This is a genomic window from Collinsella tanakaei (genome assembly GCF_030373545.1).
GTDB classification, from domain to species: Bacteria; Actinomycetota; Coriobacteriia; order Coriobacteriales; family Coriobacteriaceae; genus Collinsella; species Collinsella tanakaei_C.
Genome location: NZ_JAUDCO010000006.1, coordinates 1 through 57,671 on the forward strand (window position 1 = coordinate 1; position 57,671 = coordinate 57,671).

A 57,671-nucleotide genomic window follows, 5' to 3' on the forward strand; every position below is an offset into this window, starting at 1 on the left:
TTGGGGGCGTAGCTCAGCTGGGAGAGCGCTTGACTGGCAGTCAAGAGGTCAGGGGTTCGATCCCCCTCGTCTCCACCCAAGAGACTTCGCAGCCTTCGGTTTCTCGAAGGCTGCTTTCTTTTTATACGGGCTCATGGCGCAACGGTTAGCGCAGGGGACTCATAATCCCTGGGTTGCAGGTTCGAATCCTGCTGGGCCCACCAGTCATCTTCGCCGCTCCGCAATTTGGGCGGCGTTTTTATTATCTTGTGCCTGTGCGCTCGCGCGCCTCTTTCGGATCAAAGGGCGTGACGGTGTTTCCCTTCACCAGATACGCTTTGCGCGCGAGCTTGAGCATCGGCAGGTCGACGAGGTTGTCGGTATAGAACTCGTCGGGTACCGCGTCGTCGCCGAAGGCTTCTTTGAACGACTTGACCTTGTTGTCGCCGAAGTTCAGATGAATCAGGTCCAGGGTCTCGTAGTCGATGGTCGAGCAGATGCAGCATCGGATGCCCAGACGCTTGACGACTTCGTCCATCGTGTAGTTAAACGAGGCGGTCATGATGACGTCGTCAGGACGCGGCGTGTACCATGAACGGATCTTGTGGATATGGGTGTCCCAAAATGCTCTGACCATTGCCGGAATGTCGTCAAACGAAGACAGATACGCGTGAATATGGCGGTTGATGGCTCGCTCTACATCCTCTCGTGAGGTCCGTGAGAGGTTATACCGGATCAGATGGAATATAACAGGCAGAATGTATTTGATATTGCTCGGACGATACCTCAGTGAGAACAGGTAGAAATCCAGAGGGCTCTCGCCGTCGTAGATCGTATTGTCGAAATCGAGTACGCGCATGAGGCGTCTGCATCCCTCCGGACTTGCTTGCGCTGCAAGTCATAATACGGCAAGGAGGGTCCGCTCCTGATGCGCGGACCCTCCCCTGACCGAGCCTTTACAATTGTCTACCCGAAGTCAACTGAACCAATCAGCTTCGGGCGGAAACGACGGCATCCGTCAACCGCTGGATGACTTCATCGAGCGCGATATCCTCGCGCTCGCCGGTCTCGCGCACCTTCATCTCGACGGTGCCGTTCTTGAGGCCGCGCTTGCCCACGATGAGCTGGTACGGGAAGCCCATGAGGTCGTTGTCGGCGAACTTCACGCCCGGCCGCTCGGCACGGTCGTCGAACACAACCTCGATACCGGCGGCGGCAAGATCGTCGGCAAGCTGGGCTGCCGCATCGAATGCCTCGCCCTTCTTGTCGAGCGCGATCACCGAGACCTCGTAGGGCGCGATGGAGACCGGCCAGATGATGCCGTTCTCGTCGTTGTGCTGCTCCACGACCGCGGCGAGCGTACGGGAGATGCCCACGCCGTAGCAGCCCATGAGGAAGGGCTTTTCCTCACCGTTCTCGTCGGCGAAGGTGGCACCCATGGCCTCGGAGTACTTCGTGCCGAGCTGGAACACCTGGCTGACCTCGATACCGCGCGCACCCTCGAGGGGACGGCCGCAGTGCGGGCAGGGGTCGCCGGCCTTGACCGTCACGAGGTCGGCCCACTCGTCGACGGTGAAGTCGCGATCCGGGCAGGCGCCGGTGTAGTGGTAGTCGACCTCGTTGGCGCCGCAGGCCCACTTCTTGGAGTCGCGGAGGTTCTCGTCGACCACCAGGCGGATGCCCTCGGGCAGGTTCACCGGCCCGATGAAGCCCTTGTGCAGGCCATGGGCGACGAGCTCCTCGTCGGTCATGAGGTGGTAGGCACCGAAGAGGTGCTCGGCCTTGCAGTCGTTCAGCTCGTGGTTGCCCGGAACGATGGCGACGACCGGCGTGCCGTCCTCGGCGATGAGCGCGAGCGACTTGCGCGTGCCGTTCTCGGGGAAGCCGAAGAACGCGGCGACCGCCTCGATGGTGCCGAGGCCCGGCGTATGGACCTTGGTGAGCGTGCCATCACCGGGGCCCTCGGTGACCTCGATCTTGGTCGTGGCGGCCTCCTCGTCGGCTGCGAAACCGCACTCGTCGCAGTAGACGAGCGCTGCCTCGCCGGCGTCGGCGAGCGCCATGAACTCGACGGAGGTGTCGCCGCCGATCTGGCCGGAGTCGGCCACGACCGGCAGGGCGTGCAGGCCGCAGCGCTCGCAAATGTTGGCGTAGGCCTGCTTCATGTCGTCGTAGATCTCCTGCAGCGACTCCTGCGTGGCGGAGAACGAGTAGCCGTCCTTCATGATGAACTCGCGGCCGCGCATGAGGCCGAAGCGGGGACGCATCTCATCGCGGAACTTGTCCTGGATCTGGTAGAGGTTCACGGGAAGCTGCTTGTAGCTGCGCAGCTCGTTGGTGATCAGATCGGTGACCGTCTCCTCGTGTGTGGGGCCGAGGGCGAACTCGCGCTCGTGGCGGTCGGTGACGCGCATGAGCTCGGGGCCGTAGGCGTTCCAGCGGCCGCTCTCGCGCCAGAGCTCAGCGTCGGTCAGGATCGGCATGAGGAGCTCTTGGGCGCCGGCTGAATCCATCTCGTCGCGCACGATGGCCTCGATCTTCTTGAGGGAGCGCCAGGCGAGCGGCAGGTAGGAGTACAGGCCCGCCGCCTGCTTGCGGATCATGCCGGCGCGCAGCAGCAGGCGATGGCTCGCGAGCTCCGCCTCGGCGGGGTCCTCTTTCAGGGTGGGCGCGTAGAGCGCGGACATCTTCATGACGCGGGTGTGTGCAGTCACGGTTGCTCTCTCCTCATGTGGACGTACTTGCATATCTGCAGCATGGTACCGCATACACGGCGTGCATGCGATGGGGCCTGCGGGGTCACTTCGACTTCACAGCCGGTCGATCTCGGCCATGAGCTCGTCGACGATGTCGGCCTCGGCGATCTTGCGGACGACCTCGCCGTGACGGAACAGCAGTGCACTCCCCTTGCCGCAGGCAACGCCCACGTCGGCGTCGGACGCCTCGCCCGGGCCGTTGACGACGCATCCCATCACGGCGACCGTGATGGGCTTGGTTGCCGACAGCAGGCGCCTCTCGACCTCCTGGGCGATCGGGATGAGGTCGACCTGCGTGCGGCCGCATGTGGGACAGCTCACGAGCTCGGGCCCGCGCCGACGGATCCCCAGGCACTCGAGGATGCCCCAGGCCACGGGCGGTTCCTCGGTGGGATCCGCGGTGAGCGACACGCGCAGGGTGTCGCCGATGCCCTCGGCGAGCAGGACGCCAAGTCCCACGGAGCTCTTGATGGTGCCCTGGCGGAGGGTACCGGCCTCGGTGACGCCGAGGTGAAGCGGGACGTGCGGGAGCTCCCGCGAGAGCGCGCGGTAGGTCTCGATGGTCGTGGGGACGCTATGGGCTTTCGCCGAAAGAACGATGTCGGTGAATCCGCGCGCCTCGAAATGCTCGACGAACTTAAGTGACGACATGACGAGCTTTTCGGGCAACGTGAGCTCGGAGCGCTCGGCGATGTCGGATTCGAGCGAGCCGGCGTTGACGCCGATGCGGATGGCGGCTCCAGCCTCGCCCGCCGCGTCGATCACGGCGTCGACGCGCTCCCAAGAGCCGATGTTGCCGGGATTGATGCGCAGCTTCGCCGCCCCCGCCTCGACGGCTGCGATGGCGAGCCGATAGTCAAAATGGATGTCGGCGACGATGGGGACAGGGCTTTGCGCGCAGATGGTGCGAAAACTGTCGCATGCCTCGGCACGCGGCAGGGTGACGCGAACGATATCGCATCCGGCTTGGGCAAGCTGGCGAACCTGCTTGAGCGTGGCTTCAGCGTCAGCGGTATCGGTGCAGGTCATGGATTGCACGACCACCGGCGCACCGCCGCCAATGGTTACGCCGCCGACCGAGACGGGACGCGTGCGATCACGGGGCAACAGCTGCTCGCTCATGGTGGAGCCTTTCTCTGGACGTTATAGGAAGCGCAGGATATCGAGGTGAAGCATGTAGAAGAACAGAGCTAGGAACAGGGCGATTCCCGCGTACGAGACGAAGGTTTGGATGCGACGGGGCACAGGCTTATGCGCCAGCGCGCCGATTGCCTCAATGAGCAGCTTTCCTCCGTCAAGCGGAGGGATGGGCAGCAGGTTCATGAAGCCAAGCGACAGCGAAATCAGGCCCGCAAAGGTGAGATAGATGCTCGGACCGCTTGCCGCGGCCTGCGCGGACATGACCGATATGCCGACGATGGATGTCGAGCTGTCGAGGACCTCCATCGTGCGCGTCGGAATGAGCAGCTGGGCGACACCCTGCGCCGTCTGGGCGATGTAGTCGAGGGTTACCTGGAACGAGGTGATCGGGTCGAGCCGATAGCGCTCATAGCGGATTCCGATGCCGATGAGCCCATCGGATGCGCGCTCGAGCGTGACGTCATGGGTCGAGCCGTCGCGTTCGTAGGTTATGGAGAGTCGATCGGACTCCACAGAGGACAGCGTGTCGACGATCGCGCTCCAGGAGTCGACCTCGATGTCGTCGATGGTGACGATTCGGTCGTCGGCGCGGATGCCGGCCTCCCAAGCCGGCGAGCCCTGCTCGACAGAGCCGATCTGGTTGGTATCGATGGCGACATCCACCCCGATAATGGAATACACGCTCATGATGAGCACGATGGCAACGATGATATTCACCAGAATGCCGGCGACAAGGATGAGGGCGCGCCGAGGAAACCCGATGCCGCTATAGGTACGGAGACGCTCCTGCTCAAAGAAATCGGCATCGCTCATCGGAGGCGACCAGGGCTCCCCTTCCGCTGTGGCGTGAAGGAGATCGAACGAGCGGCCGTCAAACACCGTCTTGCCATGGGTGTCGCGGGGCACGGATGCATAGCAGCTCGGATAATAGGAGCCGCGCGGGCCGTCCCCATCAAGGTAGCGCGGGGCGATCGAGCCCCAACCCAGCAGCTGGATGCAGGCGTCTTCGACTTCCTCCACGTCGCACGAGAGCTCTTCTGCAAGCTCGCGCACCGTGGCGACGCCACGGCGGTGCACGGCGGCGAGCACGGCGGGCGCACAGGGAGCGTTCGTGTCATCCATGCCGGCGACGGCGGCGTATCCGCCGAGCAGAAGGGGCGTCACGCCGAACGTCGTACCTGAGCGCCGCGAGGTGTGCGCAAGGCGATAGCGGCAGGGCAGCCCTAAAAAGAACTCGGTCACGCGCACTCCGCATGCGCGGGCGGCGAGATAGTGTCCGCCTTCGTGGACGAACACGAGTAATGATATGGTCAGCAGTCCCCAAAAGACCGTGCTGATGATTCCAAAGATGTCAATCATCGTGCGTTCCGAACGTAACCGTCAGCGACGTGCGGACAGCACGGATCGCGCGTATGCGCGAGCCCACGCGTCGACATCGGAAAGCTGCTCGAGGGTTTGGACCGGCTGGACGTCATGGGCATCCATGCAGGCGGCAACGACGGTGTCGATATCGGTGAAGGAGCACGATCCGGCGAGGAACGCGGCGACCGCGACCTCGTTGGCGGCGTTCAGGACGCACGGAAGCGTCCCTCCCCTTCTGCCCGCCTGCTCGGCTAAAGCAAGGCAGCGGAACGTGTCGGCATCCGCTTCAGCGAAGTCCAACGACCCGATGGTGCGGAAGTCCACGCGGGGCGCAGGCGTCTGCCAGCGATCGGGATACGAGAAGGCGAACTGGATGGGAATGCGCATATCCGAGGCTCCCAGATGGGCGATGACCGATCCGTCATCGTATTCCACCATGGAGTGAATTTTAGACTGACGCTGAATGACGACCTGGATGAAATCCATATCGACGGCGAACAGGTGCATCGCCTCGATACGCTCGAGGCCCTTGTTCATGAGGGTGGCGGAGTCGATGGTGATTTTGGCGCCCATGTTCCAGGTGGGATGTGCGAGCGCGTCGGCGACCGTCACATGGGAGAGCTGATCGCGCGTGTATCCATAGAACGGGCCACCCGAGCAGGTAAGCCAGATCGCATGGGCGCGACGAGGGTCTTCGCCCAGATAGCACTGGAATATCGCAGAGTGCTCAGAATCGACCGGGATCAGCTGGTCTTTACGCGCGAGCGGCATGAGTAGATCGCCGCCGACGACCAAGGACTCCTTGTTCGCGAGGGCGAGTCGCTTGCCGGATGAGAGGACCGCCGCGCTCGCGGCTAGACCCGCGGCTCCGACGATGGCGACGAGGACGCAGTCGACATCGTCCTCCAGGCAGATCGACAGCGCAGCGTCAGGACCCGTATAGAAGGCGCATCCGTCGGGGAGCTCGGCAAGAATCGGGTCGTCAGCATGAGCGGGGTCGGTGACGGCGACGCGTTTCAGCGAGAACTCGCGGGCAAAGCGAACGAGATCCTCGGTGCGGCTGTGAGCAGAACAGGCCACGACCTGCAATCGATCGGCGTGCTGACGGCATACGTCAAGCGCTTGCGTGCCAATCGATCCGGTGCAGCCGAGAATCGCCACGCGAAGGCGCGCGGCGTGTTGGTTCAACGCGGTATCAGCGAGCTCCATTAGATGACGCCCCCGATCTTGAGGATGAGATAGGCGGTGATACAACCGAAGATAAGGGAATCAGAGCGGTCGAGCATCCCGCCGTGCCCCGGGATGAGATTGCCGGAATCCTTGACCCCGACGCCGCGCTTGATGCGAGACTCGATCAGGTCGCCAAACACGCCGAGGACGGATACCGCAAGACCGGTAGCAACGGCGAAGACGAGGTCGAATCCATACAGCCCCGTGGCCCATAGGATAAGCCAGATGACAACGGAGCCGGCAAGACCGCCTGCGAAGCCCTCCCAGCTCTTATGAGGGGAGATCTTGGGGACCATCTTATGTTTGCCGAATTTGCTGCCCACGAGGTAGGCGAACGAATCGCTCGCCCAAAGCGAAGCGCACACCCCAACCGAGAGCAGCGCGCCGGGAAAGCCGGCAACCGAATCGCGCAGCAGCACGATGGCCGACAACATGAAGCCGGTGTACATCGCGCCGAACGCGGTGATGGCGACATCGGCCAGGCGCGTCCGCGGAAAAAAGACGTACCAAAGGCCGAGCGAGAGCACGAGCACGAACAGCAGGGCGGAGAGCCACAACGGATCGACGAGAGCGGAAAGCGGGAAAAGAACCGCCGCGGCAAGGCCGAGCAGTTCGTTGGGAACCTTGCCGTCAAGCCGCATCATGCGGAAGAACTCGAAACAGCACAGCCAGCTCATGGCGGCGACGAACAGGGCGGTCGGAAGCGTTCCTGCAATAAGACAGCCGATGAACAGCGCAGCGTAGATGAGGCCGAAGGCGGTTCTTACGACAAGACCGCTCGGCTGTCGCTTCGATTCCTGTGCGCTTCCTGTCCCCGAGTCACGACGGGGACGCGATGTGTCTTGACGACGTTGTTCCAACAAAATGCTCCTCAGGATAGGAAAGATTCGGTCACGAGGCGGTGTTCAGACCTCCGAAACGCCGATTCCTGCCCTGGAAGGCAAGGATGGCGCGAATCAGCTCCCATCGGTCGAAATCAGGCCAATACGTATCGGTGATGTAGAACTCCGCATAGGCGATCTGCCACAGCAGATAATTGGATACGCGAAGCTCACCGGACGTGCGGATGACCAACTCCGGGTCAGGAAGGCCAGCGGTATACAGGTGTGACGCGACGGTGTCCTCGTCGATGCGGTCGGGATCGAGCGTACCGGCAGCTGCCTCTTGTGCAAGCTCGCGCGCGGCGCGGACGAGCTCTGCACGTCCACCGTAGTTGACGGCGAGCGCAAGGACCATTCCCGTGTGCTCGCTGCATTCGGTCAGGCCGTATTCGAAGACCTGGCGCGTACGCTCGGGAAGCGCGGAGATGTCGCCGAGGAAGACGACGCGAACGTTCTCGCGCTTGAGCAGCGGCAGCTCGTCGATAAAGGTCTTGGCGAACAGATGCATGAGAACGTTGACCTCATGCTTGGGGCGATTCCAGTTCTCAGTGGAAAACGCATACGCCGACAGCACATCGACACCGAGGCGCACGCAGGCGGTGATGATCTCGCGAAGCGAGACGATACCGGCCTTGTGGCCCTCGGTGCGAGCGAGGCCGCGGGAGGTGGCCCATCGGCCGTTGCCATCCATGATGCAGGAGATATGGCGCGGGATGCGCGCCATATCCACCATGTCGAGCGTTACGTCGGACGGGTGATCGCTGAAGTACTCCGCTCGCTTTGCTTCGTCTACCAGCACGTTAGATCTCCATGACCTCGGCTTCTTTAACCTTGAGCAGCTCGTCGATCTTCGCGACGTAGGTGTCGGTGTGCTTCTGGACCTTGGCCTGCTCGCGACGGACATCGTCCTCGGTCAGGTCCTCGTCGCGGTCGAGCTTGTTGTTCGCATCGCGACGGATGTTGCGGATAGCCACCTTGGCCTGCTCGGCAAGCTCACGGCACTCCTTGACGAGCTCGCGGCGGCGCTCCTCGGTCGGCGCCGGGAACGGAAGGCGGATGACGGTGCCGTCAGAGGAGGGCGTGATGCCTAGGTCTGAGGCGGAGATCGCCTTCACGATGGCGTTGAGCAGTGCCTTGTCCCACGGCTCGACCATGAGCATGTGGGCTTCGGGAGCCTTGACGGCCGCCACCTGGGTGATGGGGGTGGCGACGCCGTAGTAGTCGACGGTGATGTCCGCGAGGACGTTGGCGTTGGCGCGCCCGGTGCGGACCTTGGCGAAATTATGCTTCAGGTTCTCGATGGTCTTGTCCATCTGCGCAGTGATATCGGCCATTGCTAATCCTCCTGTACGACGACGGTACCGACGGGCTCGCCCTTGAGGGCGCGCTTGATGTTGTCCTCGCCCTCGATGTTGAGGACGATGATGGGCATGTGGTTATCCTGGCACAGGGCCGCAGCGGTGGAGTCCATGACCTGCAGACCGCGCACGAGGACCTCGTGGTGCGTGATGCGCTCGAAACGCACGGCATCGTCGTTGGAAACCGGGTCCTTATCGTAGATGCCGTCGACCTTCGTCGCCTTGAGCAGGCAGTCGGCGCCGATCTCGCAGGCGCGCAGCGCGGCGGCGGTGTCGGTGGTGAAGTAGGGGTTGCCCGAGCCGGCGGCGAAGATGACGATATCGCCCTTCTCGAGGTGGTTGATGGCGCGACGGCGGATGTAGGGCTCGCAGACCTCGTTCATCTGGATCGCGCTCATGACGCGACACGATGCGCCGACGCGCTCGAAGGCGTCCTGCAGCGCAAGCGCGTTCATGACCGTCGCGAGCATGCCCATGTAGTCGGCCTGCGCGCGGTCCATGCCCTTTGCCGAGCCCGCGAGACCGCGGAAGATATTGCCGCCGCCCACGACGATGCCGATCTCGACGCCATCGTCGTGCAGCTGCTTGATCTGGGTGGCGAGACGCTCGGTGACCTGAGGGTCGATGCCATAGCGACCCTCCCCCATCAGGGCCTCACCGGACAGCTTGAGCAGCGCGCGGCTGTAGAGGTACTCAGACACAGTGTCCTCCTTATCTAGGTATATCTCAGACATTCTAGCGTACTTGCGTGGTCGACCCATAAAAAAGCAGGCCATAGGTCGAAACCCACAGCCTGCTCGGTAGGCATCGCGAATGCGCGCTAGTTAGCGGACTCGCCGCTGACCAGACGGTCGAAGGCGACGACGCGAACGGTGTCGCCGACCTCCTTGGAGACCTTCTCGGCGTACTGCTTGATGGTGATGCTGGGGTCCTTGATGAACTCCTGCTCGTTCAGGACGAAGCCCTTGAAGAACTTCTCCAGACGGCCGAGGGCCATCTTCTCCTGGATGGCCTCGGGCTTGCCGGACTCGGCAGCCTGCGCCTTGTAGATGGCGATCTCGTGATCGATCGTCTCGGCGGGCACATCCTCGCGCACAGCGCTGATAGGTGCGGTGGCAGCGACCTGCATCGCGACATCGTGAGCGAAGGTCTTGAAGGCGTCGCTTGCGGCGGTCTCGGGCTTATCGAAGCCGAACTCGACGAGGGCGCCGATCTTGCCGCCCATGTGGATATAGCTGGCGACAGCGCCGGCGGCGGGCTTACGGATGGCGAAGCGGGTGAGCTTCATGTTCTCGCCGATGACGTGGATCATCTCGGTGAGGGCCTCGTTCACGGTCTCGCCGCCCATGTCGGTGGCGAGCAGCGCGTCGACGTCAGCGGGCTCGGTCTCGCAGACGACCTGAGCGATCTTGGCGACGAAGCCGGTGAACTTGGGGTTGGAGCTGACGAAGTCGGTCTCGCAGGCGACCTCGGCGAGCGCGCCTGCGCAGCCGTTCTCGGCGATGTAGGCGGCGACGGCACCCTCGTTGGTGGCACGACCGGCCTTCTTGGCGGCCTTCGCGATGCCGTTCTTACGAAGGATGTCGACGGCGGCGTCCATATCGCCCTCGGCCTCGACGAGAGCCTTCTTGCACTCCATCATCGGGGAGTCGGTCATCTCGCGGAGCTGCTTGACCATAGCGGCGGTGATCTGAGCCATGCTGGTTCCTTTCGAACTCAATGATGAACGAACGATTGGCGTATAGATTGCTTACTCGGCAGCGGCCTCGGTGGCAGCCTCGGCAGCCGGGGCCTCCTCAGCGGCGGGCTCGGCGGCGCCGGCCATCTCGGCCTCGGAGATCTGCTCCTTGCCGGAGCCCGCGAGGCAGGCGTCGGCGAACAGCTCGCACATGAGGGAGACAGCGGAGATGGCGTCGTCGTTGCAGGGGATGCCGTAGTCGACGTCGTCGGGATCGGAGTTGGTGTCGATGAGGGCGACGACCGGGATGTGCAGGCGCTTGGCCTCCTTGATGGCGTTCTCCTCGCGCTTGGTGTCGATGACGAAGAGGGCCGCGGGCAGCGACTTCATGTCACGGGCACCGCCGAGGTTGGTCTGGAGCTTGGCGAGCTCCTTGCCGAGAACGGCCTGCTCCTTCTTGCCGCGCAGGGCCATGGAACCGTCGGCGACCATGCCCTCGAGCTCCTCCATGCGGTTCATACGGGAGCGGATGGTCACGAAGTTGGTGAGCATGCCGCCGAGCCAACGCTGGTTGATGTAGGGCATGCTGGCGCGCTCGGCAGCGGCCTTGACGGCCTCCTGGGCCTGCTTCTTGGTGCCGACGAACAGCACCTTGCCGCCATGGGCGCAGGTGTTCTTCAGGAACGTGTAGGCGCGGTCGGCCTCGACGATGGTCTGCTTGAGGTCGAGGATGTAGATGCCGTTGCGCTCACCGAAGATGTAGGGGCGCATCTTGGGGTTCCAGCGACGGGTCTGGTGACCGAAGTGGCAGCCGGCCTCGAGAAGGGTGCGGATGTTGATCTTGGTAGCCATTGATACCTCCTGTGGTTCGCCTCCGCGCAGGCGTCTAACCTCGTTCGCCACCCGGCCAAAAGCTACCTGGAAGCCGGGCACCACGGCAGGACGAGTAGCCGCGCGTGTGTGATGGATACGGTTGCGCCAGACGCAACCTGATGCATGATAGCAGCTCCGAGGGGCAAATCCAAGCGATCGCACGCCTTTGTGTGCAGCTTGTGGGGCTCAGGCGCGCGGATGGGCCCCCTTGAGCGCCCCTTTGAGCCGCTCGGGAGTCAGATGGGTGTACAGCTGCGTGGTCGAAAGGCTCGCGTGCCCGAGGAGCTCCTGCACGCTTCGCAAGTCGGCTCCCCCGCTCAACAGGTCGGTTGCGAACGTATGGCGCATCGCGTGGGGCGTAAGGTCGCTCGGCAGGCCGGCGCGCGCGGCGAGCAGGCGAAAACGGTGGCGGAGGGCATCCGCGCTCATAGCGCGACCGCGGGTCGAGATGAACAGCGCCCGTGTGGTCGCCGCCTCGCCGTCGCGCCGGCAGGCAAGCAGCTGAGGGCGCGCATGGCTGATGTAGCCGGACACGGCGTCTGCCGCCCGCCGATAGATCGGCACGATGCGCTCCTTCGACCCTTTACCGAACAGGCGGATGCACGATCCGGACCAATCGATCGAATCAAGCGTCAGTCCCGCTACCTCGGAGATTCGGGCGCCTGTTGCGTACAGGAGCTCGAGCATCGCCGCGTCGCGCACCCCTTCAGGCGAGTCGAGCTGCGGGGCTGCCATGAGCGCATCCATCTGCTGCTCGGTCAGAACATGCGGCAGGCTCTTGGGGATCTTGGGCGTCGCGAGCGGGCAGGCGGGGTCGGAATCGATGCGCTCATCGAGCAGAAGCCAGCGATAGAGCGCCCGTATTGAGGACAGATGGGCAGCGACCGTCTTGGGCGCGTAGCGCGCGGCTTTGAGCTCGGCGAGATAGCTGCGGATATCGCGCGTGCGAACACCTGAAAGGCTCGCATCGCGGCGTGCGAGCCATCGGACGTAGGCCGAAAGATGCGATCGGTAGGCGCGCACCGTCTCGGGGGAAACGCCTTCGACCTTGGCTATATAGTCCAAAAACCGCTCGACGTCTGCGGGAAGGGCGTCGGCGTCAGGGGCGCTCATCGCGTCTCCGCGGAAAACAGATCCGGTCGCGATTCGATATAGCGCGAAAGATCGTCCATGGCGCGTGCGGCATACAGGCCGTAACGGTCGCGCTTGGAGCGGCGTTTTCCGTCGTCCAGGGGCGGCACAAGCCCAAAGTTGACGTGCATGGGCTGGTAGCCCTGCGTGTTGGGATCGGTGGCGTAGGCGACCAGCGAACCGAAGGCGCCGGTCACGGGAAGCGTTGCGTGCGCGATGCCGGCAAGGTCGGCGTAGGTGTTCAGAGCTGCGAGAAGGCCCGAGGCGATAGCCTCGGTATAGCCCTCGGTGCCGGTGATCTGTCCGGCGAGGCGGATATGCGTATCGGGAATGCGGAAGGTCCCGTCCAACACGTGCGGAGAATCGACGAACGTGTTGCGATGCATGACGCCGTAGCGGAAGAACTCAGCGTTCTCAAGGCCGGGAATCATGCGGAAGACGCGCTTCTGCTCGGCAAAAGTGAGATTGGTCTGGAACCCGACGAGATTGTACGCGGTGCGCTCAGCGTTCTCGGCACGCAGCTGTACGGCGGCCCAAGGCCTGCGTCCGGTTCTGGGGTCGGTAAGGCCGACGGGCTTCATCGCGCCGAATCGAATCGCGTCTTTGCCGGTACGAGCCACCTCTTCGGCGGGCTGACAGGCGGAGAAGAGCTCGCGACGCTCGAAATCCTTCAGGATGACGCGGTCTGCGCCCACGAGCGCTTCGATAAACGCCTCGTATTCCTCCTTGTTGAGCGGAGCGTTGAGATAATCCGCTCCCGTCCCGTCGTCATAGCGCGACTGGGCGAACAGGACATCCATATCGAGCGTCGAGGCGTCCACGATGGGCGCGGCGGCGTCGAAGAACGAAAGCGCATCCCCGCCGACGCGGGCGAGCAGCGCATCGCACAGCGTCTTTGAGCACAGCGGACCGGCTGCGATGACGGTATGGCCGACAGGAAGCTCGCGAACTTCCTCGCGTACAACGGTGATACGCGGACGCTCGGCGATGCTGCGCTCGACGAGACGTGAGAACACGTCGCGATCCACGGCCAGCGCGCCTCCTGCGGGAACGGCGGCCTGCTTGGCGCACCGGATGAGCTGGGACCCCATCGCAAGCAGCTCGTCCTTGAGAAGGCCCGCCGCAGAATCATAGCGCGTGGACTTGAAGGAATTGGAGCACACGAGCTCTGCGAGGTGATCGGTATGGTGAGCGGGAGATTTCGCGAGCGGCCGCATCTCATAGAGCGTGACGTCCACTCCCCTGTCGGCAAGCTGGCACGCGCACTCGCATCCCGCCAAGCCGCCGCCGACAACGGTCGCCTGCATCGCTGACATCCTATACCTCCGCTTCGCTGTGCTTGCCGCTCGACAGAATCGCCGATCGCGCACGAAAGGCGCGCACGGTCGGCGTAAAGGTGCCGTCGGGCATTCGTTCGATATCCCCTTGCATCATCATTCTGCTCAAGTGGGAAAGACAGTCCATAGGGCTCATCGATAGCATGGCGGCAATCTCCTCCAGGCGCAAGGGGCTCGCAAAAAGCGCGTCGAGTACCTGAGAGCATTCATCGCTCGCCGGGTTGATATTCGGGGCTAAACGCTGATACCGCAGCGTGCCGAATATCCTCGATATCGCGACCTCAACGGATTCCTCGTCGATCAGACATCCCGCACCGTTGGCAATGAGGTGGTTGGCCCCGCGAGAGAGCGAAGACGTGATGGCACCCGGTGCGGCAAGCACCTCGCGTCCAAGTTCGAGCGCAGCCTCTGCTGTGGAAAACGTACCGGACGGCAGTCCGGCTTCGGCGATGAAGACCGCCTGGGAGAGCGCGGCGATGATGCGATTTCGCTTGGGAAACGCGAATCGTCTGGGACCGGTCCCCCATCGCTCAAGCGATACGATCGCACCGCCGCACGCAAGCGTACGGTCGAAGAGCTCGGCTGAGGTACGCGGATAGATGACATCCGCTCCTGTCCCGGCAACGATAACGTGGGCGCCGCCCGCATCAATCGCTGCGGTTCCGGCAGCGAAATCGCATCCCTTGGCTCCGCCGGACACCACGGTGATGCCCGATTCGGCAGCTGCCGTGGCTATCATGTCGGCAACCACCATGCCATAGGGCGTAGCCCGGCGGGAACCGATAACGGCTGCCGCGCGGCCGTAGAGCGCGGTAAGGTTGCCGATGACGTAGAGCATTGGTGCGCAGGCGAGGTCCTTCACGCATGAAGGGTAACGGGTATCGTCCGGAGCAAGCTCGTATCTCGGATAGCTATCTCCCATCCTCCACCACCCCGCGAAACATCGATGCTTCCAGGATATGGGCATCGCTGACCTGTTTGCTCTCCGCAAGATCGGCGATGGTGCGCGCCACGCGGCACAGCCGGACGATGCCGCGTGCCGAGAGCACCCCGACGTGGGCAAGGCGCACCAGAACGGTCCGTGCCGCCTCGTCAAGCTGGTACGGTGCCGTCACTCCCTCGAGGGTTCGTTCGTCTCCGGGCGCACGCTTGCCGTCGTGCGCCTTACGCCAACGGCGAAACGCCCGTCCCCGCTCGACGTCGGCTGCCATGGATTTCGAATCCATGCCCTCTTCCCCTTTGACGATCAACTCCGGGTCCGGTCGAAGCACGTCGATGGTCATATCGATTCGATCGGCAAGGGGCCCCGAGAGCTTGGATCGGTACCGGTCGATCGCGGCAGGCGTGCACGTACAGGGCACTTCTCGATCCCCGAGATGCCCGCAGGGACAGGGATTGCTTGCCGCCAGCAGCTGGAAGCGCGAGGGAAACGTGTACGCGCCCTCCGCGCGAACGATTCTCACCTCTCCAGATTCCATGGGCTGTCTGAGCGTCTGAAGGACACTGGAGGGAAACTCCCCGAGCTCGTCGAGGTGAAGCACCCCACCGTGAGCCAAGCTGATTTCACCGGGTCGCACGGGTTTTCCGCCGCCGATGAGCCCCGCAGTCGAAATGCTATGGTGTGGGCTGCGGAAGGGACGTGTCCCCGCGAGGATGTCATCGAGCGGCTCATCGGCAACCGAGTGGATGCAGAGGGCCTCAAGGCGCTCCGCCTCGTCAAGCGCTGGGAGAATTGAGGTCATACGCTTGGCAAGCATCGATTTGCCGGCTCCCGGCGCACCGATCATCAACAGACCGTGTTCGCCGGTCGCGGCGATGACCATTCCGCGTTTCGCGACATCCTGCCCGATGACATCGGCAAAATCCAAGCTGTGCATCGGCTTGCGATCGGTCTCGCTCATGAGAGGAAGCGATGTCGCTTCGAGGACACCTAGGCGCAGTGAGCCGATATGGTCGAGTACGCGCCGTTGCACACCGGTAATTGACACATCCGTGGCGGCTCGCGCGGAAACGAGCGTCAGACCCTGCTCGCGTGCAAGCAGCTGATATGCGATGTCTCCGGAGGTGGGGCTGGTGCATCCGTCAAGACCAAGCTCTGCTACGAAGAGGCAATCGTCAAGGCCTGCCGGCGGTATCTGTCGCGAGGCTGCGAGGATGGCCACGGCGATCGGCAGGTCGAATCCCGACCCGCTCTTGCGCATGTCTCCCGGGGCGAGATTGACGGTAATGCTGCTGCGCGGGATCTCAAAACCTGCGGCACGCAGGGCGCATCGAATTCGACCGCGCGCCTCGAGCACGCCTGAATCGGCCATGCCGACGATGGACATGCCGGGGATGCCGCCGGTCATGGAGACCTCGACGGTCACCGGCCTGGCCTCGACACCGCGAATGCAGGCGGCATGGACGGCGAACATGCCGCGCACCGGCCCGCTCATCGGTCGCCGTCCCATTCGAAGGCGCTGAAGAGGTGCTCGATCTCCGCGTTGAAACCTGGCCTGAGCGTGACGGCGACGATGTCGAATCGAACGGCGAAGACCGGGAAGTGCTCGAGGACGTAGCAGGCTGCTATCCGGGCGTAACGGGCGCGTTTTCGCTCATCGACGGCAAGCTCGGGATACGTGGCCTCATCTGACGGCGCCCTTCTCGTCTTAACCTCAACGAGGACGCATTCGCCGCTGTCGGCATCGAGCACGATGAGGTCGGCTTCACCCTCGCGGCATCGGTAGCCGCATGCCTCGACGACGTATCCGCGCGTTTCCAGATACGCGCGCGCGATCTGCTCGCCGAGCCGTCCGATCTCCTTGGTGCTCAGACTTTCTACCAGGGCGGGATCGTCGGTGCACTCCCGCAGCAGATCGAATCTATCGTCGCGTTTCCTGCCCATCTGAAACTCCTCTCATCGGTGGATGCAAGGAGTATGAAGGGCCAAACTGACCGCAGGAATACGTTGTTCCGACGCATATCAGACCGGGATTCGCACGAAACCCGACCAGGATGCAACACGGGAGCATGCAGGGCATGCGAAGCGCGTATCGCATGCATGGGCGTGAGGATGCGATTCAGAACAGGCGGCCGGTCTCCAGGAAGTTTCCGCAAAAGCTGACGCGATGGTAAGGGCTCAACCCAAGCTTTTTGATGGCGGCGATGTGCTCGGCAGACGCATATCCCTTCGACTGCGCGAAGTGATAGCCGGGACACTCGGCGTCCAGCTCGACCATAAGCTCATCACGAGTCACTTTGGCGACAATGGAGGCGGCGGCGATGCACGCCACGGTCGCATCCCCATGGACGACATCGCGTTCGCAGGCAAGGGCCCCGAGCGGATTGCCATCCATGAGCACGCAGTCCGGCTCGATCCCGCAATCTTCGACGGCGCCGACGACAGCCCGGCGCAGGCAGTGCGCCATGCCCTGCGTATCGATGTCCGCGGGCGGAATGTGGCAGATGCCAATGGCGGTCGCGACCTCGGCGATACGAGCCGCGAGCACTTCGCGGCGCGCAGGCGTCAGCTGCTTCGAGTCGTTGATGCCCCAGATGAGGGGCTCCGGCGGAAGACACACGGCGCACACGGTCAGCGGGCCGGCGACCGATCCCCTGCCGACCTCGTCGACACCGATGATGACGCCATCTCCCCCGAGCTCGAACATCGCGCGGTACATGCCCTCGACGCGCTCGCGCTCCGCGCGTTCGCGATCAAGGCGTTTGGCGGCGCGCTCTATGGCCTTCTGCACCTGAACGCGCGGGTCGTCGCGGTATCGCTCGATGAGGGACGGCACCTGGTCGAACGGAGCGCTTGCGAGTTCGGCGGCAACGTGGGCGGCCGAGCGCGAGCTCGTCATATTTGCCATAGGGCCTCCTTGTGCAAAAAAGGCCACCTCGGTATCGAGGCGGCCTTTGAAAACCTGAAGATGGCTTGCGGGCTTCTTAGCGCTTCTCGGGAATGCGAGCAGCCTTGCCGATCTTGTCGCGCAGGTAGTAGAGCTTCGCGCGACGGACGCGGCCGTGACGGATGACCTCGAGCTTGGCGATCTTGGGGCTGTGAAGCGGGAAGGTGCGCTCGACACCGATGCCGAAGGAAAGCTTGCGCACGGTGAAGGTCTCGCGGGAGGAGCCGCCGCTCATGCGGATGACGTCACCCTGGAAGACCTGGATGCGCTCGCGGTCACCCTCCTTGATGCGGTAGTGAACCTTGACGTTGTCGCCGACGCGGACCTGCGGGATGTCCTCGCGCATGTCCTGGCGCTCGATAGCGCGGATGTAGTCCATGTTTCGATCCTAACTCTTGCCAGAGGTGCCGCGTCCGACGGCACATGGGTTGAACAAACGTGATAAGTATACGCAAACCGCAAGGGAGCGCAAGGAAAAACGTGGGATTTCGAAGGACGTCCACGAAACCCCACGTCGGTTACTTCTTAGCGAGCGCACCCATGTCGGCGACGTCGGCGAAAACAGCCTCGAAGCGGTTGAGCAGACGCAGGCGGTTCTCGCGCAAGGCCATGTCCTCGTCCATGACCATGACGTCATCGAAGAAGCGATCGATCGGCTCGCGCAGCGCGGCGAGACTCAGGATAAGCCGCTGGAAATCCTTATGTTCGAGGGCATCGCGAACAAGGCCGCTCGCGTCGTCGGTCGCACGCAGAAGCGCGCGCTCGGCATCGCCCATCAGGGCCTCATCGACCTCGCTGCCCAAAGAGGCATCTGCCAGATGGCTTGCACGTGCATAGGCGGTCGCCAAGTTCTCGAAGGTCTCGGGATCGATTCTGCGCGCGTCCTCGAGGGCATGGGCGAGCGCGAAGTAGTCGACCGGAGCGGAAACGCTACCGGCGGAAACGGCGGCAACGGTATCGGGTGCGATCTTCTCGTCGCGCGCCATCTGCTCCATGCGGCCCTTGATGAAGGTGCACACCGCCTGGGCGACCGCGTCCTTATCGAAGGCAAGGCCCTGCTCAGCGTAGGCGTCGAGCGCGGGGCCGACGAGCTCCTCGTAGCCGCAGTGCAGGCGCTCGCGCAGGATATTCAGGACGCCGATGGCGCTTCGGCGCAGGGCGAAGGGGTCCTTCGAGCCGGTGGGCGGCTCATCGATAGCGAACATGCCGACGATGGTGTCGAGTTTATCGGCGACGGCGACGACGCAGCCGGCGATGCCGGCGGGCAGTTCATCTCCGGCGAAGCGGGGGCGGTAGTGGTCGCGGATGGCGTCGGCGACCGCATCGCTCTCCCCTGCCGCCTTGGCGTAGTATCCGCCCATGACGCCCTGCTGGCTCGTGAACTCGACGACGGCGGAGCTCACGAGGTCAGCTTTCGCAAGATGGGCGGCGCGCTGCGCATCGGATGCGGCATGTGCCCCGATACGGGCGGCCGACGCGATGGCAAGGGCAAGATCCTCCATGCGCTCGGACTTCTGCAACACGCTGCCGAGCTTCTCCTGGAAGGCGACGTCGGCCAGGCGCGCACGGAAGTCCTCGAGCGACACCTTGAGATCCTCGTCATAGAAGAACTTCGCGTCGTAGAGGCGTGCGCGCACGACGCGCTCGTTGCCGTCGATAATGACGGCGGCGTTGTCGGGGCGACCGTTACCGACGACGACGAACTCGCGGGTCAGGGCGCCGGAAGCGTCGTAAATCGGGAAATAACGCTGGTTGGAGAGCATCGATTCGCAGATGATCTCGTGCGGAACGTGGAGGAACTCCTCATCGAAGGTACCCACCAGCACGGTCGGCCACTCACAGAGGTTCACGACCTCGTCGAGGACCTTGCGCGGCGTGTCGACATGCGCGCCGGAGCGCTCTGCCTCGATCTGAGCGATGCCGTCGGCGATCACCTGACGGCGGCGCTCCTCGGATAGGACGCCGGCGTCTTCGAGTACCTGCTCATAGGCAGCGGGCTCGGCAACGACATGCTCACCGGGGCCGAGCACGCGGTGGCCGCGGGTGGTGTTGCCGCTCGTGACGTCGGCGTAGCTGACGGGAACGACCTCAGAGCCCAGCAGGGCGCAGATCCAACGGATCGGGCGCACGAACGTATCGTGAGAGGTGCCCCAGCGCTGGCTGCGGTAATTGGGCCATTCAAGATTGGCGATCACATCGTGGAAGAGCTTGGAGAGCAGCGGCATGGCAGGCGCGGCGGGAATGTCCTTCTCGGCGAACACATACTCGCGGCCGTCGGAATCTTCGCGGCGGATGAGCTCAGCGGCGGCGACGCCGCACTTGCGCGCGAAGCCGCAAGCAGCTTTCGTGGGGTTGCCGTCGGCGTCGAAGGCGATATTGGCAGCGGGGCCGCGCTTGACGTCATGAATCGCCTCGGTCTCGGTCGCCACGCTCGACAGGACGGCCAGACGACGCGGGGTCGAGATCACACGGATCTCGCCGTGTGCGAGCCCGGCGGCATCGAGTCCGTCGGCGACCAGTCGGGGCAGCTGCTTCACGGCGTTCATGAGGGGCGCAGACGGCATCTCCTCGGTGCCGATCTCAAACAGAAAGTCACGAATCTCGGCCATGTTAGGCGACCTCCCCATGCGAATCGTCGGCGCCGGCGACCTCGGCCATATAGGCCTCGCAGCAGGCCTTGGCGACGGTGCGGACGCGCAGGATGTAGTTGGCGCGCTCGACGGCGGACAGGGCGCCGCGCGCGTCGAGGATGTTGAAGGCGTGGCTGCATTTCATGACGCAGTCGTAGGCGGGAAGCGGAAGACCGGCATCGAGACAGGAATGGCACTCGCGCTCGTAGTCATCGAACTTCTGGCGCATCATCTCGACGTTGGCGACCTCGAAGTTATACGCACTGAACTCGCGCTCGTTCTCGAGGAACACGTCGCCATAGGTCATGGCCGTGCCGTCGGGCAGGTAGCTCCACACCAGATCGTAGACGGACGTCACGTTCTGCACGTACATAGCGAGGCGCTCGAGACCATAGGTGATCTCGACGGGCACGGGATCGACTTCGATGCCGCCGACTTGCTGGAAGTAGGTGAACTGCGTGACCTCCATGCCGTTGAGCCACACTTCCCAGCCCAGGCCCCAGGCGCCGAGCGTCGGGCTCTCCCAGTCGTCCTCGACGAAACGGACATCATGGTCAGCAGGGTCGATGCCGATAGCCTTGAGGGAATCGAGGTAGAGCTCCTGCGAGTTTTCCGGGCTCGGCTTGATGAGCACCTGGAACTGATAGTAGTGCTGCATGCGATTGGGGTTCTCGCCGTAGCGGCCGTCTGCGGGACGGCGGCAGGGCTGCGCGTAGCAGGTGCGCCAGGGCTTGGGACCGAGGCTGCGAAGCGTCGTGGCCGTGTGGAACGTACCGGCGCCGACTTCGGAGTCATAGGGCTGCATGATGACGCAGCCGTGGCTGCCCCAGAACTGCTGGAGGCGCAAGATGATCTCCTGGAAGGTGAGAGCGGATTTTTCCATGCTCCTGATTCCCCTCGTCAGTGGTTTATGGACAGATAGCTTGTCATGATAGACCAAACGGTCCGTGAAGTGCCCCGCTTCAGCTACGAAAGCGAACCGAAACGATTGAGGGGCCAGTATCTCAGTACGACCACACCGATGACGTCGTCTTCCGAGATGGCGCCGAAGTAGCGCGAATCGGCGGAATTCTCACGGTTGTCGCCCATGACCCACAGGCACCCTTCGGGAACTTCATAGGGATACCCGACGACCGTACCCGGTGCCACACTCGCAAGCGGCCAGCTTTCGCCGAGCGTGTAGGATTCATCCAGGGGCTGGCCGTCCACGACGACGCGGCCGTCTTCGAAATCGACGGTCTGCCCGGCGGTCGCGATGACGCGCTTGACGAGCACGTCGTGATCGGACGAGCCGTCGGGGTTCCTGAACACGATGATATCGCCGGCCGAAGGCGCCATGTTGAGGTTCGTCGTCACCTTCTGCGCGAACACCTGGTCACCGATCTCGATGGTGGATTCCATGGACCCGGTCGGAACGACATACGGCTCAAGGATAAAGGTGCGGACGCACAGCATGGCGAGCACGGAGATGGCGATGATCGCGACCCATTCGACGAGGCTGCGAAAAAACGAATGCACGTGCGGGGTCACAGCTCCTCCTTTGCGCTTTCAGATGCAGGCGTCTGTTCATGATAGCGTGCGATGAGCTCATGCGCACGGGCCCGCTCCTCATCGTTGAGGCGCGCCGTGGCGATGAGGTCCGGCCGCCAACGGCACGTGCGCTCGATCGCGTTGGCACGGCGCCAGGCAGCGACCTTGGCGTGATCGCCTGATAGAAGCACCGGAGGAACCTCAGCGCCCTCAAAGGATGCGGGACGCGTGTACTGCGCATACTCGAGAAGCCCGCCATCGCCTGCCGTTGAAAACGACTCGTCCTTATTTGACATCTCGTCACCGAGTGCCCCGGGGATCAGCCGCACGACGGCGTCGGTCACGACCATCGCCGGCAGCTCTCCACCGGTCAGGACAAAGTCTCCGATCGAAAGCGTCTCGTCAGCCAAGGCGTACGCGCGCTCGTCCATGCCCTCATATCGGCCGCAGACGAACAGGATGCGCTCCTTTGAGGCAAGACGTTCGGCGATATGCTGGTCGAAACGCCGCCCGCACGGGCTGAAAAAGACGACATGGGGGCGCGGTCCGGTCGAAGCGATGTCGCGCACGGCCTCGGCGATGGGCTCGACCTTCATGAGCATACCCTGGCCGCCGCCATAGGGCTCATCATCCACCGTGCGGTGCCGATCATGAGTCCAATCGCGCAGATCGTATGCCTGGAAAGAAAACAGCCCCGAGCGCTGCGCGCGCCCGAGAATGGATGTCGCCATAACGTTGTCGAACATCTCGGGAAACACCGAGAGGGTCTCGATGATCATGTTTCCTCCCCCGTCGGCGCCGCGCAGTCGATAAGGCCGTCCATGATGTGGACCCGAATACCTCCCTCGTCAGGGATATCGAGAACAACCTGTTCGATGGCGGGAATCAGCACCTCGCCATACGAAGCGCCCTCGATGACCCAGACGTTGTTGGCAGGGGTCTCGAGCACCTCGACGATCTTTCCCAGCGCACCGTAGCGCTCATCGTGAACCTCTCGGCCGATGAGGTCGTCAAACGGCAGCTCAAGGGCACCGAGCTCAAGTTCGTCCTCGCGGGCCAGCACGTAGCAGCCCGCGATCGACTCGGCCCGGTCGAGGTTGTCGATGCCGGAGAACGCCACGAGCGCCGCCTGATCGTTCACGCGCTCGACGGTGCAGAAACGGTCGCGTGAAAGCGACGGCGGCGTGAGCGCGACGGTCATGCCATCGCGCAACAGAAAGGGAAGCCCCCGTAGCGGCGCTACGGAGACCTCCCCTTTCGTACCGTGCGGGGAAACCACACGGGCTATGTTCCGATAAGCGATCGACAAGGCTAGCCCAGAACCTCGACCTCGACGGACGTGCCAAGACGGGCCGCGAGCGCACGGGAGAGCGTGCGAATGGCCTTGATAGTGCGACCATGACGGCCGATAACCTTGGCGACATCGTCGTCGGCAACGGAGACCTCGATGGTCGAGGAAGCCTCGCCATCGATGACCTCAAGGCTGACGGAATCGGTGTCGTCAACGATGCTCACGACGAGATATTCGACCAGATCGGCAATGCGATCGGAAACGAGCTCCTCGTCCTCAGGCGCGGACTCGGCGTCGATGCGCTCGGTAAGCTCCTCGGACAAAGTTACTCCTCGGAACCCTCAGCGGCAGCCTCGGCAGCGCGCTTGGCCTCCTCGGCCTCACGGGCGAGCTGCTTCTTGGACTTCTTCTCGACCGTCTCGGTCTTGGGGCCGGCTTCGGCGGCGCGCACGAGCGCGGCGACGGAATCGGTGAGCTGAGCGCCCTTGGCCTGCCAGTCGGCGATCTTCTCGAGATCGAGATTGATGGTCTTCGGCGTGGTCAGCGGGTTGTAGCGGCCGACCTCCTCGATGAAACGACCGTCGCGGGGCGAACGGGAATCAGCGACGACAACGCGGTAGTACGGACGCTTGTGAGAGCCGTGACGAGCGAGGCGGATCTTAACTGCCAATGAAAACTCCTCCAACCGAGCAGCTGATAAGCTGCGACGTTAAAACAAACGGTTTGTAATAATACGCCAACGGCCCGAGCAGGTGAAGTCCGTGAGAGTAACTTCTTCGGAATGGCCATAGGCAAATCCATATTTTGACCACTTGCGATGCGAATGCAAGGCCTTCACAAAATCGATGAGCGATCGCGGTCTTTCCCGTCAAGATCGGAAAACTTATCCTGACGGATAAGATCGCCGTCGAAGCGCACCGCACGGCCGTAGCCGACCGATGAGGCGCCAAAGCGCTCGCGAACCTGATCGAGCGCGACTGAGAGCTCGCGCCGGTCGCTCGATTGGGCACCGCGCTCATCGACCTCGCAGAACAGATCGGTCTGCACGCCGCCGTGCAGGTTGAAATCGCTCAGGCCGACTCCGACGAGGCGGACCGGCATGCCTTGAGACCAGATGCCGTCCAGCAGCTCGCGGGCAACCGGGACGAATACGTTCTCGTCGTCCGTCGGATGGGAAAGCTTGCGCTGGGCGCTTTTCCCTGAGCCGTAGGAGTATTTCAGCTTTAAGGTGACCGTCCATCCTGCGAGCCCGCGCTTTCGGAGCCTGCGACCGACCGATTCACCTAAAAGGCTGATCGCGGCCTCGATGTCAGCACGCTCGCGCAAGTCGTGGGCAAAGGTGCGCTCGTTGCTGACCGATTTCACCTCATCGGCCTCATCGAGCGCCGATACGCGACTTACCTCCGCGCCCTGTGCGCGACGTCGCATGACATCGGCGTTGACGCCGAAGACGCGCCTCAGGGCGGTCTGATCGGCCACGGCAAGTTGGCCGAGCGTATGGATGCCGAGCCGCTTGAGCTCGCGCTCGGCGGAGGCCCCGATCCCGCTCATCGCTCTTACCGGCAGCGGCGCCAAAAACGTTCGCTCGGTACCGGGCACCACGACGGTGAGGCCGCGCGGCTTTTCCCGCTCGCTGGCGATCTTCGCGATGGTCTTGTTCGTTCCGAGCCCGATGGAGCACGTCACGCCAAGATCGCTGACGCGAGCCGCAATGCGCTGGCAGATGGAGACGGGATGCTCGGAGGAATAGCGACCGGGCGATATGTCGAAAAAGGCCTCGTCGATCGAGACGCGGTCGACAAAGGGCGTCTCATCGGCAAGAATGGCCATCACCTGGGCGCTCATCTCGCGATAGCGATCGAAATGCCCATGCGTCCATATCGCCTGCGGGCACAGGCGCTTGGCCTGTGCGGAGGGCATCGCCGAGCGGACACCGAACACGCGCGCCTCATACGAGGCGGTCGAGACGACGCCGCGCTTGTCGGGGTCTCCTCCGACGATGACGGGCTTGCCGCGCCATGCAGGATGGTCGAGCTGCTCGACGCTTGCGAAGAATGCGTCGAGGTCGAGCAGACCGATGGCACTTCCCTCCCACGGGCCGAACAGCTCGAAGGCAGGGGCGTTTGAATCCTGAGGGGCACGGTTGTCCATGGATACAGTATACCCCGCCGCGCCGATACACTCGAAAGCGCGAGTCCCTGCCGCCGACGAAGGCGCTGCAACAAAAAACGGGGCCGTTCGGCCCCGTATGCAGACGATGGCAGGAGACGCCGTCAGTCAAGCTCGAGTGCGAGCTCGGGCGCGTCGCCCCACAGCTTCTCGAGGCGGTAGTAGTCGCGCGCCTCAGGCGTGAAGACATGTATGATCACCGAGCCGTAATCCATGAGAATCCAGCTTCCCTCATCGCGACCCTCGATGGAAAACGGGTGCTCGGAGCAGGACGCGGCCACCTTCTCCTCGATCTCATCGATGACCGAGTCGGCGAGACGGCGGTTGGACGCGGTCGCGATGACGAAGTAGTCGCAGACGTCCGACAGCGAGGTGAGGTCGAGGACGACGATGTCCTCGGCCTTCTTGTCGTATGCGGCCTGCGCGGCTACACGGGCCACCGCAAGCGCCTCGATACCGGCAGAGGATACGGAGGCTGCGGTGCGCTCCTCATCGGCAGTGAACGCGTCGGCGGGGAGCTCCTCGATGGTTTCAGGGGTCAGTTCGGTCATAGCGGGCCTTTCTAGCGAGCGCATTCGAGCGCATAGCGATTGTAGATGTCCAAGGCGGTGGGATACAGGTACCGTCCCGTGGAGATCACGTAGACGATACCTTGGGAGAAACAGGAGAAGAAGAGGCGTTCGAGCGAAACCTTCCCCACCTGCTCGCGAAGCGCTTCGGCGTAGTCGCCCTTGCGCTGCGGCTCGATGGCGTCGGCGATAAACACGACCATATCGAGCGGGCTCATATCGACAGCGGCCGACGTGTGCCGTGCGACGGCCTGGAAAACGCTGGCGGGAAGCTCTTTGAACAGATTGGGGAGCTCGACAGCAGCGACCGGACCGTGCAGCACGGCAACCGCGTTGGCAGCAGAGCCGACAACGGGAAGGTTGTACTGGACCGCACGGGCTAAAAGCTCGTCATCTGTCAGCACCTTGTCCCAGTCGTGGGTAAGGCCGGCGGCCTCGGCCAAAAAGGTATCGACCCCATAGGTCTCAGCAAGCTGGCGAGCGGTACGGGCGACGCCGAGCGAATGCGTATGGCGGCGCGGATGGTCAGCCATGCGCACGTCGAGCAGATCGCGCATGCGTGCAAGGTACGCGCTCGTATCAGCGATATCGTAGCTGTCGTGCAAGAATGCATCCCTCCCCATCAGCGAGCCGTCGCGCCGTCAACGCGCTCGACCGCATGAGAGCTGTAAAGGCCATTTTTTCGAATATAGCCGATTACCGACTCGGACGTCAGGTAGCGAACGCTTTTTTTGGCGCTCACGCGCGCGCGGATGTTGGTCGAGCTGATGGCGAGCGCAGGGATCTCGATGTAGCGGACATCAAAGGGAACGCCCGAAGCGGCCACCCGTTGGCGCGCCTGCTCGATGTCGTATCCCGGCCTCGTCGCGGCGATAAACGTCGCGAGCTCCGCCATGGCGGCGGCATCGTGCCAGGTCACGAGATCGAGGATGGCGTCGGCGCCCGTGATGAAGAACAGCTTCACGTTATCGGGATAGTTCGCCCGCAGCGCGCGCAGGGTATCGATGGTGTACGTGACGCCATCGCGGTCGATCTCGAAACGGCTGGCGTCGAACGCCGGATTGGCGGCCGTCGCCAACACCGTCATGGCATAGCGGTCCTCGGCATCGGTCACGCGTTTGTCCTGCTTGAACGCCGGAATACCGGCGGGCATGAACAGGACCAGATCGAGTTCGAGCGCCTCGCGAGCCTGCTCGGCGGTAACGAGATGGCCGTAGTGGATGGGATCGAAGGTTCCGCCCATGATACCCAGGCGATATTCGCGCTGACGGTCGGCTCCCAGTTCGGGAAGGCGCGGCGCAGCGTGCATCAGCGCTCACCCTCGTCTTCAACGTCTTCGTATCCGTATTCCTCGGCGCCCTCATAGGCAAAGGAGTATCCCGCGATACGGACCTCGTCGCCGGCGACGCAGCCGGCCTCCTCGAGCGCGGCATCGACACCGATCTTGCCAAGGGCACGCTGGAAGTAGATGACCGCCTCCTCGTTTTCCCAATCGGTCTTGACACACATGCGCTCGATTCCGCGACCGATGACGCGCCAGACCCTACCGCCCTCGGGGACGATGGTGAAGGCGCGATCGCGCTCGCGACGGCGGCGCTCCCACTGCTCGTCGAACATCTCATGCGACTCATCGCTGTCGGCGAGCTCCTGGCGCAGTTCCGCCACGCGTTTGCCGCACGCGAGCATAAGCGTCTGCATGCCGGCGCCGGTGAGAGCGGAAACAGCGAAGAACTCATGGCCGTCGGCAAGGGCGGCCGCCTTGAGCTCGGCCACGCGATCGGTCACGCCGCTCGCGTCGCATTTGTTGGCGACGACGATCTGCGGGCGCGAGGCGAGCTCGGACGCATATGCCTCGAGCTCGTTGTTGATGATGCGGTAGTCCTCCACCGGGTCACGGCCCTCGAAGCCGCCGGTGATATCGACGACGTGCAGGATGAGCGCCGTGCGCTCGATATGACGAAGGAACTGATGGCCCAGACCCTTGCCCGCACTCGCCCCCTCGATAAGGCCGGGAACGTCAGCGACCACGTAGGAGTAATCCCCCGCCCTCACCATGCCAAGGTTGGGCACAAGCGTGGTGAAGGGATAGTCGGCGATCTTGGGACGGGCGGCGCTCATGCGCGCGATCAGCGAGGATTTCCCGACGCTCGGCATGCCGACGAGGGCGGCGTCGGCCATGAGCTTCATCTCGAGCTCGATCCAATGCTCCTCGGCTGGCTCACCCTTCTCGGCAAATGCGGGAGCTCGACGCGTGGGCGTGACGAAGTGCGTGTTGCCGCGCCCTCCGGTGCCGCCGGGCGCCACGATGACGCGCTCGCCGTCGTGCGTGAGGTCGGCGATCTCGTAGGCGACCTCTTGCGTCTCGGGGTCGAGCTCGCGGACGACGGTGCCCATGGGGACCTTCAGGACGAGATCCTCGCCGGATTTGCCGTCACGGCGAGAACCCTGACCATGGGTGCCGCGCTCCGCACGGAAATGATGCTTGAAGCGGTAGTCGATCAGCGAGGACAGCTGGGCCGACGCCTGGATGATGACGTTGCCTCCGCGGCCGCCGTCGCCGCCGTCGGGCCCGCCTTTGGGAACATAGGCCTCTCGACGGAACGACATGCATCCCGCGCCGCCGTCGCCACCTTTGACGTTGATGCGGCAGATATCGGTAAACTGGGACATCGTGCTCCTTGATCGTGTGCGGTCGGTATCAGCTATTGTAGCCCTGCGTCCGCGTACCAAAAAGAGACCCTTGGATGCATCCAAGGGTCTCCGTTGATGCGAGGTATGAAGAGCGTCGCTTAGGCCTCGGCAGCCGGACGGACGTTCACGCGGTGCTTGAGGCCGCGCGTGTACTCGACGGTGCCGTCGACCAGAGCGAACAGAGTGTCATCCTTGCCGCGACCGACGTTGGCGCCGGGGTGAATGTGGGTGCCGCGCTGGCGAACGAGGATGGTGCCGGAGGTCACGGTCTGGCCGGCAAAGCGCTTGCAGCCGAGACGCTGACCGCGGGAGTCGCGGCCGTTACGGGAGGAGCCGAGACCTTTTTTGTGTGCCATGGTGTTTCCTTCTTTCTACAGTTCTCGGTGCGGTTACTCAGCCGCAGGAGCCTCGGCCTCGGCCGTGGTCTTCTTGGTGGCGCGAGAGGTCGCCTGAACCTTGGTGATCTTCAGGCGGGTGAGCTGCTGACGATGGCCCTGGAGGCGACGATAGCGCTTGCGCTTGTGGAACTTGAAGACAAGCTGCTTCTTGCCCTTGAACTGCTCGACGATCTCAGCAGTGACCTTAGCCTTCGCAAGCTTGGCAGGATCCGTGATGATCTTCTTGCCGTCGTTCAGGAAGATGACGGGAAGCTCGACCTTGTCGCCGACTTCGCCCTCGATCTTCTCGACGTTCAGAACATCATCGGTGGCGACCTTGTACTGCTTGCCGCCGGTTGTAACGATTGCGTACATTGTTTTGCCCTTCATGCATCAGTTAGTGCAACAGCCGAATATCCTATCAGGTGGTTTTGCGTGCGTCAACAGAGCGAATTGGCATTCGCCCTGCTAATTCACAAGGACGGCACAGACGAGACAGATTTGGGAGCAGCAGGCGTCTCGTCGGTACGCAGCGGACTCAAGAGGGATCCGTCAGCATCCTCCGCGTACTGGGCAGTCCGACATACAGAATAGCGCTTGAAGGCCGAAAGGTCTTGGATTCCCGTGGAAACGATAGGACCTTCACGAACGGGGCCGTCCTCAAGCGCGCGATCGAGCGCGGCGACGAGGATTTCGGGACGAAGCGACCCTTCGTTGCTGATGCGCGTGTCAAGCAGAAGCGTGCAGCAATCGGCCCCCGTCTGCTCGACCGATGCGCTCACGAGCAGGCGCGCCACATCGAGCACCTTGTCCTTCTTGCCGCGGACATACGCAATGGTCCCGTCGGTAACCAGCCCCTCGAGCGCGCGGCGGATCGCGGAGGCGTCGATGGGGGCATCGCTGCGGAAGAACAGGTCGATGCGGTAGGACACGCGGGTGATGGCAGCGGTCAGCGCCGGCGCGCGCACATCCAGATAGCAGACGGCATAGGGCGCGAGGTCCTCGGGAGCGCAGGCGCGAAGGCGCGCAAGCGCCCGCTCGGGCTCGATGTACTCGGTCATGAACAGATCGAAATACTCGGCCTCAGAGGATGTCCCGACCGGCAAGGCGGAGGAGAACGCCGCGCGCATATGGGGCGAGAAGCCCTGCGTCACCGCAAACGGCAGGCCCGCGCGCCGCACGATGCGCTCGATGGTGTGCAGCACCTCGAGATGGCCGAGATACGCCAGGCGGCCGCGCTTCACGAACGCGCACCTGAGTCTGAACAGGGCGGTTGCGGAGGTCTCGCTCATCGTCTATCACCCACCAAAACGTTATCGACACCCAAGGTGGGACAGATGCCGCACCCCGTGCAGGACGTGCGCGTGCAATCCGCGGTGGTCTGCGCATTCAGCGCCCGACGGTATTCACGCTCAAAGAAACCGCGCGAGGCGCCGGTGCTGATGTGCTCCCAAGGCAGGCGCTGGACAAGGTCATAGGGCTGCTGCGCGATCGAGCGCAGCTCGAGCCCTGCTGCACATGCCGCCTGCTCCCAGGCGTCAAGCGAGAACTGCTCGGTCCACGCGTCGAAACGCGCGCCGCGCTTCCAAGCGCCCAGCACGATGTCGGCGACATCGCGGCCACCGCGCGAAAGCACCGCCTCGATAAGCGAGGTGTCCGCATCGTGATAATGGACGCGGACCGCACGGTTCCTGACGGAATGGAGCAGGAGCTGCTGGCGGCGCTTGACCTCGGCGTCGTCGAGCTGCCCGCACCACTGGAACGGAGTGGATGCCTTGGGGATGAACACCGAGCACGAAACGGAGACAGATATGCCGCCGCGCTGAGCGGGCGGAACGACCTCGCGCGCAAGCTCATAGGTGCGATCGGCCAGCTCGGCTATGGCGACGATATCCTCATCGGTCTCCTGCGGCAACCCCATCATGAAGTAGAGCTTCACGCGGCGCCAACCGGCCTCAAAGCCGGCACGGGTGGCGCGCTCGAGGTCCTCTTCGGTGACGTTTTTGTTGATGACATCGCGCAGCCGCTGGCTTCCCGCCTCAGGTGCAAACGTCAGGCCGCCCTTCTTCTCGCCGGCGACGCTCGCCGCCATGTCGATGCCGAACGAGTCAAGGCGCTGCGAAGGAATCGAGATGCGCGTGCCGGTGTCCCCCAGACGTGCGTTCAGGCGGCCGAGGATCTCGCGGCAGCAGGAATGGTCGGTCGTCGAAAGCGACGTGAGCGACACCTCGTCGTAGCCGGTCTTCTCGAGGCCGGCGATGACGGCGGAGACGATCTGGTCGCTTGTGCGCTCGCGGACGGGTCGATAGGTCATGCCCGCCTGGCAGAAACGGCATCCGCGCGCGCAGCCGCGCAGGACCTCGATGGACAAGCGGTCGTGCACGAGCTGAGCGAACGGCACGATCGACTGGGCAACCGGATCGGTAGCTCCGAAGTCGGCCACGATGCGCTTGTAGATCGTCTCGGGCGCATGCGAGCCGGCGCGCGGACGCGCGAACCCGTGCGCGGTGCAGGGCTCGTCGAAGCGCACCTCGTAGAGGCTCGGCACATAGGTGCCGGGGATATCGGCCAAGCGGCGCAAGATCTCGTCGCGCGATGCCCCGGCGTCGCGCAGGCGCTCGTGCTCGCGGCAGAGCTCGACGATGTGCTCCTCCCCTTCCCCGATGAGGAACGCATCGATGAAGGGAGCGAGCGGTTCGGGGTTGTAGACCGAAGGCCCGCCGGCGATGATGAGGGGGTCGTCCTCGCCGCGCTCGGACGACAGCAGCGAGATGCCGGCAAGATCGAGGGTCTCGAGCACATTGGTGGCAGCCATCTCGTGCGGGATATGGATGCCGACGACGTCGAAGGAGGCGACGGGCGCTGCACCCTCAAGCGACAGCAGCGGAACGCCCGCCTCGCGCATGAGGTCGGCCATGTCGACCCACGGCACGTACCCGCGCTCGCAGGAGATGCCTTCCTGGGCATTCAGGGCCGCATAGAGGATCGCGATGCCCTGATTGGGAAGACCGACTTCGTAGACGTCGGGATAGATCAGACACGCACGATAGCGCGCCTCAGAGCTCGAAAGGGTGCCCCACTCATGGTCGATATAGCGGCTCGGCTTCTCGACGCGCGGAAGCAGCGGCTCGAGCTCGGCGAAACGGTTTTCGTATGCAACGCGCACGGCTACGCCCTCCCCGCTTGGGACGACAGGCGATCGGTGAGCGCCGAGGCCGCTTGGCGCACGCGGGAAAACGCGCCGCCCACAAGCTCGTTGGCTCGGGTGTAATCGATGTCGCGCTCATAGGCAAGCACGAGCGCCCGCCCCATGGCGACCGTTCCGCCCGCCGCAATTAACGCCTTGGTGACAAAGGCGAGGCGCGGAGCGCTCTGGACCGCAGCGCGGGCGACGGCGCGCAGGGCAAGACCGGATAGCAGGAGCGCACCGATCTCGTATCCGCGCTCAGGACGGATGGGTTTTCCAAAGGCAGCGGCAAGATCGAGCAGCATGCCGACCTGAGAGACGGCCATGACCGGGTAGTCGGCACCCGGAATGAAGATCAGCGCGCCGGTCGCCATGTTCGTGAGCGCGCAGGACGTGATGATCTGGTTAGCGGCGGCAATGCGCATGAAGGGGAAGTTGGCAGCAAACGCGATCCGCTTCTCGCTGCGGTCGAGAATCCAGCGGGCCAGCGTCTCGAGCAGGTAGGTCCGATCGCTCGAGGCAATCATGCCGAGCATGGGCGTATCCTGCGCGATGAAGGGAACCTCCACGCTCGATTCGCAGAGCACGACCGTCGGGGCGCCAGCAACCACGATGCGCTGCACGGCGCTCTCGAGCTGGCTGGAGCCGCACGAGATGACGATGGCGACGTCGGTATCGGGTTTGATCTCAACCGTATCGGACAGTCGCGCCACGCGAACCAGCGCGGACGTTGTCTGCGGAACGAGGGCCTCCTTGACGGAGTCGATCAGAAATGGGGTGGCGCTATCGTCCACCAGCACCGCGACGCGAACGGGGTCGTCGGCGTCGCGCAGGGTGGACACGCCCATCTTCAAGGCCTCCCCCATCTTCTCAAACGGAATGCGCATGGCCATACCTCCTCTGATATGCTTAGGCGGTCTTGGAACGAAGCCGCCAGATTGATTGAACGATACCGACGTTTGCCATCTGCATGAGCATGGAGCTGGAACCGAAGCTGATAAATGGCAGCGGGATGCCGGTGATGGGCATGAGGCCGATGCACATGCCGACGTTTTCGAGCAGCTGGAACATCCAGATTCCCACTACACCCACGGCGACGAGCTTGAGGTAGAGCGATGAGCTGCGAAACGCGACGCGGATGGCGGAAAAGATCAGCAGGGCGAACAGGGCGAGCAGCACGAGGGCGCCTGCGAAACCGAACTCCTCGCTCAGCAGGGCGAAGACGAAGTCGGTGTGCGCCTCGGGCAGAAAGCCCTCGCCAGCCTGCGTCGCCGCACCGATTCCCTTGCCGAAAAATCCGCCGGATCCCACGGCGATGAGCGACTGCATGAGGTTGTAGCCCGACCCCGAGGTGTCGGCCGTGGGATCGATGAAGACCAGCAGGCGATTGATCTGATACTGCTTGAGCAGCACGTCGTGACCGAGCAGGCGATCCACCACCGAATCGGCGGCGAGCAGCAGGGCGACAAGGCCGATGATGATGGCGATGGTGGAAAGGACCCATTCCTTTTTTGGGCCGCTCATCATGATGATGATCGCACCGGAGAAGAAGACAACCAGACCGCTGCCCAGATCGCCCGCCAGGATGATCGCGCAGAAGGGTATGGCCAGCATGCCACAGATCTTCACGTAGTCCCTGACCGTCTCGATATGGCCGTTGTACTGGGCACCGTATGCCGCCATCACGAACACCGTGATGATCTTGGCGAGCTCGACCGGCTGGAACGTAAGGCCGATGAAGGGAATCTGAATCCAGCCCGTCATGCCCATCGCGTTATAGGAGAGGCCGGGGATATAGGGCGAGAAAATGACAATAACATCCAGGATGAGCAGCGGGGTCGTGATGTTGGAAAGCCCGCGCAGGTCGGTGCGCCAGCACAGCACGCCGAGCACGGCGCCGAGTCCGATGCCGAGCAGATGGCGCGGGAAGGAGGCCTCGGGCATGGTGAGCGAGGCGGACCAGATGACCAGGGCGCCGTACGCGATCAGGAGCACGGCGGCGACGAGCAGCGGGATGTTCACATTGCGCGAGAACGAGCCGCGCGTGGCGCTCACCTGACGGTTTACGCGCTTGAGCGCGTCGCTGGATGCGTCTGTTGCGGTCTGAGGCATGTCGTGAACCCTCCTCTCGCAGGCGAACTACTGGGACTCGCCCATGGTGACCGAAGCGGTGTCGGGCGAATCGTAGATGGAACCGAGAACCGTGCGGACGGCGTACAGGGCCGAGTTGGAGCCGAATCCGCCCTGCTCGATCACGGAGGCGATGACGTATTTGGGGTCGTCGGCAGGCGCGTAGGCGACAAACCAGCCGTAGTCGTCCTGCCCGGATTTCTCGCCGGTTCCGGTCTTGCCCGCCACGGTCACATCCAGATTGGTGAAGTGGGCCGCTTGGCTCGGGGACTCGTCGTAGATGACGCCGATAAGGCCGTTCTTGACGAGCTCCAGATCCGAATCCTTGCGGAACTCGCCGGTCAGTCGCTCGCGCGGCTCGTAGGTCACCGCATCGCCGACCCCATCGCGGCTGAGGGCGGAAAGCAGGATGTGCGGGGTGAACTCCTTTCCGCCGTTCGCGATGCCCGCATAGACGCACGCCATCTGGAGCGGCGTGACGAGGATATCGCCCTGGCCGATGACGATGTTGCACATATCGCCGGGATTCCAGGTTCGATCGGCATCGTCCCAGCTGGAGAAGTACTCGTTTTTCCATGCGGCGTCAGGGACACGGCCGACGCCCTCACCGGGCAGGTCGACGCCGGTTGCCTCTCCAAGGCCCCACCGGCGGAACACCTCCTGGAGGCCCTCGGGGTTCTTCTCGCTGTCGTAGAAGCCCTTGCCGATCTCGTAGAACACGACGTCGCACGACATGGTGAGGCCGTACTGCAGGTTGATGGTGCCGTGTCCGGAGTGGTTGTAGCACCAGCGGCCGTTGCTCTCGCCCATACCGGTCCACCATCCCTCGCAGACGGTCGACTGGGTGTCGGTGAAGATATCGTATTCGAGCGCAGCGAGCGCGGAGAGCGGCTTGATCGTGGAGGCGGACATGTACTCGCCGGCGATCGAGCGGTTGATCATGGGATAGCCGCCGTCCTCGCTGTTGAGCATTGCCCAGTCATCGTTTGATACGCCGCCGATGAAGACGGAGGGGTCGAACGTGGGCGCGCTCGCCATGCCGAGAATATCACCGTTCGTGCAGTCGAGGCACACGCAGGCGCCGCATTTCGCGTTGGTGAAGCCGAACTGGTGAGCGACCTCGAGGGCGCGATCGAGTCCCTCCTCGCAGGCACGCTGGATGTCGATGTCAAGCGTAAGCTTGATATCGCTGCCCGGCTCGGGTGGAATGGCGGCCGTCGCATCCGTGACGTTGCCGGAGGCGTCAACCTGAACGGTTTGCTCGCCGCGAATGCCCTGCAGCAGCGACTCATACTGGATCTCAACGCCCGCCTGGCCGACGATATCGCCGGACTCGTAGTGGATAGCGCCGGCATCGGTGCCGTCTTCCGACTGACCCTCAAGCTGCTCCTGCGTGATGGTGCCGGTATAGCCGAGCACATGGGCGGCGAGGTCACCTTCCGGGTAGACGCGCTCCGTGCGCTCGACGACCTCGACGCCGGCGAAATCGACCGGATGCTCTTGGATGTGGGCGACGGTGGAACGGCGGACATCGGTGGCGATCGTATGCAGGCTCTGAGCACCCTGGTTGTAGTCCTGAATGTTGCGCCGCACGGCGACATAGGGCATGCCGAGCACGTTTGAGAGATGACGGACCACGATGGTGTTGTCGGCCATGTCACGATAGGCGGCGACCGTCAGGCTGGCGCGGTTGGTCACCAGCGGACGGCCGTTGCGGTCGAGGATGCGCCCACGCGGGGCGGGCGTGGTGACGGTGCGCGTCTGATTTTGAACCGCAAGGTCCTCATAGTAGTCAGAGGAGACCATCTGCATGCTCCACAGGCGCGCTATGATGGCGGCAAAGATGGAGCCGGCGCCGATGGCGAGCATGGTGAAGCGGCCCTTGAACGTCACGCCGGGTGTGCTCCCCTCGCCCTCGGTCGCACGGGGGCGGGTGCCGTTCTGCGTATCGAAAGTAAAGCGGCCCCCGTTGGTCCTCAGCACGACGAGCGATGCGATGATGACGAAAACGAGGATGACGCCGGCGATAACGACTACGATCTGAGCGTCCACGTCACCCTCCTACCTGGTCATCTTATAGCGCGATCCGCGTCCCCGGGCGCTGAACGAACGGGTAGGGGCAGATGACGGATTGAACATGAGGAACAGCGCGGACACGATGGCATCGAGCACCGTCGAGGAGATGCCATGGCCCAGCAGCGCCCAAAGCAGGTCGCTTTGCACACCCATGAAGAACAGGCACAATCCGTAGACGAGATTGACGACAAACATGGTGCCCACAACCAAGCGAAGCGAATCAGGGGTCAGGCCGCCGAGCGCGCCGCGCGAGGACCCGGCGAGCAGGAAGCTGGAGACGGTCAGAAGAAGCGACATGAGCCCGATGGGGGCCGCGGAGGTCAAATCGAAAAACAGTCCGCTGAAAAAGCCGATATACACCGCACTCGGGGCATCGCTCGACAGGGAGAGAACGCAGCTCAAGACGAGCATGAAGTTGATGCTTCCGCCCAAGATGCTGATCTGGGGAGAAAGCGCGACCTGGCAGACGGCCGCAACGGCGCACATGATCGCGATCGAGCGCGTCGATCGACCGGTATCGCGAATCTGCATGTCTCCTCCCCTCTTACTCGGCGTCAGAGTCCGCATCGGACCCATCGGATTGTTCCCCATCATCCGCTGACGACTCGTCGGAACCATCGGCATCCGTCGAATCCCCACCGTCGTCGGTGACCTCGGGCGCGTCAGCATCGTTGGCGGCCGCGACATCCTCGTCCGTTGCCAGCTCCTCGGTGGTGAGCGACGTGATGACGAGCACCTCTTCATTGTTCTCGGTCGAGGCCTGCGTGCGCACGACGATGGTGTAGTAGATGTCGTTATCGCTGCGCTCGACAGATGTCACCGTACCGATGGGAAGCCCCTTGGGGAACACGCCTCCCAGACCTGAGGTGATCACGATGTCTCCGACGCGAACGTCATCATCGGTGGAGACGTATTCGAGGCGCAGGGTGCCATCGGGCTGGCCGCGCACCATGCCTTGAGCGCGGGACCGCTGGTCCATCGCGGAAACACCCGAGGTCTCGTCGTTGATGAGCAGCACCGTCGAAGCGTTCGGGGCGATGTCGATGATCTGGCCGATCACACCGTAGGCGTTGCACACGGGCATGCCGAGCTCGAGGCCATCGAGGGAACCCTTATCGATCGTGACGCATTGGGTCCACGCATCGCTGGAACCCCCGATGATGCGCGCGGCGGTCGACTCGAAGTTGTAGGAGGACTGCAGACCGACCAGCTCCTGGAGTCGATCGGCGGTGTTTTTCGCCTCGGAAAGCTCGGCGACCTGCGCAGTGAGACGCGCGTTCTCCTCTTTGAGGTCGGAGAGGGTCTCCTGCGAGGCGGTGAGGTTGGAAACCACGTTGCCGAGGGCGTTGAACGGCGTCGCGACAACGGAGCCGGCGAGCCGCAGCGGGGTCGTGATGGTGGTCACGCCGGAGCGGACGGCATGGATCGGCCCGGACTGCCCCTCACGGATATAGAACGTGAGCAGCAGGATCGAGACGATGCACAAAACAATCAACGGGCGCATTCCCGTTGATTGCCGTTTCGTATTCAGATGTGCTGAGGCGAAGCTTCTCTTTTGCTTGCGTGGCACCGGACGAAACCCTTCCGCCTACGCGTTGCTCTGGACGAAGCCGCCGTCGAACGCGTTGGCCTCAAGGACACGGGCGCAGCCGTTGACGACGTTGTCGAGAGCGGTCGGGCTCACGTTGACGGCGACGCCGGTCTCGTCGCGCAGGCGCACGTCGAGACCGCGGAGCAGCGCTCCGCCGCCGGTCAGAAGGATGCCGTAGTACATGAGGTCGGACGCAAGATCGGGCGGCGTGGCATCGAGCGCTTCCTTGACCGCCTTCGTCATCTCGTCGAGCGGCTTGTTGAGCGCGCGACGGATCTCCTCGCTCTCGATGCGAACGGTCTTGGGCAGGCCCGAGATGACATCGCGGCCGTTGACCTCGACATCAAGCTCGTCTTTCAGCGGGACGGCGGAGCCGACCTTGATCTTGATGTCCTCGGCCGTGCGCTCGCCGATGGCGAGGTTGTAGGCATCGCGCACATGCGACAGGATGGCCTGGTCAAACTCATCGCCGGCGATGCGGATCGACTGCGACACGACGATACCGCCCATGGCGATGACGGCAACCTCGGTCGTACCGCCACCGATGTCGACGACCATCGAGCCGGTGGGCTCTTCCACGGGCAGGTCGGCACCGATGGCTGCGGCCATGGGCTCCTCGATCAGGTAGGCCTGACGGGCGCCGGCAGAGATGGTCGCCTCGAAGACCGCGCGCTTCTCGACGCTCGTGACGCCGGAAGGAACGCAGACCACGACGCGCGGGCGCGGGGTCCACGGATAACGCTTGTCGGAGGCCTTGTCGATGAAGTAGCGAAGCATGGCCTCGGTGACATCGAAGTCAGCGATGACGCCGTCCTTGAGCGGGCGAACGGCGACGATGTTGCCGGGCGTACGGCCGAGCATGCGCTTGGCGTCGATGCCCACGGCGAGGATGCGCTCGTCGTTCTTGTCGATTGCGACGACGGAGGGCTCACGGATGACGATGCCCTTGCCGCGGACGGAAACGAGCGTGTTGGCAGTGCCGAGGTCGATGGCGAGATCGCCCCCGTACTGACCGAAGAACATGTCCATCAAAGAAAACAAAACCGCTCCAAAGGTCTTGTGCCGATACGGTCGAGGTGTCAATCCGTAGCAGTGTACTGCACGAACAGGTCGAATCGCACAGTATGGTGCGATTCGGCAAAGAATACATCGCGCTTAGGCGGCCGGCTCGGCCTCGCCCTCGTCAGCAGCGCTCGTGTCCTGCTCGCCGTCGGAAGGCGTCACGGTCTGATCGTCCGTGGCGCTCGCGTCGGTCTGGGCATCGCTGCCGTCGAGCGGCTCGGAGTCAAGATCGCCGAAATCAGGCGTGAAGGACTCGACAGCCCAGCCGATGTAGTTGGAGCTGCGGACAAAGTGCACGTCATAGGTGAGCGTACCGCCCTGGGAAAGCTCGACGGTGACCGTCGCATCGCACTCGGTCATGCTCGCATCGAGACCGGAGACCTCAGGCGAGGCGTCACCGAGGCCCTCGACCGTGCTCACAATGGTGTTCTTGTCGGCATCGGAGAGGCGCGGGGACAGGTACTGGTCGGCGTCGCCGCCCTCAGCCACAGCGGTAAACAGGCCGCTCAGCGCATCCTGCTGCGACGGGAATCCGAAGCCCCTCGTATAGAGGAAGCCGAGTGCGCCGGCAGCGATCAGCAGCAGCAGGAAGATGACGAGGAAGACCTTGAGGCCGGTGTGGCGGTGCTTGCGGCGAACCTTGGAACGCCGACGGTCCTCCTGGATCATCTCGGACTCGGTGATGGTGAAAAAGCCGGTGTCTGAAGGGTCGGGCATGAAGTTACCGGTCTGGCCCATGGGGTCGAGCGGATCGGCAACGGCTGCGGGGACGGACCCGGTCGCAGCGACCATGGCGTTGGAGGCAGCGAGGGCGTCGCGCGCGGCGGCGAACGCCTGCTCCTGGTCAGCGTCCAGCTGGTAGATGCCGTCGGAGGTGGCACGCGTGAAGGCGTCCACCGCGTCAGCGGAGCGGCCGGCGCTCTGGTACGCGACGCCAAGCGACGCCTCGATGGCGCGCGGATCGTCGTGCGGGCCGACATAGTCGAGGGCGGTGAGATACGACTCGACGGCATCGGCGGGACGGCCGAGCTTGACGAAGCACTCGCCCAGGCTCGCGAGCGCAGAGGCGGGCGCAGGATTCGTCCCGTCGATGGCGGCGGAGCGATAGGCGACGCCGGCCTCGGAAACGTTGCCGAGCTTCAGCTGGGCGTTGGCAAGACCGATATAGGCCTTGTACGGCGTGGCGTAGGAGGAGTCCTGTGTGGCGGCGGTGAAGGAGTTGACCGCGCCCTCGAGGTCGCCGCTCGCGGTCAGGGCCTTGCCCTGATTGGTGAGCAGGGCACCGGCCTTGCCATAGGAGGTGTCGGCGAGGGCGTCGGCATACGCCTGGGCGGCGTCGGCGAACAGGCCGAGCTTCATCAGCGAGTTGCCGCGAAGGTGATCGACCTCGCCGGCGAGCTCGCCGGGCTCCTTCGCGGCGAGGAACATCTGGGCAGCGGCGGAATAGTCGCCGGAACGGTAGGCCGCGCGGGCGCGATCGAAGTACTGTGCGTTCACTATTGCTCCTTATGGACGATCTCTACGTGCTCGATCGTATCGCCGGCGCGAAGCTCGGAGATGACGTCGAGACCCTCGAGGGTTTGGCCGAACACCGTATAGCCCGAATCCAGCCCGTGCTGGGGGCCGAGGCAGAAGTAGAACTGAGAGCCGGCGGAATCGGGATCCATGGAGCGCGCCATGGCGAGCGCGCCGTCCTCATGGCTGTTGTTGGGATTGGTGGCGAACTCACCCTTGATGGCGTAGCCGGGACCGCCGGTGCCGGGACGGCCCTCGGGGCCTGCGACGCCGCGGGCGACATCCTCGCCGGACATGCAGCGCGTGTTGGGGTCGCCGCCCTGGATGACGAATCCGGGGACGTAGCGATGGAACTTCAACCCGTCGTAGAACCCATGGAGGGCAAGTTCGCAGAAATTGGCGACGTGGATGGGAGCGCCTGCCGCGTCGAGCTGAACGCGGATGGTGCCCTTGGACGTCTCGATCACTGCGACCTCATCGCCCACGGGGGCGTATTCGGGCGTGTAGAGCCTCTTCCCAAACATCTTGGACCCCTTTGCGCAGAGAAATTGAACATCCTCGCTATTCTATCAAGAACAACGGGGGTTCACACGTTTGGCATATGGGAGAACGGCTGCATCGCGCCTCGCGCTATCGAGAACGGGGATCCCACTCGTAGAAATGCGCGTCGAAGTTCTCGAGGTCAGAGGAGCCCGCCTCGCGCATGGGCTGCAAGATGTCATCTTGCGCGGCCAGCGTGGACTCCCCTTCCGGAATCGCCAGCGAGACGTCCCACGAGGCGCAGATCTGGTCGACCCTGCCCATGAACCATTCGGCGAGCTGACGCACATGCTCGAGATCCTCAAGATAGGCGCAGTCGGGCTCGCAGACGATGGCGTCGAGGTCGTCGATGGTCTGCTGCACGGCATCGCGAAGCTCGTAAGCGGACTTTGAACGCTCGGTGCGCTCGGTAAGGTCGGGCTCGAGATAGTAGCTGTTGAACGAATCGATGACCTCGCCGATCACCTCATCCGAATCGTAGGCGGCAAGCTGGTCGTAGGCCTCGGTGACGCGCACGTAGACCTCGTCATCGGTCAGAACGCGCCCCTCATCGTCATCGGAGGGTGCCTCGGTCTCAGCGGCGGGGGCGGACACGGACGCGCTGCCGGTCTCGGCGAGCTGGCGGGAAGGGAACGCCTCGCGAGCGGCCGACTTGAACGAATCGTAGAAACCGGGCATGACGCCGAGCGGATCATACACGACGAATGACGCGGCGCCGGCAAGCACGGCGATCGCGACGAGAACGCCGATCAGGCGAGCATGCGAACGCCGAGCGGGATGATAGGGATCCTCGCCGACGGGCTGCGGCGTCACCCCGGCCGCACGCTGGATATCGTCAAGGTTGAGGACGTTGGTGGCGGAAGGGTCGACGGAATCGTCGAGCGTCCTGGCAGCAGACGTCGGTTCGACCTGGGGCGCCTCGGTCTGAATGGCGCTTTTGGTGAGACGCGGGAAGCTCGCGGTCCTGCCCGCCGCAAGATCGGAGGATGCCGATTCGACCGAAAGGATGCCGGGGGCGGGACGTCCGCACTTGGGACAGGTGCGGTCGTGCGCGGACAGGCGGGCGCCGCAGCCGTCGCAAAAGACGAACTCGCTACTGGAAGCAGAGCCCACATACCCGTGGCAATGCGGGCAGAAGGTCTCGGTGTCGTCGATGGTCTTTAGGCAATGCGGGCAGATCACAGGTTCCTCGCTTCGCAGGACGGGTTCAGAAGGGCGGCCGTAGGTTTATCCACGCAAGAATACCACGCCGACGCACGACGCGCCCATGCGGACGAATGCGCTATTTGGACGAGCGCTTGCGCCCGCCCATCGAGACCTTGATGCCGGACGAGGATTTCACGATGCGCCTGCGGCGCTCGGCGCGCGAACGCTCCCCCTCCTGCTCCACGGCCTTTGCGGCCGAGGTGCGGGCGCGCTCGAGCTGCCGCTTGCCCGACACGGAGGACGCGAGCGCCTGCAGGGTGCGGCGCGCAGATGAGCCCGTCGACGTGACGCGCCTCGAACCGCGGCCGAGCGACATCTTGACGCCGCGGCCGAAGCCCGTCGCCGAGCGATTCGAGCGGGCGCCGAGCTTCTCCAAGGGACGGCACAGGCCAAAAAAGCTCACGCAGCCGATGAACGCGACGACGAGCGTCGCGATGGCGAGTCGCAGCGATAGCGGCGCGATGGAGAACAGGTCGGAAAAGAACAGCACGCCGCCGCACAGGCCTACGACGACGAAGACGAAGACGGCGAGGCGCAAGCGGGTGAAGGGCCAGGAGATGCGCCATATCAGGCAGCATCCGACCGACGCCGTGCAGATGAGACACATCGTCGACAGCGAGAGCTCGTCCAAACCGAGCGCGCTGACCATCAGCATGCACAGCCCGCACGCGATGACGACCGCGGCGGACGCGGGACAGGCGCGGCGCAAGACGTTTGTCAGGAAGCGACCCGAGATGCGGGAGCGGTTGGGTTCAAGCGCCAGCACGAAGCTCGGGAACCCGATGCAGAAGAAATTGATGAGGGTCATCGTGATGGGCTGGAACGGATAGGGCGGGAAAAAGACGCAGATCGCAGCCAAACCCATGGAGAACAGCGTTTTGGTCAAAAACAGCGCGGCCGAGCGCTGAAGGTTGTTGATGGAGCGCCTGCCCTCGGCCACGACCTCGGGCATCGAGGCGAAATCGTTGTCGACAAGGACGATCTCGGCAACGTTGCGGGCGGCATCGGAGCCGGCCGCCATCGCGACCGAGCAGTCGGCCTCCTTGAGCGCAAGCACGTCGTTCACGCCGTCGCCCGTCATGGCAACCGTGTGGCCGCGCCCCTTCAGAGCGACCACGAGCTCGCGCTTCTGCTGGGGGGTCACGCGCCCGAACACGTGATAGCGGTCGACGGCCGCCTCGATCTTGGCGGGCGTATCGAGCGTCGTCGCATCGACATAGGCGTCGGCGTGCGGGATGCCGACACTGCGGGCGATCGAGGAGACGGTGCGCGGGTCGTCGCCGGAGATGACGTTCAGCGTCACGTCCTGCTGCTTGAAGTAGCGGATGGTTTCCGCTGCCGAGGATCGGATCTCGTCGCGGATGGTCACGAATCCGATGGGTATAGCTTCTCCCACCATGTCGCCTGTATCCGTGAACCCATCGACGCGGGCGATCACCAGCACGCGGCATGTCTCGGCAAACCCGTTGACGATGGACTCGACACGTGCGAACGTGTCTTCCGACAGGCAGAACTGGGCGGCGCCCATGATGAACGATCCCTGCGCGAAGGTCGCTCCGCTCCATTTCTTCGTAGACGAGAACGGTACGACCGTGACGGCACGCTCCTCACAGGTCTCGCGAAGGGCGTAGTACGAAAGCACGGCGCGGCAGGTCTCATTTGCGTCCGCTTCCGTGGCGCGCGCGATGCCCGCCAGCGCGCCGTCCACGACTGAGGCGGCATCGCGGTCGGCCTGATCGGCTAAGACCACATCGCCGTCGCCGTCGAGCACGTAGACCCCCTCGACCTCCATGCGGCCGGACGTGATGGTGCCGGTCTTATCGAGGCAGAGGACGTCCACGCGCGCGAGCGTCTCGATGCAGTAGAGCTGCTGGGCGAGCACCTTGCGGCGCGCAAGCCGAAAGGTCGCGATGGCGAGCACCGAGGAGGTCAGCAGCACCAGGCCCTGCGGGATCATGCCGAGCAGCGCACCGACCGTCGTCAAGATGGCAGCGGCGATATCGCTCCAGGCAGCGGTGTCGGACATGAGCCAATGGATCATGGTGGTCATGGAGTCGGGCGACGTCTGCGCCCACGCCTCGTAGCTCTCGTGCGTGCTCGCGTAGAACAGGGCGATACCGAGCGGCAGCATGATGATGCTCGCGAAACGCACGATGGCGTTCAGCGCGTTCATGATCTCGGAGTTGACCTTCTTGACGTATTTCGCCTCATTGTTGATGCGCGCGACGTAGTTGTCGGCGCCGACGTGCTCGACCTGCGCGCAGACGATACCGGAATCGACGAAGCTTCCGCTCATGAGATGCGAGCCGGGCGTCTTGCGAATCAGGTCGCTCTCGCCGGTCAGCAAGCTCTCGTTGACGTAGGCCTCGCCCTGGACAACGACGGCGTCAGCGGGGATCTGATCGCCGCGCCCGAGGCGAACCAGATCATCTTGGACGATCTGGTCAAGATCGACCTCGCACTCCTCCCCTTCCCGGATGACCGTCGCGCGCTTGCTCACCAGAAGCGTCAGCTTGTCGACCATACGCTTCGAGCGCAGAGCCTGAAAGATGCCAATGCCGGTATTCAGGATGACGATCAAAAGAAAGGTCAGGTTCTTATAAGAGCCGGTCGCGATGACCAGGGCCGCAAGGACGATATTGATGAGGTTGAACAGCGTGCAGACGTTTTCGAGCACGAGCTCGCGCACCGATTTGGTCTTCAGGTCGGTGTTGACGTTGACCTTCCCGGCGTCGATGCGCTGCTGTACCTCGTCAAGCGAAAGGCCGCGCAGCACCCGCGCATCGCGCGCTGGGCTCTCCTCGTTATCAGACCGTTTGTCTGCCACGAACTCCCCTTTTCGATACCCATCGATATGAAAAGAGAACCGGCGATGGAATCGCGCGGCTCTCCGATACGCGAGCAATGCTGCGCGAGCATTGCGATTGTTACAACTGGTGCCCCATGTCGGATTCGAACCAACGGCCTTCTGCTCCGGAGGCAGACGCTCTGATCCCCTGAGCTAATGGGGCACGACGCAAGCCATTATAGCGATGCGCCGATTTCCGCGCCACCCGGCACACAAAGATTATGCCGCCCGCGCACGACGCGTTCGCGTCGCCGCCGCATGCATCGCCGCTTCGCTATATTAAAGTTTCACGCGCGCATCGGCGCGACGCCGCATTGGTATACACTGCTCCATTACTGGAAAACGAATCGCCGTTCGCATACGGCCGGAAGGGACGTCCATGATCGCAATCCTTCGCAAGACCGCTTCGGATGAGGCTGTCGACCAGCTCGTTCGCTGGATCGAGAACAAAGGCCTGAAGACCGATGTGTCCCGCGGCGAAAACGAGATCGTCATCGGCTTGGTCGGAGACACCACCGTGATCGATCCGTTTCTTCTCGAATCGATGGATATCGTCGAGCGCGTCCAGCGCGTATCCGAGCCGTTCAAGAAAGCCAACCGCAAGTTCCACCCCGCAGACACCGTCGTCGACTGCGGCCACGGCGTGCTCATAGGCGGCGGGCATTTCCAAGTCATCGCCGGCCCCTGCTCGGTCGAGGGCGAAAACCTTGCCCCCATTGCGCGCCGCGTCCACGCCGCCGGCGCCACGATGCTGCGCGGCGGGGCCTACAAGCCGCGCACGTCGCCCTACGCATACCAGGGCATGGGCGAGCACGGTCTCGATATCCTGCTCGACGTGGCAGGCGAGCTCGACATGCCGGTCGTGACCGAGATCATGGACCCGCGCGACGTCGGCCTGTTTTGCGACAAGGGCATCGACGTCATGCAGATCGGCGCCCGCAATGCCCAAAACTTCCCGCTGCTCAAAGAGGTCGGCAAGACCAACGTGCCCGTGCTGCTCAAGCGCGGCATGTCGGGCACGATCGACGAGCTGCTGATGGCTGCCGAGTACATCATGAGCGAGGGCAACCCCAACGTCATCCTGTGCGAACGCGGCATCCGCACGTTTGAGACGCGCACGCGCAACACGTTCGACCTCAACGCCGTGCCCGTGCTCCATCATCTGTCGCACCTGCCCGTCGTCGCCGACCCGAGCCACGCCACCGGCTACACGCGCTACGTGCAGCCCATGGCGCTCGCCGCCTGCGCCGCCGGTGCCGACGGCCTCGAGATCGAGGTGCACGATTGCCCCGAGCGCGCGTGGTCCGACGGTGCCCAGGCGCTCACGCCCGACCAATTCGACCGCACCATGGAGCGCATTCGCGCCATCCGCTCCGTGATCGCACCGGCGGATGAGTAGCATGGGCGCGTCTGCCACCTCCCTGACGGTGGGAATCGTCGGACTCGGTCTCATAGGCGGGAGCTTTGCGCGGGGCTACCGGGCCCACGGCGCCTGTGTGTATGCCTATGATCCCGACCAGGACACGATGGGCGCCGCGCGTATCGAGACCATTGCGGGAACGCTGGACGACGACACGATTCCCGCATGCGACCTCATCGTGCTTGCCGCCTATCCGGACGCCTGCCTTGGCTGGCTGCGCGAGCATGCCAAGGTGCTTGGCGCCTGTTCGTCTGCGGACGAGAAGCGCGGACCTTTGGTCGTCGACACCGCGGGCGTCAAGACCGCGATCTGCTCCGAGGCGTTTCGACTGGCATTCGACTATGGTTTTTCCTTCCTGGGCGCCCATCCCATGGCCGGAACCGAGCACTCGGGATTCGCGCATGCGCGCGCCGACCTGTTCTGCGGAGCACCCATGGTCCTCACGCCCCCGCCGTGCGGCGACATGGATCGCCTCGAGCTGCTCGACCGCGCCCACACGCTGCTCGAACCGCTTGGATTCGGCAGCTACAGCGTCACGACCCCCGAGGCGCACGACGAGGTGATCGCCTTTACCAGCCAGCTCGCCCACGTCGTCTCCAACGCGTACGTCAAGAGTCCGACTGCCCAGGTCCACCATGGGTTTTCAGCGGGCAGCTATCGCGACCTGACGCGCGTCGCCCACCTGAACGCCTCCATGTGGGCCGAGCTCATGTGCGACGACGCGGAGAACCTGAGCCGCGAGATCGGATGGCTCATAGATGCGCTGGCAGCCTACCGCGACGCGCTCGATGCAAACGATCGCGATCGCCTGCGCATGCTGCTTGCCGAGGGCGATCGCATCAAGCGCTCACTGGACGACGGCGACATGAATGAGTAGTCGGGAGGTACAGCGTGTATACCCTAGATATCGATACCGAACGTCCCTATCGTGTACTCATCGGCACGTTGCTGCTCGAGCAATGCGGCGAGATCGTGCGCGAAGCGAGCGGAGGCTCGCGCGCGCTCATCGTGACCGACACGAACGTCGGCGCGCTCTACGCGGCGCCCGTACGTCGCAGCCTCGAGGAGGCGGGCTACGAAACGAGCGTCCACGTCTTCGAGGCCGGCGAGGAGCACAAGCGGGCTGAGACCTACCTTGCCATACTTGAGGACGCGGCTCGTCATGAGATGACGCGCGGCGATGTCATCGTCGCCCTTGGCGGCGGCGTGGTCGGCGATGTCGCCGGCTTCGCTGCGGCGACCTACATGCGCGGCTGCCATTTCGTCCAGGTTCCCACGAGCCTGCTGGCCATGGTCGACTCGTCGGTCGGGGGAAAGACGGCGATCGATCTCGCTTGCGGCAAAAACCTTGTCGGCGCTTTCTGGCAGCCCGATGTCGTCATCGCCGACGTCGGGTGCCTGGCCACGCTTGAGCCCGACCAATTTATCGACGGGTGCGGAGAGGTCGTCAAGCACGCTGTCATCGCCGATGAGGAACTGTTCTGCGAGCTCGAGAAAACGCCGCTCACCCGGGAGCTCCTGCTCGCCGACCTCTCCCGCGTCGCGTACCTCATCGCGCGCAACATCGATATCAAGCGCGCCGTCGTCAGCGCCGACGAGCGGGAAGCGGGCGTACGGAAGCTGCTCAACTTTGGCCACAGCATCGGCCACGCCGTCGAAGCGTGCTCGGACTTTCGCCTCGGCCACGGCGCATGCGTGGCGATCGGCATGGTCGCCATGGCGACGGCATGCGTTCGCACCGGTCTTTGCGAACCTTCCGTGCGCGACCGAATCCGCGCGCTTGCAGCCGCACACGGACTTCCCACGAGCTGCGACTTCACCGCCGATGAGCTGTACGCCGCCGCCCTGCATGATAAAAAGCGCTCGGGGGACGCGATCGATCTCGTGCTACCCGAGGGCATCGGAACCTGCCGTATCGCAAACGTTCCGCTTCTGGAGTTCAAGCAGCTCATCGCACTCGGTATCGAAACCGAAGGGAGCGTCGAGGCATGATCGCGACCATTCACCCACGAGAACTTGCGGGATCCGTGCCCGCCATCGCGTCCAAGTCCATGGCGCATCGACTCATCATCGCCGCGGCGCTCTCGAGCTCGTCGACGCACGTCGTCTGCAACACGACGTGTGACGATATCGAGGCGACCATCCGCTGCCTGACCGCCCTGGGCGCGCGCATCGAGGCGACTGGCGACGGCTACGAGGTCCATCCGGTACCGAAGAGCATCGAGCTCGGCGTTCTCAAAGCGTTTCAGGGTGCCACGCTCGACTGCGGAGAGTCGGGCAGCACGTTGCGCTTCATGCTGCCCGTCGCCTGCGCCCTGGGTGCGAATGCGTCCTTTACCGGTGCCGCGCGTCTCGCCGAACGGCCCCTCGGTCCGCTGGTTGACGAGCTTATCGCTGCGGGGTGCGATATCGCCGCCACCGGCGCGTTTCCGATGACCGCCGGAGGCCGTCTGCGTCCGGGCGTCTTCAAACTGCCCGGCACGGTAAGCTCTCAGTTCATCTCAGGTCTGCTCCTCGCCTTCCCGGTGCTTCCCGGCGCCTGCGAGATCGAGGTGTCCGGCCGCATCGAAAGCCGGCCCTACATCAATCTGACCCTTCAGGCGCTCAAGATGTTCGGCGTGGATGTCGCCGTCGAGCGCACGACCGCGCCCGACGGCATCACCGAGCTCACGCGATTCCGCTCGACGGGGCGCCCCTACCGTTCGCCGGGCGAGGTGCGCGTCGAGGGCGATTGGTCCAACGCCGCCTTCTGGCTGTGCGCCGGAGCCCTGGGCAGCGAGCCCATCGAGGTCAAGGGCGTATCGCTCACCTCCGCCCAAGGCGACCGCAACGTCCTCGCGGCGCTCTCGCGCTTCGGTGCGCGTACCCGCAGGACCGCCGAGTCGGCGATCGTGCAACCCGACGCCCTGCATGCGTTCTCGATGAGCGCACAGGATATCCCCGATCTTGTTCCGGTGATCGCCGCCGTGGCCGCCTGCTGCGAGGGGACGACGATCATCCGCGACTGCGCTCGGCTCCGCATCAAGGAGTCCGATCGCCTCGCGACGACCACCTCGGAGCTGCGGGCGCTCGGCGCGAACGTCTCCATCGACCGCGACAGCCTGGTCATCTGCGGCAAGCCGCGCTTGAGCGGCGGCGTCGTCGAGGCGCACAACGACCATCGTATCGCGATGATGGCCGCCGTGGCCGCGGTTCGCTGCGACGACGACGTGGTCATACGCGGGGCGCAGGCGGTCGACAAATCGTATCCGACCTTTTTTGAGCACTACCGCATGCTCGGCGGTGACGTCGAGCTCTCCCAGGATTAGGAGGGTCCCATGGCATCGGTGTTCGGCAACGCCCTGAAGCTCTCGATCTTCGGCCAGTCACACTCCCCCGCCATCGGTTTTACGCTCGACGGGGTGCCCGCCGGCATCCCGGTTGACACCGAGCGTCTCCAGGCGTTCATGGATCGGCGCGCGCCCGGCCGGGCTCGGACCTCCACCGCACGCCGCGAAGCCGATGCCCCTGAGTTTTTGGGAGGCCTCACCGACGGCCACACCAACGGCGCGCCGCTCGCCGCCATTATCCGCAACGGAGATGCGCGTTCGCACGACTATGACGAGCTCAGACGCATCCCGCGCCCGGGCCATGCCGACCTGCCGGCACGTATCAAGTACCGCAACAACCATGACGTCGCGGGTGGCGGCCACTTCTCCGGCCGTCTTACCGCCGCGCTGTGCGCAGCGGGCGGCGTGGCGCTCCAAGCTCTCGAGAGCCGTGGCATCCACATCGTCGCCCACATCGCCTCGCTCGGTCCTAAGCCCATCACCGACATGCCGCTCGATGCGATGGCATACAATCCCGCCCAAGCGACGCTCATCGGCGCCAACAAGCTCCCCTGCATCAGTTCAGATGCCGCCGAGCGCATGCAGGCGTGCATCCTTGACGCCGCCGAAAAGCTCGACAGCGTGGGCGGCGTCATCGAGTGCGCGGCCTATGGCATGCCCGCCGGTATCGGAGACCCCATGTTCGACGGTATCGAGAACCGCATCGCACACATCGCATTCGGTATCCCCGCCGTCAAGGGCGTCGAGTTCGGCACCGGCTTCGCCGCCGCCCGCCTGCGGGGCAGCGAGAACAACGACCCGTATCGCATGGGGTCCGACGGCGCGCACCCGGTGTCCAATCACGCTGGAGGCATCCTCGGCGGCATCACCGATGGGGCGCCGGTGGTCTGGCGCATGGCCATAAAGCCCACGCCCTCGATTGCCCAGTCGCAACGAAGCGTCGACCTTGACGCGGGCATCGATGCCGACCTATCCGTACGCGGACGGCACGACCCGTGCATCGTCGCGCGCGCCGTACCGGTCGCCGAGGCGGCCTGTGCGCTCGCACTCATGGATGCCCTGGTGGAAGATGAGGGCCAACGTGCCTTCGGCACCTCAGCGGAGCCGTACGACGCGTTGTAGAGACGTCGCTTCTCGCCCGAGCACAAAGGAGACCCCATGGACCTGACCGATATCCGCACACGCATCGATCGCATCGACGACGAGCTGCTCGAGCGTTTCGTTGATCGCATGGAGATCGCGACCGAGGTCGCCCGCTCCAAAAAGGAGACGGGAAAGGCGGTCTTCGATCCGGCACGCGAGCGCGATAAGCTCGCTGCGGTCGCCGCACAGGCGCCCGAGCGTTTCCGCGACCAGGCGGTCAGCCTGTTCTCGCTGCTCATGAGCATGAACAAAGCCGAGCAGCTCCGCGTGCTGCACGGAAGCAACCCATCCGATGCCGCCGGCGCCGTCAGGCGCGAGCTCGACGCACCGCGAGCCGCGTTTCCTCGCTCCGCGCGCATCGCCTGCCAGGGCGTCGAGGGGGCGTACAGCCAGATTGCAGCGTGTCGCCTCTTCAGGCTCCCCACGATCACCTACTGCAATACGTTCGAGGACGTCTTCCGCGCCGTCCGCGACGGCGCATGCGACTACGGCGTCGTCCCCATCGAGAACTCGACGGCGGGATCGGTCAACGCGGTATACGACCTGCTCGCTGCCTACTCGTGCTCCATCGTCAAATCGCTGCGGCAAAAGATCGACCATCAGCTGCTGGCCAAGCCCGGATCGTCCCTCGACGACATCCGGGAGGTGTACTCGCACGAGCAGGCGGTCGCCCAATGCTCGGGTTTTCTTGCCGAGCTCGGCGCGCACGTCAACGTCTTCGATAACACCGCAATGGCCGCGGAGTTCGTGGCCTCGTCTGACCGTCGCGATGTCGCCGCGCTCTCCTCGCGCGACTGCGCGAAACTCTACGGGCTCGATGTCCTCGCATCGGACGTCCAGGATTCGGACAGCAACTACACGCGGTTCGTCGTCATAGCGCCACAGCTCGAGATCTACCCGGGCGCGATGCGCACCTCGCTCATGCTCACGCTTCCCCACGAGCCCGGAGCTCTCTACCGCGTGCTCGAACGGCTCTACGCGCTCGATGTCAACATGGTGAAGCTCGAGAGCAGACCGATCGTGGGACGTGACTTCGAGTTCACGTTCTACTTCGATCTTGAGTGCGCGGCCGATGAGCGGCTCATCGGCCTGCTCAACGCGCTCGATGACGTATGCGAGCATCTGAGATATTTCGGATCATATACGGAGGTGCTCTAAATGGAGCAGACGCGACCCTACGGCGTACTGGGCGAGAAACTCGGCCACAGCTATACGCCGGTTATCTACCGTGAGCTCGCGGGCTTGAACTACGTGAAATTCGAACGGGAGCCCGATCAGCTCGAAGCATTCCTGCGCGGAAACGAATGGGAGGGCGTGAACGTCACGATTCCCTACAAGAAAGCCGTTCTTCCCTATCTGGACGAGCTTTCCGACATCGCGCGCCGCATGGGCAACGTCAACACGGTGACCCGACTGGCAGACGGACGGCTTCGGGGCGACAACACCGACTACTTCGGTTTCAAGTTCCTGCTCGAATCGACCGGTGTCGATTACACCGACGCGCTCGTGCTCGTCCTGGGCGGTGACGGCGGCGCCGGGTCGACCGCCCTCAAGGTGCTCGCCGACCTGGGAGCACAGGCGGTCTCGGTCAATCGCGGCGGAGAGGTCACCTACGCGGACCTTGCACGCTATGCGCAGGCCGATGCCATCGTAAACTGCACGCCGGTCGGCATGTTTCCGGCCTGTCCGGCGACACCGTGCTCGCTCGACGGCTTCGAGAACCTCAAAGCCGTGGTCGACATCGTCTATAACCCCGCGCGCACCCAGATCATGATGGACGCGGAGCGTCGCGGCATCCCGACAGCCGGAGGTCTGCTGATGCTCGTCGCTCAGGCCGCGCAGGCGGTTGAGCGCTACACGGGACGGGTCCTTTCGGCCGCGCGCATCCATGAGGTATGCGACGCCCTGCTTGCGACCGAGCAGAATATCGCGCTCATCGGCATGCCCGGCTCCGGGAAGACGTGCGTCGGCCAACAGCTCGCAGGGTTGCTGGGCCGCGAGCACATCGATATCGACCACGAGCTCGAGCTACGCCTCGGCTGCACGTGCGCGACGTTCATCGAGCAGCACGGAGAGCAGGCCTTCCGCGAGCGCGAGACCGCATGCCTGCGCGACATCGCCGGCCGCTCGCGTCTGGTCATCTCCAGCGGCGGCGGCGTGGTGACACGGCAGGAGAACTATGACCTGCTCCATCAGAACAGCCGCATCGTCATGCTCAACCGCCCGCTCGAAGAGCTCTCCCGGAAGAACCGCCCCATAACCGCGCGCGACGGCATCGAGCGCCTTGCGACCGAGCGCATGCCCCGCTACCGCGCCTGGGCGGACGACATCGTCGATTCGCGGGAGCACGCGAAGGCGACGGCGCTCGCGGTGCGCGCCCTGCTGCCCCCTATGCTCGAGATGCCGGTCGCCGACGCGTAAGACCCGCGCTTGAAAGGAGCCCCATGAAGGCATTGGTTATCAACGGCCCGAACCTCAATATGCTCGGGCAGCGAGAACCGGATATCTACGGGCGCAGGACCTATGACGACCTCGTCCAAATCTGCCAGGATGCCGGTCGCCGCGCCGGATTCGACGAGGTCGAGGTCTTCCAATCCAACCACGAGGGCGCTCTCGTGGATGCGATTCAGGGCGCATGGGGCACCGCCGACGGCATCGTCATCAATCCGGCGGCGTACACGCACACCAGCGTGGCGATCCTTGACGCTCTGAAGGCCGTGGGGCTGCCCGCCATCGAGGTTCACATCTCCGCGGTCGAGCAGCGTGAGGACTTTCGTCAGATTTCCTACGCACGCATGGCGTGCATGGCGACGATCACCGGAGAAGGGCTGGATGGCTACGCCCACGCGCTCGAGCTGCTGGCAACGCATCTGAAGGACGCGAAGTAGCCTCAAAGCGATCAATCGGTCCGAGCGCCTAGCGCTCCAGGTGCCCGGCCTCGCGCAGCATCTGGCGGGCATGCGCAAGCGAGGTCTCGCTCGCGTCGCCTGACAGCATGCGCGCGATCTCCGCAACGCGATTCTGTCCGCTCACGCGCACAAGCGATGTCTCGGGAAGGTCGTCGTCGGATTTCGAGACGACGTAATGGGTGTCGCCCATAACCGCGACCTGCGCGAGGTGCGTCACGACGATAACCTGATGCGTGCTGGCCAAGTCGGCCAGGACAAGCCCGAGCGAACGGGCGGTAGAGCCGCCGACTCCCGCATCGACCTCGTCAAACACCAACGTGTCGACGCCGTCGGCCTGACCAAGCACGACCTTGGATGCAAGCATGACGCGGGACAGCTCGCCACCCGAGGCGATGCGCCGCAGGGGACGCGGCGTCATGCCCGCGCCGCTGCGATAGAGCAGCTCGCAGGCAGCAGAACCGCAAGTCGTCCACCGATCGCGCGGAAGCTCGCGGGAATCCCAGACGAGCTCGGCGTGGCCCATCTCCAGGCGAGCCATCTGCTTTCCCACCTCGCGGCAGAATCGGGGCGCCGCCGCATTGCGGGCGCGCATCAGCGCGCGAGCGCATCGAGACAGATTCGCCTCGGCTTCGTCGCGCTCTTGGCGGGCGCGGCGAATGCGGGCCTCGCCGTCGTCGACGAGTGCGAGCAGCTCATGAGCCTCCTCACGCCGGCGCAGCACATCGTCCATAGTTGGCCCGAACTGCCGAAGCAGGCCCTTGAGCTCTCCATATCGCTCCTGCGCCTGCTGGAGTTCAGCGGGATCGAACTCGATATCGTCGCGATACCGGCGAAGATCGGCAGCGATGTCCTCGATCGTGATCGCCGCCCCGGCGAGCCCGTCGGCGAACTGAGCGAGCTTGGCATCGACTGAACCCATACGCGCGAGCCCCGCAATCGCCTCGTTCAGCGAGTCGAGGACACCGCCCTCGTCACCGATGGCGGACTCGGCATCACGGGCGCATCCAACGAGCGCCTCGGCGTGTTCGGCGCGCGGCAGGACCTCCTCGAGCTCCTCGAGCTCGGTCTCACCTGGGTCGACCTCGTCGATACGGGTGAGCGCAAAGCGCGCCTCCTCGAGGCGCGAGCCCTGCGTGCGCGCCGCGGCCTCGACGCGCTCGAGTTCGCGGGCGGCGTCACGGGCGGCGGCGAAGGCCTCGCGGTAGGCGGCAAGCGGCTTTGCGATGGCCGCCCCGGCCCAGGCGTCGACCATATCGACATGGGTTGCAGGGTCGAGCAGGCGCTGGTGCTCGTGCTGGCCGCATAGGTCAATCTGCGAGCCGACGAGCTGCGCTAGCTCGCGAACGCTTGCCAACGCTCCGTCGATCTTGACACGGCTGCGCCCGTCGGCGCCCACGCGACGGGAAACGACGATTCCCTCGGTATCATGCGGATCGCGAAAGAGGCGCCCCTCGACATGGGCGGCATCCTGCCCTTCGCGGACAAGCGACGAGTCGGCTCGATCCCCCATGAGCAGACGGCAGGCAGAGAGCAGCGCCGTCTTGCCGGCGCCGGTCTCGCCGGTGAGCACCGTAAGGCCGGTGTCGGGCGAAAGCACCGCGTCGCGGATCAGCGCGAGGTCGGTGACGTGGATCTCATCGATCATGGCGCCTCACCCCGTAGAACACGCGGGACACGGAGTTGTAGAAGCTCTCGGGGCCGTAGTCGAGCAGCAGGATATCGGCAGCCCCGCGTCGCGATACGACGCGCTCCACGGTGCCATCGGCTTCGATGAACTGACCGTCGACGGCGATCGCCGGCTGGGAGGGCCGATCGTGGGACATGGTCACCTCGATGACGTCGGCGGGCGAGGTCAGAAACGCGCGCGCCTGGATGGTGTGCGGGGCGATGGGCACGCACACCATGCCATCGAAGTCCGGGCTGACGATCGGGCCGCCCGCCGACAGCGCGTACCCGGTAGAGCCGGTGGCCGTGGAGACGACCACGCCGTCGCCGCGAAGCCGGTCGATGTGGTGGCCCGACACCGCGATATCGAACTCCACCATCTCGGAGAGCGGTCCGCGGGCGAGCGCCATGTCGTTCAAGCCGGTTGCGGTGATAACCTGCTCAGTGCCGTCATCGCTGGCCACATGGACGTCGCAGTCGATCGTGGCACGGCGGCTCACGTGCATCTCGCCCGCAAGCGCATCGGAGACGACGGCGAGGATATCGCGGTCCTGGGGGCTCGCGGCGGTAAGGAAGCCCAGATGGCCGTAGGAAAGGCCAAGGATCGGGATCTCGCGGCGGCCGACAAGGTGAGCGGCCCTCAACAGCGTCCCGTCGCCGCCCAGTGAAATGACGAGCTCGCACCCGTCGATCGCGGGCGCCTCGCGGGAGGCGATCTTGGATTCCTTGTCGGCGGCCCAGATGACGTCGTACCCCTGACGGGTCAGCCACAGCTCGAGCGTGAGTCCGCTTTGGACGGCCTCATCCTTGCTGTAATTGGGAACGAGCAGGATCTTCATAATGAACCAGCCTTTCGCTTGAGCTCATCGACCTGGAGTGAGCGCTGCTCTGAGGTGGCCGCAGCGAAGGCGGCACGGTCACCGAGGAGGAAGAACTCGCGATTGCCCTTCGCGCCGTGAATGGGCGAGGCGCAGACATCCACCGGATACAGACCGTTGCCGGCGAACAGCTCGATCGCATCGCAAAGCACACGCGCGTGCACCGCAGGGTCGCGTACCACGCCGCCCTCCCCCACCTCGTTCGAGGGGGCCTCGAACTGAGGCTTCACCAAAGTCAGGAAACGGCCGCACGCGCCCAGCAGGTCGAGCACGGCCGGCAGCACCGTATGGATGCTCGTAAACGAGACGTCGCATACGGCGAGATCGAAGGCGCCGACGTATCCGAGGCCGGGCACGTCGACGATGTTGGTGCGCTCGAGCAGCGTGACGCGCCCGTCGTTGCGCAGGTTCCACGCGAACTGCGCGCGCCCCACGTCCACCGCGACGACGCGGGCGGCACCGCGCTGCAGCAGGCAGTCGGTAAACCCGCCGGTGGAGCAGCCGATATCCAGACACGACAGCCCCTTCGGGTCGACGGCGAAGGTATCGAACGCGCCGGCGAGCTTGATGCCGCCTCGACCGACATAGGGAATCCTCCCCTTGACGTGCAGGTCGCATCCGGGTGCAACGCGCAGCGCAGGGGACTCTAGGCGCTCTCCGCCCGATGAGACGAGGCCCGCCATGCAAAAGCGCAGGGCCTCGTCACGATCGACGCACAGGCCCTGCGCTATGAGTTCATCGTCGAGTCGAACGCGCTTCATGCTTCGGTAGGCGCAACGTGCTCGTCGGCGACGGGAGCATCGGGCTCAGCGGCCGCGTCCTCGTCCATGGCGGCGGCAAGCTGATCCGCCTCGCGCTCGGAAAGATCGAACGTGTCGACCATATCGACGGCACGCGAACCGAGTTTGATCGCCTCGTCGAACAAATCGAGGCTGCGTTCGAGCGACGTGTCCTTCGAGCGGACGGTGGCGATGATCTCGTCCAGGCGAGCGGTGATATCGTCGAACGAATTGACCGCGGTGTCAGCCATTGACCTATCCCTCCACCTCGACGGCGTCCTCGCTGCCATCGGTATCGGAAAGATCGGATGCGCCCTCGGAGACGCTCGGCAGCTCGGATTGGCGCGCAAGGCGGCCGAGCACGCCGTTGACGAAACGGGCGGAGCTATCGGTGCCATACGCCTTGGCGATCTCGACGGCCTCGTTGATCACGATGGAATCGTCGAGGGCATCATCGCCCTCGAGCAGACGCATCTCATAGACGGCGATGCGCAGCAGGTTGCGGTCGGCCGACGGCATGCGGT

57 protein-coding genes and 3 tRNA genes (1 of these 60 running past the window's edge) are annotated in these 57,671 nt (G+C 64.1%); 10 read left to right on the plus strand and 50 right to left on the minus strand.

What is annotated here, in order from left to right; translation table 11 throughout:
* Positions 1–2: 2 nt before the first annotated feature.
* A tRNA-Ala gene (locus tag QUW00_RS06260) sits at positions 3–75 on the plus strand.
* Between the two features lie 52 nt (positions 76–127).
* Positions 128–203 (plus strand) — tRNA-Ile (locus QUW00_RS06265).
* Positions 204–241: 38 nt separating this feature from the next.
* Here QUW00_RS06265 and QUW00_RS06270 read toward each other — a convergent pair.
* From QUW00_RS06270 to QUW00_RS06490, 45 genes are all read right to left on the minus strand, one after another.
* Complete coding sequence (locus tag QUW00_RS06270) at positions 242–838, minus strand: haloacid dehalogenase-like hydrolase (RefSeq protein WP_289613530.1); 597 nt, start codon at positions 836–838, stop codon at positions 242–244.
* 130 nt (positions 839–968) lie between these two features.
* Positions 969–2,672 (minus strand): proline--tRNA ligase, encoded by a 1,704-nt coding sequence (locus tag QUW00_RS06275; RefSeq protein ID WP_289613674.1) that lies wholly within the window; start codon positions 2,670–2,672, stop codon positions 969–971.
* Positions 2,673–2,789: 117 nt separating this feature from the next.
* Positions 2,790–3,857, minus strand: a complete 1,068-nt coding sequence (gene ispG / locus QUW00_RS06280) for a flavodoxin-dependent (E)-4-hydroxy-3-methylbut-2-enyl-diphosphate synthase (RefSeq protein WP_289613531.1) — start codon at positions 3,855–3,857, stop codon at positions 2,790–2,792.
* Between the two features lie 21 nt (positions 3,858–3,878).
* Positions 3,879–5,234 (minus strand): M50 family metallopeptidase, encoded by a 1,356-nt coding sequence (locus QUW00_RS06285; RefSeq protein WP_289613532.1) that lies wholly within the window; start codon positions 5,232–5,234, stop codon positions 3,879–3,881.
* Between the two features lie 21 nt (positions 5,235–5,255).
* Positions 5,256–6,446: a 1-deoxy-D-xylulose-5-phosphate reductoisomerase gene (gene dxr / locus QUW00_RS06290; RefSeq protein ID WP_289613533.1), complete on the minus strand. Its 1,191-nt coding sequence runs from the start codon at positions 6,444–6,446 to the stop codon at positions 5,256–5,258.
* Positions 6,446–7,327, minus strand: a complete 882-nt coding sequence (locus QUW00_RS06295) for a phosphatidate cytidylyltransferase (RefSeq protein ID WP_289613534.1) — start codon at positions 7,325–7,327, stop codon at positions 6,446–6,448. Before QUW00_RS06295 ends, dxr begins: the two co-directional genes overlap by 1 nt.
* Before the next feature lie 31 nt (positions 7,328–7,358).
* Positions 7,359–8,147: an isoprenyl transferase gene (locus QUW00_RS06300; protein ID WP_289613535.1), complete on the minus strand. Its 789-nt coding sequence runs from the start codon at positions 8,145–8,147 to the stop codon at positions 7,359–7,361.
* 1 nt (position 8,148) lies between these two features.
* Positions 8,149–8,682, minus strand: coding sequence for a ribosome recycling factor (gene frr, locus QUW00_RS06305; protein ID WP_289613536.1), 534 nt, complete (start codon positions 8,680–8,682; stop codon positions 8,149–8,151).
* 2 nt (positions 8,683–8,684) lie between these two features.
* Positions 8,685–9,407, minus strand: a complete 723-nt coding sequence (pyrH, locus tag QUW00_RS06310) for a UMP kinase (RefSeq protein ID WP_289613537.1) — start codon at positions 9,405–9,407, stop codon at positions 8,685–8,687.
* A gap of 119 nt (positions 9,408–9,526) precedes the next feature.
* Positions 9,527–10,405, minus strand: coding sequence for a translation elongation factor Ts (gene tsf, locus QUW00_RS06315; RefSeq protein WP_289613538.1), 879 nt, complete (start codon positions 10,403–10,405; stop codon positions 9,527–9,529).
* A gap of 51 nt (positions 10,406–10,456) precedes the next feature.
* Entirely contained in the window at positions 10,457–11,236 is a 780-nt protein-coding gene (gene rpsB, locus QUW00_RS06320) for a 30S ribosomal protein S2 (protein WP_289613539.1), read from the minus strand.
* Between the two features lie 207 nt (positions 11,237–11,443).
* Positions 11,444–12,370, minus strand: coding sequence for a tyrosine recombinase (locus QUW00_RS06325; RefSeq protein WP_289613540.1), 927 nt, complete (start codon positions 12,368–12,370; stop codon positions 11,444–11,446).
* Positions 12,367–13,704, minus strand: coding sequence for a methylenetetrahydrofolate--tRNA-(uracil(54)-C(5))-methyltransferase (FADH(2)-oxidizing) TrmFO (trmFO, locus tag QUW00_RS06330; RefSeq protein ID WP_289613541.1), 1,338 nt, complete (start codon positions 13,702–13,704; stop codon positions 12,367–12,369). The genes QUW00_RS06325 and trmFO overlap by 4 nt, the downstream gene beginning before the upstream one ends.
* A gap of 1 nt (position 13,705) precedes the next feature.
* Positions 13,706–14,647 (minus strand): DNA-processing protein DprA, encoded by a 942-nt coding sequence (locus QUW00_RS06335; protein ID WP_289613542.1) that lies wholly within the window; start codon positions 14,645–14,647, stop codon positions 13,706–13,708.
* Positions 14,637–16,160: a YifB family Mg chelatase-like AAA ATPase gene (locus QUW00_RS06340; protein ID WP_289613543.1), complete on the minus strand. Its 1,524-nt coding sequence runs from the start codon at positions 16,158–16,160 to the stop codon at positions 14,637–14,639. Before QUW00_RS06340 ends, QUW00_RS06335 begins: the two co-directional genes overlap by 11 nt.
* Positions 16,157–16,609: a YraN family protein gene (locus tag QUW00_RS06345; RefSeq protein WP_289613544.1), complete on the minus strand. Its 453-nt coding sequence runs from the start codon at positions 16,607–16,609 to the stop codon at positions 16,157–16,159. Before QUW00_RS06345 ends, QUW00_RS06340 begins: the two co-directional genes overlap by 4 nt.
* A 175-nt stretch (positions 16,610–16,784) precedes the next feature.
* Complete coding sequence (locus QUW00_RS06350) at positions 16,785–17,573, minus strand: ribonuclease HII (protein WP_289613545.1); 789 nt, start codon at positions 17,571–17,573, stop codon at positions 16,785–16,787.
* Positions 17,574–17,649: 76 nt separating this feature from the next.
* Entirely contained in the window at positions 17,650–17,991 is a 342-nt protein-coding gene (rplS, locus tag QUW00_RS06355; RefSeq protein WP_289613546.1) for a 50S ribosomal protein L19, read from the minus strand.
* Positions 17,992–18,130: 139 nt separating this feature from the next.
* Positions 18,131–20,221, minus strand: coding sequence for a glycine--tRNA ligase subunit beta (glyS, locus tag QUW00_RS06360; RefSeq protein ID WP_289613547.1), 2,091 nt, complete (start codon positions 20,219–20,221; stop codon positions 18,131–18,133).
* Position 20,222: 1 nt separating this feature from the next.
* Positions 20,223–21,125 (minus strand): glycine--tRNA ligase subunit alpha, encoded by a 903-nt coding sequence (locus QUW00_RS06365; RefSeq protein ID WP_289613548.1) that lies wholly within the window; start codon positions 21,123–21,125, stop codon positions 20,223–20,225.
* Between the two features lie 83 nt (positions 21,126–21,208).
* Positions 21,209–21,772, minus strand: a complete 564-nt coding sequence (lepB, locus tag QUW00_RS06370; protein ID WP_289613549.1) for a signal peptidase I — start codon at positions 21,770–21,772, stop codon at positions 21,209–21,211.
* Positions 21,769–22,551, minus strand: a complete 783-nt coding sequence (gene trmD / locus QUW00_RS06375) for a tRNA (guanosine(37)-N1)-methyltransferase TrmD (protein ID WP_289613550.1) — start codon at positions 22,549–22,551, stop codon at positions 21,769–21,771. The genes lepB and trmD overlap by 4 nt, the downstream gene beginning before the upstream one ends.
* On the minus strand, positions 22,548–23,051 hold the full coding sequence (rimM, locus tag QUW00_RS06380; RefSeq protein ID WP_289613551.1) for a ribosome maturation factor RimM: 504 nt from the start codon (positions 23,049–23,051) through the stop codon (positions 22,548–22,550). The genes trmD and rimM overlap by 4 nt, the downstream gene beginning before the upstream one ends.
* Positions 23,052–23,083: 32 nt before the next feature.
* Positions 23,084–23,386, minus strand: a complete 303-nt coding sequence (locus tag QUW00_RS06385; RefSeq protein WP_289613552.1) for a KH domain-containing protein — start codon at positions 23,384–23,386, stop codon at positions 23,084–23,086.
* Positions 23,387–23,388: 2 nt separating this feature from the next.
* Complete coding sequence (gene rpsP / locus QUW00_RS06390; RefSeq protein WP_289613553.1) at positions 23,389–23,733, minus strand: 30S ribosomal protein S16; 345 nt, start codon at positions 23,731–23,733, stop codon at positions 23,389–23,391.
* Between the two features lie 164 nt (positions 23,734–23,897).
* On the minus strand, positions 23,898–25,214 hold the full coding sequence (gene dinB / locus QUW00_RS06395; protein WP_289613554.1) for a DNA polymerase IV: 1,317 nt from the start codon (positions 25,212–25,214) through the stop codon (positions 23,898–23,900).
* Positions 25,215–25,336: 122 nt separating this feature from the next.
* Positions 25,337–25,783 carry a ribosome silencing factor gene (gene rsfS / locus QUW00_RS06400; protein WP_289613555.1) on the minus strand — a complete coding sequence of 149 codons (447 nt, stop codon included), beginning with the start codon at positions 25,781–25,783 and terminating at the stop codon, positions 25,337–25,339.
* 11 nt (positions 25,784–25,794) lie between these two features.
* On the minus strand, positions 25,795–26,406 hold the full coding sequence (gene yqeK / locus QUW00_RS06405) for a bis(5'-nucleosyl)-tetraphosphatase (symmetrical) YqeK (protein ID WP_354003413.1): 612 nt from the start codon (positions 26,404–26,406) through the stop codon (positions 25,795–25,797).
* Between the two features lie 17 nt (positions 26,407–26,423).
* On the minus strand, positions 26,424–27,110 hold the full coding sequence (gene nadD / locus QUW00_RS06410) for a nicotinate-nucleotide adenylyltransferase (RefSeq protein WP_289613556.1): 687 nt from the start codon (positions 27,108–27,110) through the stop codon (positions 26,424–26,426).
* Entirely contained in the window at positions 27,110–28,471 is a 1,362-nt protein-coding gene (gene obgE / locus QUW00_RS06415) for a GTPase ObgE (RefSeq protein WP_289613557.1), read from the minus strand. The genes nadD and obgE overlap by 1 nt, the downstream gene beginning before the upstream one ends.
* 119 nt (positions 28,472–28,590) lie before the next feature.
* Positions 28,591–28,848, minus strand: coding sequence for a 50S ribosomal protein L27 (rpmA, locus tag QUW00_RS06420; protein WP_289613558.1), 258 nt, complete (start codon positions 28,846–28,848; stop codon positions 28,591–28,593).
* Between the two features lie 33 nt (positions 28,849–28,881).
* A complete protein-coding gene (gene rplU, locus QUW00_RS06425) occupies positions 28,882–29,244 on the minus strand; it encodes a 50S ribosomal protein L21 (RefSeq protein WP_289613559.1) in 363 nt (120 codons plus the stop codon).
* Positions 29,245–29,342: 98 nt separating this feature from the next.
* Positions 29,343–30,161 carry a TIGR03936 family radical SAM-associated protein gene (locus tag QUW00_RS06430; RefSeq protein ID WP_289613560.1) on the minus strand — a complete coding sequence of 273 codons (819 nt, stop codon included), beginning with the start codon at positions 30,159–30,161 and terminating at the stop codon, positions 29,343–29,345.
* On the minus strand, positions 30,158–32,035 hold the full coding sequence (locus tag QUW00_RS06435; RefSeq protein ID WP_289613561.1) for a TIGR03960 family B12-binding radical SAM protein: 1,878 nt from the start codon (positions 32,033–32,035) through the stop codon (positions 30,158–30,160). Before QUW00_RS06435 ends, QUW00_RS06430 begins: the two co-directional genes overlap by 4 nt.
* A gap of 2 nt (positions 32,036–32,037) precedes the next feature.
* Positions 32,038–32,943, minus strand: a complete 906-nt coding sequence (locus QUW00_RS06440; RefSeq protein WP_289613562.1) for a hypothetical protein — start codon at positions 32,941–32,943, stop codon at positions 32,038–32,040.
* Between the two features lie 22 nt (positions 32,944–32,965).
* Positions 32,966–34,168: an FtsW/RodA/SpoVE family cell cycle protein gene (locus QUW00_RS06445; RefSeq protein ID WP_289613563.1), complete on the minus strand. Its 1,203-nt coding sequence runs from the start codon at positions 34,166–34,168 to the stop codon at positions 32,966–32,968.
* A gap of 27 nt (positions 34,169–34,195) precedes the next feature.
* On the minus strand, positions 34,196–36,238 hold the full coding sequence (gene mrdA / locus QUW00_RS06450) for a penicillin-binding protein 2 (protein ID WP_289613564.1): 2,043 nt from the start codon (positions 36,236–36,238) through the stop codon (positions 34,196–34,198).
* Positions 36,239–36,247: 9 nt separating this feature from the next.
* Positions 36,248–36,793 (minus strand): rod shape-determining protein MreD, encoded by a 546-nt coding sequence (locus tag QUW00_RS06455; protein ID WP_289613565.1) that lies wholly within the window; start codon positions 36,791–36,793, stop codon positions 36,248–36,250.
* A gap of 13 nt (positions 36,794–36,806) precedes the next feature.
* Positions 36,807–37,766, minus strand: coding sequence for a rod shape-determining protein MreC (gene mreC / locus QUW00_RS06460; RefSeq protein ID WP_289613566.1), 960 nt, complete (start codon positions 37,764–37,766; stop codon positions 36,807–36,809).
* Between the two features lie 84 nt (positions 37,767–37,850).
* Entirely contained in the window at positions 37,851–38,882 is a 1,032-nt protein-coding gene (locus tag QUW00_RS06465; RefSeq protein WP_289613676.1) for a rod shape-determining protein, read from the minus strand.
* Between the two features lie 126 nt (positions 38,883–39,008).
* Positions 39,009–40,412 carry a tetratricopeptide repeat protein gene (locus QUW00_RS06470; protein WP_289613567.1) on the minus strand — a complete coding sequence of 468 codons (1,404 nt, stop codon included), beginning with the start codon at positions 40,410–40,412 and terminating at the stop codon, positions 39,009–39,011.
* A complete protein-coding gene (locus QUW00_RS06475; protein ID WP_289613568.1) occupies positions 40,412–40,954 on the minus strand; it encodes a peptidylprolyl isomerase in 543 nt (180 codons plus the stop codon). The genes QUW00_RS06470 and QUW00_RS06475 overlap by 1 nt, the downstream gene beginning before the upstream one ends.
* 106 nt (positions 40,955–41,060) lie before the next feature.
* Positions 41,061–42,152 (minus strand): double zinc ribbon domain-containing protein, encoded by a 1,092-nt coding sequence (locus QUW00_RS06480; RefSeq protein WP_289613569.1) that lies wholly within the window; start codon positions 42,150–42,152, stop codon positions 41,061–41,063.
* Between the two features lie 100 nt (positions 42,153–42,252).
* Positions 42,253–45,003: an HAD-IC family P-type ATPase gene (locus QUW00_RS06485; protein WP_289613570.1), complete on the minus strand. Its 2,751-nt coding sequence runs from the start codon at positions 45,001–45,003 to the stop codon at positions 42,253–42,255.
* A 107-nt stretch (positions 45,004–45,110) separates the two neighbouring features.
* Positions 45,111–45,187, minus strand: a tRNA-Arg gene (locus tag QUW00_RS06490).
* Between the two features lie 216 nt (positions 45,188–45,403).
* Here QUW00_RS06490 and aroF point away from each other — a divergent pair.
* The 8 genes from aroF to aroQ are packed head-to-tail and all read left to right on the plus strand — an operon-like array spanning position 45,404 to position 53,804.
* Positions 45,404–46,423 (plus strand): 3-deoxy-7-phosphoheptulonate synthase, encoded by a 1,020-nt coding sequence (aroF, locus tag QUW00_RS06495; protein WP_289613571.1) that lies wholly within the window; start codon positions 45,404–45,406, stop codon positions 46,421–46,423.
* A gap of 1 nt (position 46,424) precedes the next feature.
* Positions 46,425–47,321, plus strand: a complete 897-nt coding sequence (locus QUW00_RS06500; RefSeq protein WP_289613572.1) for a prephenate dehydrogenase — start codon at positions 46,425–46,427, stop codon at positions 47,319–47,321.
* A 14-nt stretch (positions 47,322–47,335) separates the two neighbouring features.
* Positions 47,336–48,436, plus strand: coding sequence for a 3-dehydroquinate synthase (aroB, locus tag QUW00_RS06505; protein WP_289613573.1), 1,101 nt, complete (start codon positions 47,336–47,338; stop codon positions 48,434–48,436).
* Positions 48,433–49,752 (plus strand): 3-phosphoshikimate 1-carboxyvinyltransferase, encoded by a 1,320-nt coding sequence (gene aroA / locus QUW00_RS06510; protein ID WP_289613574.1) that lies wholly within the window; start codon positions 48,433–48,435, stop codon positions 49,750–49,752. The genes aroB and aroA overlap by 4 nt, the downstream gene beginning before the upstream one ends.
* A 9-nt stretch (positions 49,753–49,761) precedes the next feature.
* A complete protein-coding gene (aroC, locus tag QUW00_RS06515) occupies positions 49,762–50,895 on the plus strand; it encodes a chorismate synthase (RefSeq protein WP_289613575.1) in 1,134 nt (377 codons plus the stop codon).
* Positions 50,896–50,931: 36 nt separating this feature from the next.
* Positions 50,932–52,074 carry a prephenate dehydratase gene (gene pheA, locus QUW00_RS06520; RefSeq protein ID WP_289613576.1) on the plus strand — a complete coding sequence of 381 codons (1,143 nt, stop codon included), beginning with the start codon at positions 50,932–50,934 and terminating at the stop codon, positions 52,072–52,074.
* Positions 52,075–53,337 (plus strand): shikimate kinase, encoded by a 1,263-nt coding sequence (locus QUW00_RS06525; RefSeq protein WP_289613577.1) that lies wholly within the window; start codon positions 52,075–52,077, stop codon positions 53,335–53,337. It abuts the gene before it with no gap.
* Between the two features lie 23 nt (positions 53,338–53,360).
* Positions 53,361–53,804 carry a type II 3-dehydroquinate dehydratase gene (aroQ, locus tag QUW00_RS06530; RefSeq protein WP_289613578.1) on the plus strand — a complete coding sequence of 148 codons (444 nt, stop codon included), beginning with the start codon at positions 53,361–53,363 and terminating at the stop codon, positions 53,802–53,804.
* 28 nt (positions 53,805–53,832) lie between these two features.
* On the opposite strand, the gene recN is transcribed toward aroQ, so the two are convergent.
* The 5 genes in view from recN to nusB are tightly spaced (at most 4 nt apart) and all read right to left on the minus strand, a layout consistent with a single transcriptional unit that may run on beyond the window.
* Positions 53,833–55,470: a DNA repair protein RecN gene (gene recN / locus QUW00_RS06535; RefSeq protein WP_289613579.1), complete on the minus strand. Its 1,638-nt coding sequence runs from the start codon at positions 55,468–55,470 to the stop codon at positions 53,833–53,835.
* Positions 55,460–56,329: an NAD(+)/NADH kinase gene (locus QUW00_RS06540; RefSeq protein ID WP_289613580.1), complete on the minus strand. Its 870-nt coding sequence runs from the start codon at positions 56,327–56,329 to the stop codon at positions 55,460–55,462. The genes recN and QUW00_RS06540 overlap by 11 nt, the downstream gene beginning before the upstream one ends.
* Positions 56,326–57,129: a TlyA family RNA methyltransferase gene (locus QUW00_RS06545; protein WP_289613581.1), complete on the minus strand. Its 804-nt coding sequence runs from the start codon at positions 57,127–57,129 to the stop codon at positions 56,326–56,328. Before QUW00_RS06545 ends, QUW00_RS06540 begins: the two co-directional genes overlap by 4 nt.
* The gene (locus tag QUW00_RS06550) at positions 57,126–57,398 is read right to left on the minus strand and encodes an exodeoxyribonuclease VII small subunit (protein ID WP_289613582.1); all 273 of its coding nucleotides are present in this window, start codon (positions 57,396–57,398) and stop codon (positions 57,126–57,128) included. Before QUW00_RS06550 ends, QUW00_RS06545 begins: the two co-directional genes overlap by 4 nt.
* A gap of 4 nt (positions 57,399–57,402) precedes the next feature.
* Positions 57,403–57,671: the 3' portion of a transcription antitermination factor NusB gene (gene nusB, locus QUW00_RS06555; protein WP_289613583.1), read on the minus strand. Its footprint extends 232 nt past the window's final position; only the last 269 of its 501 coding nucleotides appear in the window; the start codon falls outside the window, past its right edge — the gene reads right to left on this strand; its stop codon occupies positions 57,403–57,405.

Bases quoted from the DNA above. Each gene is read 5' to 3' on its own strand.
- QUW00_RS06445 (WP_289613563.1), bottom strand. From the start codon at position 34,168: ATGCCTCAGACCGCAACAGACGCATCCAGCGACGCGCTCAAGCGCGTA.
- obgE (WP_289613557.1), bottom strand. From the start codon at position 28,471: ATGTCCCAGTTTACCGATATCTGCCGCATCAACGTCAAAGGTGGCGAC.
- rpsB (WP_289613539.1), bottom strand. From the start codon at position 11,236: ATGGCTACCAAGATCAACATCCGCACCCTTCTCGAGGCCGGCTGCCAC.
- QUW00_RS06465 (WP_289613676.1), bottom strand. From the start codon at position 38,882: ATGGACATGTTCTTCGGTCAGTACGGGGGCGATCTCGCCATCGACCTC.
- QUW00_RS06350 (WP_289613545.1), bottom strand. From the start codon at position 17,573: ATGGCAAATATGACGAGCTCGCGCTCGGCCGCCCACGTTGCCGCCGAA.
- trmFO (WP_289613541.1), bottom strand. From the start codon at position 13,704: ATGTCAGCGATGCAGGCGACCGTTGTCGGCGGCGGCTTGGCGGGATGC.
- QUW00_RS06345 (WP_289613544.1), bottom strand. From the start codon at position 16,609: ATGGGCAGGAAACGCGACGATAGATTCGATCTGCTGCGGGAGTGCACC.
- rpmA (WP_289613558.1), bottom strand. From the start codon at position 28,848: ATGGCACACAAAAAAGGTCTCGGCTCCTCCCGTAACGGCCGCGACTCC.
- QUW00_RS06455 (WP_289613565.1), bottom strand. From the start codon at position 36,793: ATGCAGATTCGCGATACCGGTCGATCGACGCGCTCGATCGCGATCATG.
- mreC (WP_289613566.1), bottom strand. From the start codon at position 37,766: ATGCGCCCGTTGATTGTTTTGTGCATCGTCTCGATCCTGCTGCTCACG.
- recN (WP_289613579.1), bottom strand. From the start codon at position 55,470: ATGATCGATGAGATCCACGTCACCGACCTCGCGCTGATCCGCGACGCG.
- dxr (WP_289613533.1), bottom strand. From the start codon at position 6,446: ATGGAGCTCGCTGATACCGCGTTGAACCAACACGCCGCGCGCCTTCGC.
- aroF (WP_289613571.1), top strand. From the start codon at position 45,404: ATGATCGCAATCCTTCGCAAGACCGCTTCGGATGAGGCTGTCGACCAG.
- QUW00_RS06270 (WP_289613530.1), bottom strand. From the start codon at position 838: ATGCGCGTACTCGATTTCGACAATACGATCTACGACGGCGAGAGCCCT.
- QUW00_RS06525 (WP_289613577.1), top strand. From the start codon at position 52,075: ATGGAGCAGACGCGACCCTACGGCGTACTGGGCGAGAAACTCGGCCAC.
- tsf (WP_289613538.1), bottom strand. From the start codon at position 10,405: ATGGCTCAGATCACCGCCGCTATGGTCAAGCAGCTCCGCGAGATGACC.
- QUW00_RS06430 (WP_289613560.1), bottom strand. From the start codon at position 30,161: ATGAGCGAGACCTCCGCAACCGCCCTGTTCAGACTCAGGTGCGCGTTC.
- QUW00_RS06275 (WP_289613674.1), bottom strand. From the start codon at position 2,672: ATGAAGATGTCCGCGCTCTACGCGCCCACCCTGAAAGAGGACCCCGCC.
- aroC (WP_289613575.1), top strand. From the start codon at position 49,762: ATGGCATCGGTGTTCGGCAACGCCCTGAAGCTCTCGATCTTCGGCCAG.
- aroQ (WP_289613578.1), top strand. From the start codon at position 53,361: ATGAAGGCATTGGTTATCAACGGCCCGAACCTCAATATGCTCGGGCAG.
- pheA (WP_289613576.1), top strand. From the start codon at position 50,932: ATGGACCTGACCGATATCCGCACACGCATCGATCGCATCGACGACGAG.
- QUW00_RS06335 (WP_289613542.1), bottom strand. From the start codon at position 14,647: ATGGGAGATAGCTATCCGAGATACGAGCTTGCTCCGGACGATACCCGT.
- QUW00_RS06285 (WP_289613532.1), bottom strand. From the start codon at position 5,234: ATGATTGACATCTTTGGAATCATCAGCACGGTCTTTTGGGGACTGCTG.
- QUW00_RS06545 (WP_289613581.1), bottom strand. From the start codon at position 57,129: ATGAAGCGCGTTCGACTCGACGATGAACTCATAGCGCAGGGCCTGTGC.
- nadD (WP_289613556.1), bottom strand. From the start codon at position 27,110: ATGCACGCTGCGCCGCGCCTTCCCGAACTGGGAGCCGACCGTCAGCGC.
- QUW00_RS06500 (WP_289613572.1), top strand. From the start codon at position 46,425: ATGGGCGCGTCTGCCACCTCCCTGACGGTGGGAATCGTCGGACTCGGT.
- dinB (WP_289613554.1), bottom strand. From the start codon at position 25,214: ATGGACAACCGTGCCCCTCAGGATTCAAACGCCCCTGCCTTCGAGCTG.
- rplU (WP_289613559.1), bottom strand. From the start codon at position 29,244: ATGTACGCAATCGTTACAACCGGCGGCAAGCAGTACAAGGTCGCCACC.
- QUW00_RS06550 (WP_289613582.1), bottom strand. From the start codon at position 57,398: ATGGCTGACACCGCGGTCAATTCGTTCGACGATATCACCGCTCGCCTG.
- aroA (WP_289613574.1), top strand. From the start codon at position 48,433: ATGATCGCGACCATTCACCCACGAGAACTTGCGGGATCCGTGCCCGCC.
- frr (WP_289613536.1), bottom strand. From the start codon at position 8,682: ATGGCCGATATCACTGCGCAGATGGACAAGACCATCGAGAACCTGAAG.
- QUW00_RS06365 (WP_289613548.1), bottom strand. From the start codon at position 21,125: ATGGAAAAATCCGCTCTCACCTTCCAGGAGATCATCTTGCGCCTCCAG.
- rplS (WP_289613546.1), bottom strand. From the start codon at position 17,991: ATGGACTACATCCGCGCTATCGAGCGCCAGGACATGCGCGAGGACATC.
- QUW00_RS06325 (WP_289613540.1), bottom strand. From the start codon at position 12,370: ATGAGCGCCCCTGACGCCGACGCCCTTCCCGCAGACGTCGAGCGGTTT.
- ispG (WP_289613531.1), bottom strand. From the start codon at position 3,857: ATGAGCGAGCAGCTGTTGCCCCGTGATCGCACGCGTCCCGTCTCGGTC.
- QUW00_RS06340 (WP_289613543.1), bottom strand. From the start codon at position 16,160: ATGAGCGGGCCGGTGCGCGGCATGTTCGCCGTCCATGCCGCCTGCATT.
- glyS (WP_289613547.1), bottom strand. From the start codon at position 20,221: ATGGCCGAGATTCGTGACTTTCTGTTTGAGATCGGCACCGAGGAGATG.
- trmD (WP_289613550.1), bottom strand. From the start codon at position 22,551: ATGATCATCGAGACCCTCTCGGTGTTTCCCGAGATGTTCGACAACGTT.
- QUW00_RS06440 (WP_289613562.1), bottom strand. From the start codon at position 32,943: ATGCGCATTCCGTTTGAGAAGATGGGGGAGGCCTTGAAGATGGGCGTG.
- rsfS (WP_289613555.1), bottom strand. From the start codon at position 25,783: ATGACCGAACTGACCCCTGAAACCATCGAGGAGCTCCCCGCCGACGCG.
- QUW00_RS06475 (WP_289613568.1), bottom strand. From the start codon at position 40,954: ATGTTTGGGAAGAGGCTCTACACGCCCGAATACGCCCCCGTGGGCGAT.
- QUW00_RS06540 (WP_289613580.1), bottom strand. From the start codon at position 56,329: ATGAAGATCCTGCTCGTTCCCAATTACAGCAAGGATGAGGCCGTCCAA.